At 63.4% G+C, this 54,933-nt stretch carries 58 protein-coding genes and 2 tRNA genes (1 of these 60 only partly in view); 21 read left to right on the top strand and 39 right to left on the bottom strand.

Annotated elements, in window-relative coordinates:
• Positions 1-866, bottom strand: partial view of a tRNA dihydrouridine(20/20a) synthase DusA gene (dusA, locus tag NOF55_RS22120; RefSeq protein WP_306413337.1) — the 5' portion only. Its footprint begins 157 nt before the window's first position; the window shows 866 of its 1,023 coding nt (coding positions 1-866); its start codon is at positions 864-866; its stop codon lies beyond the left edge, outside the window.
• Between the two features lie 628 nt (positions 867-1,494).
• On the opposite strand from dusA, the gene NOF55_RS22115 reads away from it, so the two are divergent.
• The 3 genes from NOF55_RS22115 (at position 1,495) to NOF55_RS22105 (ending at position 3,751) form a co-directional block, all read left to right on the top strand.
• The gene (locus NOF55_RS22115; protein WP_306413302.1) at positions 1,495-2,355 is read left to right on the top strand and encodes an SH3 domain-containing protein; all 861 of its coding nucleotides are present in this window, start codon (positions 1,495-1,497) and stop codon (positions 2,353-2,355) included.
• Positions 2,356-2,503: 148 nt separating this feature from the next.
• Positions 2,504-3,196 (top strand): fumarylacetoacetate hydrolase family protein, encoded by a 693-nt coding sequence (locus NOF55_RS22110; RefSeq protein ID WP_306413301.1) that lies wholly within the window; start codon positions 2,504-2,506, stop codon positions 3,194-3,196.
• 27 nt (positions 3,197-3,223) lie between these two features.
• Positions 3,224-3,751, top strand: coding sequence for a gamma carbonic anhydrase family protein (locus NOF55_RS22105; RefSeq protein ID WP_306413300.1), 528 nt, complete (start codon positions 3,224-3,226; stop codon positions 3,749-3,751).
• Positions 3,752-3,790: 39 nt separating this feature from the next.
• On the opposite strand, the gene NOF55_RS22100 is transcribed toward NOF55_RS22105, so the two are convergent.
• From NOF55_RS22100 to NOF55_RS22090, 3 genes are read right to left on the bottom strand one after another with little or no spacing between them, the layout of a single operon-like run.
• On the bottom strand, positions 3,791-4,192 hold the full coding sequence (locus NOF55_RS22100) for a Fur family transcriptional regulator (protein ID WP_306413299.1): 402 nt from the start codon (positions 4,190-4,192) through the stop codon (positions 3,791-3,793).
• Entirely contained in the window at positions 4,189-5,001 is an 813-nt protein-coding gene (locus NOF55_RS22095; protein ID WP_306413298.1) for an iron chelate uptake ABC transporter family permease subunit, read from the bottom strand. The genes NOF55_RS22100 and NOF55_RS22095 overlap by 4 nt, the downstream gene beginning before the upstream one ends.
• On the bottom strand, positions 4,994-5,866 hold the full coding sequence (locus tag NOF55_RS22090) for an ATP-binding cassette domain-containing protein (protein WP_306413297.1): 873 nt from the start codon (positions 5,864-5,866) through the stop codon (positions 4,994-4,996). Before NOF55_RS22090 ends, NOF55_RS22095 begins: the two co-directional genes overlap by 8 nt.
• Positions 5,867-5,963: 97 nt before the next feature.
• Between NOF55_RS22090 and NOF55_RS22085 the strand changes: the two genes are divergently transcribed.
• A complete protein-coding gene (locus tag NOF55_RS22085; RefSeq protein WP_306413296.1) occupies positions 5,964-6,968 on the top strand; it encodes a zinc ABC transporter substrate-binding protein in 1,005 nt (334 codons plus the stop codon).
• Between the two features lie 230 nt (positions 6,969-7,198).
• On the opposite strand, the gene NOF55_RS22080 is transcribed toward NOF55_RS22085, so the two are convergent.
• Positions 7,199-7,525, bottom strand: coding sequence for an RcnB family protein (locus NOF55_RS22080; protein ID WP_306413295.1), 327 nt, complete (start codon positions 7,523-7,525; stop codon positions 7,199-7,201).
• 172 nt (positions 7,526-7,697) lie between these two features.
• On the opposite strand from NOF55_RS22080, the gene NOF55_RS22075 reads away from it, so the two are divergent.
• Entirely contained in the window at positions 7,698-8,738 is a 1,041-nt protein-coding gene (locus NOF55_RS22075) for a LacI family transcriptional regulator (protein ID WP_306413294.1), read from the top strand.
• Positions 8,739-8,754: 16 nt separating this feature from the next.
• On the opposite strand, the gene gnd is transcribed toward NOF55_RS22075, so the two are convergent.
• The 9 genes from gnd to ccoN form a co-directional block, all read right to left on the bottom strand.
• Positions 8,755-10,185: an NADP-dependent phosphogluconate dehydrogenase gene (gene gnd, locus NOF55_RS22070; protein ID WP_306413293.1), complete on the bottom strand. Its 1,431-nt coding sequence runs from the start codon at positions 10,183-10,185 to the stop codon at positions 8,755-8,757.
• Between the two features lie 84 nt (positions 10,186-10,269).
• Positions 10,270-10,425, bottom strand: coding sequence for a cbb3-type cytochrome oxidase assembly protein CcoS (gene ccoS / locus NOF55_RS22065; protein WP_306413292.1), 156 nt, complete (start codon positions 10,423-10,425; stop codon positions 10,270-10,272).
• The gene (locus tag NOF55_RS22060; RefSeq protein WP_306413291.1) at positions 10,422-12,728 is read right to left on the bottom strand and encodes a cation-translocating P-type ATPase; all 2,307 of its coding nucleotides are present in this window, start codon (positions 12,726-12,728) and stop codon (positions 10,422-10,424) included. Before NOF55_RS22060 ends, ccoS begins: the two co-directional genes overlap by 4 nt.
• A gap of 2 nt (positions 12,729-12,730) precedes the next feature.
• The gene (locus tag NOF55_RS22055; RefSeq protein ID WP_370869039.1) at positions 12,731-13,174 is read right to left on the bottom strand and encodes a FixH family protein; all 444 of its coding nucleotides are present in this window, start codon (positions 13,172-13,174) and stop codon (positions 12,731-12,733) included.
• 47 nt (positions 13,175-13,221) lie between these two features.
• Entirely contained in the window at positions 13,222-14,772 is a 1,551-nt protein-coding gene (gene ccoG, locus NOF55_RS22050; RefSeq protein WP_306413289.1) for a cytochrome c oxidase accessory protein CcoG, read from the bottom strand.
• Between the two features lie 275 nt (positions 14,773-15,047).
• Complete coding sequence (gene ccoP / locus NOF55_RS22045) at positions 15,048-15,917, bottom strand: cytochrome-c oxidase, cbb3-type subunit III (protein WP_306413288.1); 870 nt, start codon at positions 15,915-15,917, stop codon at positions 15,048-15,050.
• 3 nt (positions 15,918-15,920) lie between these two features.
• Entirely contained in the window at positions 15,921-16,073 is a 153-nt protein-coding gene (locus NOF55_RS22040) for a cbb3-type cytochrome c oxidase subunit 3 (protein WP_306413287.1), read from the bottom strand.
• A gap of 11 nt (positions 16,074-16,084) precedes the next feature.
• Positions 16,085-16,816, bottom strand: a complete 732-nt coding sequence (ccoO, locus tag NOF55_RS22035; RefSeq protein WP_306413286.1) for a cytochrome-c oxidase, cbb3-type subunit II — start codon at positions 16,814-16,816, stop codon at positions 16,085-16,087.
• Positions 16,817-16,828: 12 nt separating this feature from the next.
• Positions 16,829-18,448: a cytochrome-c oxidase, cbb3-type subunit I gene (gene ccoN / locus NOF55_RS22030; protein ID WP_306413285.1), complete on the bottom strand. Its 1,620-nt coding sequence runs from the start codon at positions 18,446-18,448 to the stop codon at positions 16,829-16,831.
• Positions 18,449-18,758: 310 nt separating this feature from the next.
• Here ccoN and NOF55_RS22025 point away from each other — a divergent pair, with 310 nt between their 5' ends.
• The gene (locus NOF55_RS22025) at positions 18,759-19,283 is read left to right on the top strand and encodes a hemerythrin domain-containing protein (protein WP_306413284.1); all 525 of its coding nucleotides are present in this window, start codon (positions 18,759-18,761) and stop codon (positions 19,281-19,283) included.
• 98 nt (positions 19,284-19,381) lie between these two features.
• Here NOF55_RS22025 and NOF55_RS22020 read toward each other — a convergent pair whose 3' ends face one another.
• The 3 genes from NOF55_RS22020 to hemN form a co-directional block, all read right to left on the bottom strand.
• Positions 19,382-20,074, bottom strand: a complete 693-nt coding sequence (locus NOF55_RS22020; protein ID WP_306413336.1) for a PAS domain-containing protein — start codon at positions 20,072-20,074, stop codon at positions 19,382-19,384.
• 273 nt (positions 20,075-20,347) lie between these two features.
• A complete protein-coding gene (locus NOF55_RS22015) occupies positions 20,348-21,253 on the bottom strand; it encodes a lipid A biosynthesis lauroyl acyltransferase (protein WP_306413283.1) in 906 nt (301 codons plus the stop codon).
• 73 nt (positions 21,254-21,326) lie between these two features.
• Entirely contained in the window at positions 21,327-22,679 is a 1,353-nt protein-coding gene (gene hemN, locus NOF55_RS22010) for an oxygen-independent coproporphyrinogen III oxidase (protein WP_306413282.1), read from the bottom strand.
• Between the two features lie 221 nt (positions 22,680-22,900).
• Between hemN and NOF55_RS22005 the strand changes: the two genes are divergently transcribed.
• Positions 22,901-23,626 (top strand): Crp/Fnr family transcriptional regulator, encoded by a 726-nt coding sequence (locus NOF55_RS22005; protein WP_306413281.1) that lies wholly within the window; start codon positions 22,901-22,903, stop codon positions 23,624-23,626.
• Positions 23,627-23,719: 93 nt separating this feature from the next.
• Here NOF55_RS22005 and NOF55_RS22000 read toward each other — a convergent pair whose 3' ends face one another.
• A complete protein-coding gene (locus NOF55_RS22000; protein ID WP_306413280.1) occupies positions 23,720-24,673 on the bottom strand; it encodes a nucleoside hydrolase in 954 nt (317 codons plus the stop codon).
• A 246-nt stretch (positions 24,674-24,919) separates the two neighbouring features.
• On the opposite strand from NOF55_RS22000, the gene NOF55_RS21995 reads away from it, so the two are divergent.
• Entirely contained in the window at positions 24,920-25,705 is a 786-nt protein-coding gene (locus NOF55_RS21995; RefSeq protein ID WP_306413279.1) for a TSUP family transporter, read from the top strand.
• Positions 25,706-25,733: 28 nt separating this feature from the next.
• Here the strand turns inward: NOF55_RS21995 and cobU are convergent, their stop codons facing one another.
• On the bottom strand, positions 25,734-26,282 hold the full coding sequence (gene cobU / locus NOF55_RS21990; RefSeq protein ID WP_370869037.1) for a bifunctional adenosylcobinamide kinase/adenosylcobinamide-phosphate guanylyltransferase: 549 nt from the start codon (positions 26,280-26,282) through the stop codon (positions 25,734-25,736).
• Positions 26,283-26,637: 355 nt separating this feature from the next.
• Here cobU and NOF55_RS21985 point away from each other — a divergent pair, with 355 nt between their 5' ends.
• The gene (locus NOF55_RS21985) at positions 26,638-26,979 is read left to right on the top strand and encodes a hypothetical protein (protein WP_306413277.1); all 342 of its coding nucleotides are present in this window, start codon (positions 26,638-26,640) and stop codon (positions 26,977-26,979) included.
• 6 nt (positions 26,980-26,985) lie between these two features.
• On the opposite strand, the gene NOF55_RS21980 is transcribed toward NOF55_RS21985, so the two are convergent.
• The 3 genes from NOF55_RS21980 to NOF55_RS21970 all read right to left on the bottom strand — a co-directional run bounded on the left by NOF55_RS21980 (position 26,986) and on the right by NOF55_RS21970 (position 28,223).
• Positions 26,986-27,750: a phosphodiester glycosidase family protein gene (locus NOF55_RS21980; RefSeq protein ID WP_306413276.1), complete on the bottom strand. Its 765-nt coding sequence runs from the start codon at positions 27,748-27,750 to the stop codon at positions 26,986-26,988.
• Positions 27,751-27,780: 30 nt separating this feature from the next.
• Positions 27,781-27,939 (bottom strand): hypothetical protein, encoded by a 159-nt coding sequence (locus NOF55_RS21975; protein ID WP_306413275.1) that lies wholly within the window; start codon positions 27,937-27,939, stop codon positions 27,781-27,783.
• A gap of 125 nt (positions 27,940-28,064) precedes the next feature.
• Positions 28,065-28,223 carry an entericidin domain-containing protein gene (locus NOF55_RS21970; protein ID WP_306413274.1) on the bottom strand — a complete coding sequence of 53 codons (159 nt, stop codon included), beginning with the start codon at positions 28,221-28,223 and terminating at the stop codon, positions 28,065-28,067.
• A 144-nt stretch (positions 28,224-28,367) separates the two neighbouring features.
• Here NOF55_RS21970 and NOF55_RS21965 point away from each other — a divergent pair, with 144 nt between their 5' ends.
• Entirely contained in the window at positions 28,368-29,168 is an 801-nt protein-coding gene (locus tag NOF55_RS21965; RefSeq protein ID WP_306413273.1) for a formyl transferase, read from the top strand.
• Between the two features lie 6 nt (positions 29,169-29,174).
• On the opposite strand, the gene NOF55_RS21960 is transcribed toward NOF55_RS21965, so the two are convergent.
• The gene (locus NOF55_RS21960; RefSeq protein ID WP_306413272.1) at positions 29,175-30,071 is read right to left on the bottom strand and encodes a LysR substrate-binding domain-containing protein; all 897 of its coding nucleotides are present in this window, start codon (positions 30,069-30,071) and stop codon (positions 29,175-29,177) included.
• Positions 30,072-30,281: 210 nt separating this feature from the next.
• Between NOF55_RS21960 and NOF55_RS21955 the strand changes: the two genes are divergently transcribed.
• Positions 30,282-30,497: a hypothetical protein gene (locus tag NOF55_RS21955; RefSeq protein WP_306413271.1), complete on the top strand. Its 216-nt coding sequence runs from the start codon at positions 30,282-30,284 to the stop codon at positions 30,495-30,497.
• Between the two features lie 32 nt (positions 30,498-30,529).
• On the opposite strand, the gene NOF55_RS21950 is transcribed toward NOF55_RS21955, so the two are convergent.
• The 6 genes from NOF55_RS21950 to NOF55_RS21925 all read right to left on the bottom strand — a co-directional run bounded on the left by NOF55_RS21950 (position 30,530) and on the right by NOF55_RS21925 (position 38,263).
• Positions 30,530-31,369, bottom strand: coding sequence for a response regulator (locus NOF55_RS21950; RefSeq protein WP_306413270.1), 840 nt, complete (start codon positions 31,367-31,369; stop codon positions 30,530-30,532).
• 142 nt (positions 31,370-31,511) lie between these two features.
• Complete coding sequence (locus NOF55_RS21945; protein WP_306413269.1) at positions 31,512-33,992, bottom strand: mechanosensitive ion channel family protein; 2,481 nt, start codon at positions 33,990-33,992, stop codon at positions 31,512-31,514.
• Between the two features lie 414 nt (positions 33,993-34,406).
• Entirely contained in the window at positions 34,407-35,450 is a 1,044-nt protein-coding gene (locus NOF55_RS21940; protein ID WP_306413268.1) for a sulfate/molybdate ABC transporter ATP-binding protein, read from the bottom strand.
• Positions 35,451-35,469: 19 nt separating this feature from the next.
• Positions 35,470-36,384 (bottom strand): sulfate ABC transporter permease subunit CysW, encoded by a 915-nt coding sequence (gene cysW, locus NOF55_RS21935; RefSeq protein ID WP_306413267.1) that lies wholly within the window; start codon positions 36,382-36,384, stop codon positions 35,470-35,472.
• Positions 36,374-37,237, bottom strand: coding sequence for a sulfate ABC transporter permease subunit CysT (gene cysT / locus NOF55_RS21930; protein ID WP_306413266.1), 864 nt, complete (start codon positions 37,235-37,237; stop codon positions 36,374-36,376). The genes cysW and cysT overlap by 11 nt, the downstream gene beginning before the upstream one ends.
• 3 nt (positions 37,238-37,240) lie before the next feature.
• Positions 37,241-38,263, bottom strand: a complete 1,023-nt coding sequence (locus NOF55_RS21925) for a sulfate ABC transporter substrate-binding protein (protein WP_306413265.1) — start codon at positions 38,261-38,263, stop codon at positions 37,241-37,243.
• 47 nt (positions 38,264-38,310) lie between these two features.
• On the opposite strand from NOF55_RS21925, the gene NOF55_RS21920 reads away from it, so the two are divergent.
• From NOF55_RS21920 to NOF55_RS21905, 4 genes are all read left to right on the top strand, one after another.
• Positions 38,311-38,613, top strand: a complete 303-nt coding sequence (locus NOF55_RS21920; protein ID WP_306413264.1) for a hypothetical protein — start codon at positions 38,311-38,313, stop codon at positions 38,611-38,613.
• Positions 38,608-38,683, top strand: a tRNA-Lys gene (locus NOF55_RS21915). Before NOF55_RS21920 ends, NOF55_RS21915 begins: the two co-directional genes overlap by 6 nt.
• Positions 38,684-38,740: 57 nt before the next feature.
• A tRNA-Lys gene (locus tag NOF55_RS21910) sits at positions 38,741-38,816 on the top strand.
• Positions 38,817-39,101: 285 nt separating this feature from the next.
• Positions 39,102-39,311 carry a hypothetical protein gene (locus NOF55_RS21905; protein WP_306413263.1) on the top strand — a complete coding sequence of 70 codons (210 nt, stop codon included), beginning with the start codon at positions 39,102-39,104 and terminating at the stop codon, positions 39,309-39,311.
• Positions 39,312-39,345: 34 nt separating this feature from the next.
• Here NOF55_RS21905 and NOF55_RS21900 read toward each other — a convergent pair whose 3' ends face one another.
• The 6 genes from NOF55_RS21900 to NOF55_RS21875 all read right to left on the bottom strand — a co-directional run bounded on the left by NOF55_RS21900 (position 39,346) and on the right by NOF55_RS21875 (position 45,633).
• Entirely contained in the window at positions 39,346-40,263 is a 918-nt protein-coding gene (locus NOF55_RS21900; protein ID WP_306413262.1) for a PhzF family phenazine biosynthesis protein, read from the bottom strand.
• 89 nt (positions 40,264-40,352) lie between these two features.
• Complete coding sequence (locus NOF55_RS21895; protein ID WP_306413261.1) at positions 40,353-41,093, bottom strand: NUDIX hydrolase; 741 nt, start codon at positions 41,091-41,093, stop codon at positions 40,353-40,355.
• A complete protein-coding gene (locus NOF55_RS21890; RefSeq protein ID WP_306413260.1) occupies positions 41,090-42,199 on the bottom strand; it encodes an endonuclease/exonuclease/phosphatase family protein in 1,110 nt (369 codons plus the stop codon). Before NOF55_RS21890 ends, NOF55_RS21895 begins: the two co-directional genes overlap by 4 nt.
• A 216-nt stretch (positions 42,200-42,415) precedes the next feature.
• Positions 42,416-43,642 carry an aminotransferase-like domain-containing protein gene (locus NOF55_RS21885; RefSeq protein ID WP_306413259.1) on the bottom strand — a complete coding sequence of 409 codons (1,227 nt, stop codon included), beginning with the start codon at positions 43,640-43,642 and terminating at the stop codon, positions 42,416-42,418.
• A 249-nt stretch (positions 43,643-43,891) separates the two neighbouring features.
• Entirely contained in the window at positions 43,892-44,911 is a 1,020-nt protein-coding gene (gene ilvC / locus NOF55_RS21880; RefSeq protein ID WP_306413258.1) for a ketol-acid reductoisomerase, read from the bottom strand.
• Positions 44,912-45,000: 89 nt separating this feature from the next.
• On the bottom strand, positions 45,001-45,633 hold the full coding sequence (locus NOF55_RS21875) for a TetR/AcrR family transcriptional regulator C-terminal domain-containing protein (protein ID WP_306413335.1): 633 nt from the start codon (positions 45,631-45,633) through the stop codon (positions 45,001-45,003).
• Positions 45,634-46,035: 402 nt separating this feature from the next.
• Between NOF55_RS21875 and NOF55_RS21870 the strand changes: the two genes are divergently transcribed.
• Entirely contained in the window at positions 46,036-46,287 is a 252-nt protein-coding gene (locus NOF55_RS21870) for a hypothetical protein (RefSeq protein ID WP_306413257.1), read from the top strand.
• Positions 46,288-46,340: 53 nt separating this feature from the next.
• Here NOF55_RS21870 and NOF55_RS21865 read toward each other — a convergent pair whose 3' ends face one another.
• Positions 46,341-46,805 carry an Lrp/AsnC family transcriptional regulator gene (locus NOF55_RS21865; RefSeq protein ID WP_306413256.1) on the bottom strand — a complete coding sequence of 155 codons (465 nt, stop codon included), beginning with the start codon at positions 46,803-46,805 and terminating at the stop codon, positions 46,341-46,343.
• A gap of 157 nt (positions 46,806-46,962) precedes the next feature.
• On the opposite strand from NOF55_RS21865, the gene NOF55_RS21860 reads away from it, so the two are divergent.
• Positions 46,963-47,676 (top strand): aspartate/glutamate racemase family protein, encoded by a 714-nt coding sequence (locus tag NOF55_RS21860; RefSeq protein WP_306413255.1) that lies wholly within the window; start codon positions 46,963-46,965, stop codon positions 47,674-47,676.
• Positions 47,677-47,849: 173 nt separating this feature from the next.
• Here NOF55_RS21860 and NOF55_RS21855 read toward each other — a convergent pair whose 3' ends face one another.
• Complete coding sequence (locus NOF55_RS21855; RefSeq protein WP_306413254.1) at positions 47,850-48,242, bottom strand: winged helix-turn-helix transcriptional regulator; 393 nt, start codon at positions 48,240-48,242, stop codon at positions 47,850-47,852.
• A gap of 130 nt (positions 48,243-48,372) precedes the next feature.
• On the opposite strand from NOF55_RS21855, the gene NOF55_RS21850 reads away from it, so the two are divergent.
• On the top strand, positions 48,373-49,260 hold the full coding sequence (locus NOF55_RS21850; protein WP_306413334.1) for an SDR family oxidoreductase: 888 nt from the start codon (positions 48,373-48,375) through the stop codon (positions 49,258-49,260).
• Between the two features lie 73 nt (positions 49,261-49,333).
• Here the strand turns inward: NOF55_RS21850 and NOF55_RS21845 are convergent, their stop codons facing one another.
• On the bottom strand, positions 49,334-50,086 hold the full coding sequence (locus tag NOF55_RS21845; protein ID WP_306413253.1) for a pyridoxine 5'-phosphate synthase: 753 nt from the start codon (positions 50,084-50,086) through the stop codon (positions 49,334-49,336).
• Positions 50,087-50,325: 239 nt separating this feature from the next.
• On the opposite strand from NOF55_RS21845, the gene NOF55_RS21840 reads away from it, so the two are divergent.
• Together NOF55_RS21840 and NOF55_RS21835 are read left to right on the top strand one after the other, a co-directional pair.
• Complete coding sequence (locus NOF55_RS21840) at positions 50,326-51,441, top strand: hypothetical protein (protein WP_306413252.1); 1,116 nt, start codon at positions 50,326-50,328, stop codon at positions 51,439-51,441.
• Between the two features lie 131 nt (positions 51,442-51,572).
• Complete coding sequence (locus tag NOF55_RS21835) at positions 51,573-52,253, top strand: MerR family transcriptional regulator (protein ID WP_306413251.1); 681 nt, start codon at positions 51,573-51,575, stop codon at positions 52,251-52,253.
• 120 nt (positions 52,254-52,373) lie between these two features.
• Here NOF55_RS21835 and NOF55_RS21830 read toward each other — a convergent pair whose 3' ends face one another.
• The gene (locus NOF55_RS21830) at positions 52,374-53,501 is read right to left on the bottom strand and encodes an ATP-dependent DNA helicase (protein WP_306413250.1); all 1,128 of its coding nucleotides are present in this window, start codon (positions 53,499-53,501) and stop codon (positions 52,374-52,376) included.
• Between the two features lie 277 nt (positions 53,502-53,778).
• Here NOF55_RS21830 and NOF55_RS21825 point away from each other — a divergent pair, with 277 nt between their 5' ends.
• Entirely contained in the window at positions 53,779-54,639 is an 861-nt protein-coding gene (locus NOF55_RS21825) for an aldo/keto reductase (RefSeq protein ID WP_306413249.1), read from the top strand.
• Positions 54,640-54,933: the final 294 nt, after the last annotated feature.

The raw sequence follows: 54,933 nt of genomic DNA, 5'->3' as shown, positions 1-54,933 counted from the left end.
TTCGACAGCTTTCCCCCTTCGGCAATGTGGGCGCCGGCATAGCCCATCAGCGTGTCGCACAGCGCATTCCAGTCGACCGGCTTCGCGGCATCGCCGTAAATCAGGTGGTCGACCTCGGACAGCATCGCCGCGTGATGATAGACCGCCCGGCCGAGCATGATCCCGTCCATGTGACTCAAATGCTGAAGCCCCTGACTCAAAGTCTCAATGCCGCCGTTTATCCCCATGAAGAGATTCGGAAATTCCCGTTTCATGGCATGGACCAGATCGTAATCGAGCGGCGGGATGTCACGGTTCTCCTTCGGCGAAAGCCCTTGCAGCCACGCCTTGCGGGCATGAATCCAGACGGCGCCGACCTCCACTTGAATCATTTTCTCAAGAAAGGCCGGTAACACCTCCTGCGGATTCTGGTCGTCGACGCCGATGCGGCACTTCACCGTCACTGGAACGGTCGCAACCGACTTCATCGCCTCCACGCATTCGGCCACCACATCCGGCGTCTTCATCAGGCAGGCGCCGAACGTGCCCGACTGTACCCGATCCGACGGACAGCCGACGTTGAGATTGATCTCGTCATAACCGTAATCGGCGGCAATCCGCACCGCCTGCTTCAGCTTTACGGGATCGGAACCGCCGAGCTGCAATGCCAGCGGATGCTCGGCGGCGTGATGCCCGAGCAAACGCGCCCGCGGCCCGTGTATGATCGCATCGGCCACCACCATTTCCGTGAACAGCAACGCCCGCCTCGACATCTGCCGATGCAGGAAGCGGCAATGCCGGTCCGTCCAGTCGATCATGGGCGCAACGGCGAAAACCGGGGCTTTGAAATAGCCAGGACCATCTTTGTTCAGAGGCTCTTGCGCCACATCCTTCTCCGTATCGTTCTTCACGCCGGTTCTGCGGAAAATCGGCTCGCCCGAATACGCAGCACCGGCAATCGCATGCCGTGTCGCCCGGCGGCACCGCATATCACGAAACGGACATGTTTGACAGACGATCCGGGCGGCGGGTTCGCGGGCGATGTTCGCGCATAAGGAAAGTTTCACGAAAGAATAAAGCGATAGGTAGAGAAAAAACGAGGAGGCACGCCATGCAATATGACTGGAGCGGCACCCGGACGCGCCGCATACGCTATTTCAAGCTGGCCATGACTTTGCTGGCTCTGGCCGTGATTGCGCGCCTTCTGCGCTGAAGACATTCCGAAAAGCAGCCGCAAGGCGCCCCTCCGGCGGGATATCCTGTCCGGCCGGCACCGCGAATGCGGCCCGCCAGGCCGTCGAAATTTTCCGGCCGGACGGGTGGTTGTTCATGCAGCGGTCAGCTACGGGCTGCTAAACCCGGTGCAAGAGGCAGGAGCATGACCGCGCCGGATGGAACCCGGATGGCTCGTGGCGCGTTTCGGATGGCCTGACCTCGATAACAACGCCGGCGCAAACCGGCAGCACAGGGCGGAAGCCGGAACGAAAATCCGGCTCAACACTCGGAGCAATTCAAATGAAGTTCAGATTTCTGGCTGCGGCGCTGACCGCTTTCATGGCCCTGCCAGCCCTCGCCGAAGCTGCCACCGGCGTCGCGACGGCCAACGTCAACATGCGTTCCGGCCCGAGCACCGCCTATCCGGCAGTGACCGTCATTCCGGTCGGATCGCGCCTTGAAATCCACGGCTGCCTGGCCTCGGAAGCCTGGTGCGACGTGTCCTTCGCCCGCGGCCGCGGCTGGGTGTCGGGCCGCTATATCCAGGCGACCTACGGCCGCGACCGTGTCTATGTCGACCGCAACTATTACCAGCGCCTCGGCATTCCGACGATCGTGTTCGACCTCGATACCTACTGGAGCCGGAACTATCGCCAGCGCGACTTCTACCGCGATCGCGACAGGTGGCGCCCCGGCCCAGATCGCCGCCCGCCGTCGTGGAACGACAGCCGTCCCCAGCCGGGACGCGACACGCCGCGCCCGCCGCGCCCCGACAACAACTGGGGGAACAACCCGCCGCCGCCGCCCGGCTGGAATAATCCGCGCCCGCCGCAGCAGGGAGCCAATCCGCCGCGCCCGCAGCCCGGTGCCAATCGCCCGGACCGGCCGCGTCCCGATCAGGCCCGCCCGGACCGGCCGCGTCCGCCCCAGGGCGGCGTCCAGCGCCCCGATCGCCCGCAGCCGGGCGCCAACCGCCCCGCTCCGCCACAGGCTGACGTGCAGCGTCCCGATCGTCCGCAGCCGGGTGCCAATCGTCCGGCCCCGCAGCGTCCGCCCCAGGGCGGCGTCCAGCGGCCCGATCGTCCGCAGCCGGGCGCTAATCGGCCTGCCCCGCAGCGCCCGAACGATTGCCAGCCAGGTCAGCCCTGCGCCAATCGGTAAGCCGTCGGCACGACCGGTCACGATCGCCAGCCACCCGCTTCGCAGCGGGTGGCTTTTTCGTTGATAGTGACGGCGCGACGCAATGTTTTTCTATCTTCCCGATGCCAAAACGCTTTATCGTCTCCGCACCTATCCGGAGGAAGTTTCGATGAGCGCCGAACAGACTGTCATTCCCGCCCCGCAGCCGATATTGCTTCCGGTCGCGGGCGAAAACCGCTTCTTTCCCGTCCGCCGCGTCTATTGCGTCGGGCAGAACTACGCCGATCACGCCATCGAAATGGGCGGCGATCCGACCCGCAATCCGCCCTTCTTCTTCCAGAAGAACCCCGACAACCTCCTGTCGACGGGCGAAGTGCCCTATCCGCCGCTCTCCGAGGACGTCCACCACGAGGTGGAATGCGTGATCGTGCTGAAAGAGGGCGGCGCGCACATTCCGATCGAAAGCGCGCTGGATCACGTCTGGGGTTACGGCATCGGCATCGATTTCACCCGCCGCGACCTGCAGGCAGCCGCCAAGAAGGCCGGACGGCCGTGGGAAGCCGGCAAGGCGTTCGAGAAATCGGCGCCGGTCTCGCCCCTCGTTCCGGCGGAGAAGATCGGCCACCTGTCCGCAGGGGCCATCTGGCTGAAGGTGAACGGGGAAACCCGCCAGTCCGGCGACCTCAACCAGATGATCTGGAAGGTGCCCGAAATCATTGCCGAACTCTCGAAGCTCTTCACCCTTGCTCCGGGAGATGTCATCTTCACCGGCACGCCCGCGGGCGTCAGCGCCGTCCACAGGAGCGACGAGGTCGAATGCGGCATAGAGGGGCTGGGCACGCTGTCGGTCAGGATCGTCTGATCCGGCACACCATCCAGGGAGGAAACCATGACGCTTTATTCGCTCGGCGGAGAGGAACCGCAGACGCCGGGACCGGGCCGATACTGGATCGCGCCCGGCGCCCATGTGATCGGCAAGGTCATCCTCGGCGAGAATGTCGGCATCTGGTTCGGCGCGGTGCTGCGCGGCGACAACGAGCCCATCGAAATCGGAGAAGGCACCAACATACAGGAAGGGACCGTGATCCACACGGACCCCGGCAAGCCTGTCAGGATCGGCAAGGGCTGCACCATCGGCCACAAGGCCATCATCCACGGCTGCACCATCGGCGACAATTCACTGATCGGCATGGGCGCGACGGTTCTCAACGGCGCGCGGATCGGCAGGAACTGCCTCGTCGGCGCCAACGCGCTCATCACCGAAGGCAAGGAATTTCCTGATAATTCGCTGATCGTCGGCGCACCGGCCAAAGTCAGCCGCACGCTGGACGAGGACGCCATCGAAGGGCTGAGGCAATCGGCCCTGCGCTACGTCGCCAACTGGCATCGCTTCGCCCGCGATCTGAAGCCGATTTAAACGCGCAAACCGGCGTGGTCCCTCGTCGGCGCGCCGGTGTCAGGCCGCGCAGGCCGCGCAAAGGCCGCGGATTTCGATCGTCGTCTTCTCGGCCTTGAAACCGTGGGTGCGCGTCCAGTCGCCGAGACGGTGATCGACGGCGTGATCGTGAAACTCCATGACATGGCCACACGCATTGCAGATCGCGAACGCCACAATGCCGTGATCGCAGCAGCTTTCGCCCGAATGCGCGCAGGCGACAAAGGCGTTCAGGCTTTCCAGGCGATGCACCAGCCCTTTTTCGAGCAGCTTGTCCAACGCGCGATAGACCTGCAACGGCGCGCGGAAACCATGATCGCGCAGCCGGTCGAGGATCACATAGGCGCTCAGGGGCCCCTCCGACCGCTTCAGCACGCCAAAAACGAGATCCTGATTCTTGGTGAGTTGCGGCTGAACCGTCATGAGAGTTCTCCTTTTCGCCCCCTTGCGAAAGGCAGGGGCAGCAGGCTGGCGAGAAACAGGATGAGCGCAGCCACCACGATGGACGGCCCCGACGGCGTATCGTACCTCAGAGAGCCGAACAAGCCCGCAATCACCGCCACTGCCCCGATCAGCGCCGCATAGACGGCCATCGCCTCCGGCGTCGAGGCATAGCGCCGGGCCGTGGCCGCCGGAATGATCAGCAGCGAGGTGATCAGCAGAATGCCGATGACCTTCATGGCAATGGCGATCACCAGCGCCATCAGAAGCATCAGGATGAGCCGCGCGCGGGCCGGGTTCAGCCCTTCCGCCTCCGCCAGTTCATGATTGACCGTCGAGGCGAGCAACGGCCGCCAGATCGCCACGAGAACGGCGAGCGCCAGCACGCCGCCGCCCCAGATCAGCGCGATGTCATGTCTGGTCACGGCCAGAATATCCCCGAAGAGATAGGACGTCAGGTCGATGCGCACCCAGTACATGAAGGCGACGAGCACGAGACCGATGGCAAGCGTCGAATGGGAGAGAATGCCGAGCAAGGCGTCCGCCGAAAGCGCCTGCCGTCTTTGCAGCACGAGCAGGAACACCGAGACCAGCGCCGCGACGGCAAAGACGCTGAGCGTCAGGTCGAGTTTCATCAGAAGCGATATGGCCACGCCGAGAAGGGCCGAATGCGCCATCGTATCGCCGAAATAGGCCATGCGCCGCCAGACGATGAAGGAGCCGAGCGGCCCGGCGATCACCGCCACCCCGACCCCGGCGATCAGCGACCGCACGAAAAAATCGTCAAGCATGGCGATCCTCCCCGGTATGGGCATGATCGCGATGCGGCTCATGATCATGGTCGTGGTGATGCCCGTCGTCCGGATGGCAATGTTCGGTGATAGAGCCATCGGCATGCTGCACACGCCCGTCGGGCAGATGCACATGGTCGTGGTTGTGGCTGTAGACGGCCAGCGCCCGGGCGGCTGTCGGGCCGAACAGCCTCAGATATTCCTCGCTGGCGCTGACGGCATGCGGCGTGCCGCGGCAGCAGACATGGCCGTTCAGGCAGATCACCGTATCGGTTTCGGCCATCACCACATGCAGATCGTGCGAGATGAGCAGAATGCCGCAGCCCTGCTCCGCCCTGATCTTGCGGATCAGTTCGTAAAGGGCGATCTCCCCGGAAAAATCGACGCCCTGCACCGGCTCGTCGAGCACCAGAAGATCGGGCTTGCGGGCAATCGCCCGCGCCATCAGCGCCCGCTGGAACTCGCCGCCGGACAGGGTCTGGACCTCGGCCTTCTCCATATGGCGGATGCCGGTCGCATCGAGCGCCGCAGCGATCTCGCGCTCCGGCAGCGGCCCTGTCAGGGTCATCAGGCGGCGAACGGTCAGAGGAAGCGTCCAGTCTATGCTCAGCTTCTGCGGCACATAGCCCACCTTCAGGCCCGGAACGCGCGCCACAGCCCCCTCGTCCGGCCTGACGACGCCGATCGCCATCTTGGCGCTGGTCGACTTGCCCGATCCGTTCGGCCCGATCAGCGTGACGATCTCACCGCGCCGCACCGAAAAATCGACGCCCCGCACCAGCCAGCGACCGCCGCGATTGACGCCCGCCCCCTTGAGCGTGACCAGCGTCTCGCCACCCGGCGTCCTGTCGGAAACTTCTCGCATCATCTTCATCCGGAACTGTTGCATCCCGCTATCGCACACGTTATAGCATAACGCAACATATGTAATAACATTACAGATTGATGCAATGGAGAACGCCATGAAAATCCCGCTCCGCCTTCTTGCCGGCGCCGTCCTTCTTTCGGCCGGTGCAGCTCATGCCGCCGAGCCACCCGCGGTGATCGCCTCGTTCAAGCCGCTCCACTCCCTCGTGGCCGGTGTCATGCAGGGCGTCGCTGAGCCGGAACTTCTGATCGACACCAATGCTTCGCCGCATACCTATACGATGAAGCCCTCGAATGCCGCCCTCATGGAAAAGGCCGACGTGGTGTTCTGGATCGGCCCGGATTTCGAGCGTTTCCTCGAAAAACCGCTGCACGCGCTGGCCTCCGGCGCCAAATCGGTCGAACTCTCGGAAGCGCCGGGCGTGAGCCTGCTCGACCTGCGCGAGGGCGGCACCTTCGAAAAGCATGTGCATGACGCAGAGGAAGGCGAGCATCACGACCATGCCGGCGAAAGCCACGATCACGATCACGGCGAGGAGGCCGGTCACGACGACAACGATGATCACGACCACGCGCATGGCGGCAAGGACATGCACCTCTGGCTCGATCCGGAAAATGCCCGCGCCATGACCCGGGAAATCGTAAGGACGCTGGCCGAGGCCGATCCGGCCAATGCCGCGGCCTACGAACGCAACGGCACGGAACTGGACGAGCGTCTCGCCGCCCTCGACAAGGAGCTTGCCGAAACGCTCGCACCGGTCAGGGACAAGCCGTTCGTCGTCTTCCACGACGCCTTCCAGTACATGGAACATCATTACGACCTGACGGTCGCCGGATCGATCACCGTCAATCCGGAACTGATGCCGGGCGCGGCGCGCATCAGGGATATTCGCGAAAAGATCGTCGCCCTCGGCGCGACCTGCGTGTTCTCCGAACCGTCCTTCGAGCCGAAAATCGTGACGACGCTGGTCGAAGGCACGCCGGCGAAAGCCGGCGAACTGAACCCCGAAGGCGGCGCCCTGCCCGCCGGCCCCGAACTCTATTTCGACCTGATGCGCCAGAACGCGGCGGTGCTGACCGAGTGCCTCGGCGGAGAATGAACCGCCCCGCCAAACCGAAAGAGGCGGGATAATCCCGCCTCTTCAGTGTGTATTGGTATTGGCACCCTCCTCTTTTTCGTCATGGTCGGGCCAGCCCCGACCATCCACGCCGCAACCGCTGCATGGACCCTCGGGTCAAGCCCGAGGGTGACGAAAGAGAGCGATGGACCTTTTGTAGGCTTGAAGAAACAGAAACATCCCACCCCGCCCGTCGCTGCGAATGGCCGGATTTAGCGGGCCGCGATGGAGACGATGAAACCGTTCGTGTTGAGCAGCAGGAACTGGCCGCCGACCTGCACCCACATCTGGCCGCGGCGCGGCTCGGGCAGACGGTAGCGGCGAACCTCCCGCGGGTCGAGACGATGGCGGGCGACACCGGACCGCAGCGTCTCGCCGCGCTTCCAGGAGCGGACGACCGGCTTCTTCGGAGCCGGCTGGCGGCGGTCGTCGCGCCATTCCTTGCGCGGCGGCTCGTTGCGGTGCGACTGGGCCTGCGCTTCGGCCAGCGGTGCGGCGATGACGAAGGTGCCCAGAAGCACGGCGAGGACTTTTTTCATGGCGATTCTCCTTGCGTTTCGATGCCGCGAAACTAGGCGTCGCCGTATGAATGCAGGATGAAAACAAGTATTACAAATAAGTAAGGCGGCAAGGTGCGGAAGCATAGTTTCCGCCCTTGCCAGATTGCCGAATGCCAATATGATGACGGGTATCGAGGGCAATCAGATCTTGATGGATTTCAAGAATACCAGGAAAAATGCGGCCGTCCGTCCGGACCGGCGGCGTCCCACGCTGAAAACGATTGCCGAGGAAACCGGCCTCGGAATAACGACGGTGTCGCGCGCATTGAAGGATGCGCCGGATATTGGCGCGGACACCAAGCAGCGCGTGCGCGATGTCGCACTACGGCTGGGGTATCGTCCGAATCGTGCCGGCGTCCGCCTGCGCACCGGCAAGACCAATGTCGTGGCACTGGTGCTGAGCGTCGACGAGGAAGTGATGGGCTTCGCCTCCCACCTCCTGTACGGGCTTTCCGAAGTCCTGTCGGGCACGCCGTATCATCTCATCATGACCCCGCATTTCATCAGCGGCGATCCCCTCGCGCCGATCCGCTACATCATCGAGACCGGCTCCGCGGACGGCGTCATCATCTCGCGCACGGAGCCGGACGATCCGCGCGTGCGCATGATGCTGCATCACGGCATTCCCTTCGTCACGCACGGGCGTACAGAGATCGACACGCCCCATGCCTGGCACGATTTCGACAACGAACGCTTCATCGTCGAGGCCATCGGGCGGCTGAAATCCCGCGGGCGCCGCAGGATCGCCGTTCTCCAGCCACCGGACAACCTGACCTGCCATGCGCATATCCGCTCCGGCATGAGCAAGGCGCTTTCGGATGCCGATTGCGTGGAAGTGCCGCTGGCGGTGACGACCGACTCGGATATCGCCGAAACCCGTCGGGAACTGCTCGACCTGCTCCGGTCCGCCGACCCGCCCGACGGCATCGTCACCGTGTTCGGCAACGGCGCCATCGCCGTCCTGTCGGCCGTTCGCCATCAGCGACTGAAGATCGGCGAGGACATAGACCTCATCTGCAAGCAGCCGCTCAACGCCCTGCACTGGCTGGAACCGCAGGTCATCGCGGTCAACGAGGATATTCGCGACTGCGGCCGCGAACTGGCGTCTTTGCTTCTGGCTGCCATAGACGGGGCGGCGCCAGAAACCCTGCACAGCCTTCACCCGCCGCGCTGGGACGCGGCGGGCGAGTGATCCGCAAGCCGGAAAGTTACTGCTGGGCGGCGCCGCTGCCCCAGGGACCGTGCGGGCGGTCGATGCCGTCGACGCGCTCGAAGCCGTGCGCACCGAAGAAATCGCGCTGCGCCTGGATAAGGTTAGCCGTGCCGCGAGCCCGCTTGTAGGCCTCGAACCAGGCGAGCGCCGACGCCAGTGCCGGAACCGGCAGGCCGCTTGCCGCCGCCGCCGACACGATGCGGCGCAGTGACGGCAGCGTTTCCCTGACCATCGCCGAGAAGGCCGGCGTCAGGATGAGGTTGGCCGAATCCGGGGCGGCGGTGAACGCGGTGGTGATTTCATCGAGGAACTGCGAGCGGATGATGCAGCCGGCACGCCAGATCTTGGCGATCACCGGCATCGGCAGCGACCAGCCGTATTCCCGCGACGCTTCCGCCATCACGGCAAAACCCTGCGCATAGGCGCCGATCTTGGCGGCGAACAGGGCCAGTTCCAGATCCTTGAGCAGTTCGGGCCCGAAGGCGGTCGGGAAGGCCGCCGTCTCGACCCCGAACAGGGCTTCGGCCCGCTCGCGCTCGGCCTTGAGCGCGGAGAGGCTGCGTGCAGCGACCGCCGCCTCGATGGCGGTGGCCGGCACGCCCATTTCCTGCGCTTCGATGACCGACCATTTGCCGGTGCCCTTCTGGCCGGCCTTGTCGAGAATGACGTCGACCATCGGCTTTCCGGTCAGCGGATCCGCGGCGGCGAGAACCGTGCCGGTAATCTCGATCAGGTAGGAGTTGAGGCGGCCCTTGTTCCAGTCGACGAAGATATCGCCGATCTCCGTGGCCGACTTGCCGAGGCCGTCGCGCAGGATGCCGTAGATTTCGGCGATCATCTGCATGTCGGCATATTCGATGCCGTTGTGGATCGTCTTGACGAAATGTCCCGCCCCATCGCTGCCGAGCCATGCGCAGCAGGGTTCGTCGTCGAACCGGGCGGCGATGGAGGTCAGCACCTTCTCGACCCGCGCATAGGATTCGGGCGTACCGCCGACCATGATGGACGGGCCGTGGCGCGCGCCTTCCTCGCCCCCCGAGACGCCCATGCCGATGAAGGTCAGGCCCGAGCCTTCCAGCCGCTGGAAGCGGGCTCGCGTATCGCGGAAATTGGCGTTGCCAGCGTCGATCATGATATCCCCGGCCGACAGATGCGGCATCAGCGCCGCCATCTGCTGGTCGACGGGATCCCCGGCCTTGATCATGATGATGACCGGGCGCGGCGGCCGGATGGCAGCCACGAATGCCTCGATGGTCTCGCACGGGACGATGCGTTCGGCCAGGTCTCCCGCCGTCTCGAAGAAGTGCCTCGTCTTGTCCGGCGTCCGGTTGAAGACAGCGACGCGATGGCCTTTTTCCGCGATGTTGAGCGCCAGATTGGCCCCCATCACCCCAAGTCCGATCAATCCGATTTCCGCCTGTGCCATTGAACGACTCCTTCGATACCTGTCAGTGTCGGAGATATGTGGCACTCAATTGGCCGGACGGCAAGCCGCGATCGGCCCCGCTTGTCAGGCAACCGGCTTGTCGTCGCTGTCGTCGATGGCCCGCCAGGCCGCCCCGTCGAGATCCTCGTATTGGCCGCTCTTCAGCGACCAGAGGAAGGCGGCAAGGCCGAGCCCGCCGAGAAACAGGGCAATGGGGATGAGATAGACGAGGATGCTCATGATGCGAAACGGGCTCCCTGCCCCACGGCCCCGGTCTCCGGCACGGACGGCCGCTCCGGCGGCGCGACGCGCGCGATCCGGTTGAGGCGCAGGGCGTTGACCACGACGATCACCGACGACGACGACATGGCGAGCGCGGCGATCAGCGGCGTGGCATAGCCGAGAATGGCGATCGGCACGGCGATGACGTTGTAGCCGATGGCGAGGATGAAATTCTGGCGGATGAGCCGGCCGGCCTTGCGTGAAACCTCGAGCGCCAGCGGCACCGCATCCAGCCCCTCGTGAAGGAACACGAAATCGGCAGCCTGACGCCCCACATCGGCGGCGGTGGCCGGCGCGATGGAAACATGGGCCGACGACAGCGCCGGCGCGTCATTGATCCCGTCGCCCACCATCAGCGTCCTGCGGCCCGCCTCGCCGGCGGCGGCAAGCCGGGCGGCCTTGTCGCGCGGCGAAAGTGCTGCCGCCCAGTCGGCAACGCCGAGCCTGCCGGCCAGCGCCTCGACGACCGGCGCGCGGTCGCCCGAAAGGATGCCGGTCGAAAGGCCCTGCGCCTGAAGATCGGCCACCACCTGTTCCGCTCCCGGACGCAGCGCATCCTCGAACCGGAAGGTCGCCAGTTCCGCCCCGTCGAGGGACAGCACGACTTCGGACGTCGCCTGCTCGCCTGCGCCGCCGGCCTCCACCGTGCCCAGCGCGAAAAGGCGGCTTCCCAGACGGTAAACGCCCTCGTCGGTCACGGCCTCCACGCCGGCTCCGGGCACTTCTTCGACATTCGGGAACGAAGGCACAACTCCGTCGGCCGTGCGGCAGAGCGCCTGCGAAAGCGGGTGCCGCGAATGCCCCGCCAGCCCCGCCGCAATCGCAAGTGCGGCCTCTCCCGCCTCGCCGCGGTTGACGAGGCGCGGGCGCCCCAGCGTCAGCGTGCCGGTCTTGTCGAAATAGACGGAATCGATCTCGGAAAGCCGCTCCATCGCCGAACCGTCCTTCACCATGATGCCGTTCTGGAACAGGCGCCCGGCCGCCACGACCTGCACCACCGGCACGGCAAGGCCGAGCGCACATGGGCAGGTGATGATGAGAACCGCGACGGCGATCAGGAGGGCATGCTTCCAGTCGCCACCGAGGAAACCCCAGCCGAGGAACGAAAGGAAGGCGAGCAGGTGGACGGCGGGCGCATAATATTGCGAAGCCCGGTCTGCGATCCGGCGATAGCGTGCGCGGCCGCCCTCGGCGGCTTCCATCAGGCCGATCATCTCGGCAAGGAAGGAATCCCGCGCGGCGGCGGTCGCCTCGACGGTGAGCGATCCCGTCAGGTTCAGCATGCCGGCCTGCACGGCATCGCCCGCCATGACGTGAACCGGCGTGCTTTCGCCGTTGACCACCGAGGCGTCGATGTCGCTTTCTCCAGCCAGCACCCGGCCGTCGACGGCGATGCGGTCCCCGGCGGCGACGGAAAGCCGGTCGCCCGGCCGGATTTCCTCGACGGGCCGGTACTCGCGGGCGCCGTCGGCGCCGATCACCATTGCGCCGCGCGGCGAAAGACGGGCAAGCCCGGTGATCGCGGAGCGCGCCCGGTCGCGCATCATGTGATCGAGCGTGCGGCCGATCAGCAGGAAGAACAACAGCATCACCGTGGCGTCGAACCAGGCGTGCTGGGCATGGTTCAGCGTTTCCCACAACGACACGAAATAGGATAGGAAGACGCCGATGGAAATCGGCACGTCCATGTTCGTCTGGCCGCGGCGAAGGGCCTGCCAGGCGGATACGAAGAAGAAGCGGCCGGAATAGACCAGGGCCGGCGCGGCGATGCCCGCCGAAATCCAGTGGAACAGGTCGCGCGTCGCCGCTTCGGCGCCGGACCACACGGACACCGACAGAAGCATGATGTTGGCCGACGCGAAGCCCGCGACCGCCACGGCCCGCAGCAACTGGTTGCGCTGCTCGTCGCTGCTGTCGGCGGCAAGCGAGAACAGGTGGCTCTCGTAGCCGGTCGAGGCGATCTGCCTGACGATATCCGTCGGGTCGCTCGGCCGTCCGTCCACGCTGTCCTTCCAGACGACCGAGACACGTTTGGACGACAGGTTCACGCGCGCGCGCTCGACCATCGGCAGCCGGCCGAGAGCGCCTTCCAGCGTGGTGATGCAGGTGCCGCAATAAACGCCGGGCACGGAAAGATCGGTCTGGAGAAGCCCCTCGCCCACCGGGCGGGCCGACAGCCGCAATTCCTCGGCCGAAGGCATGCCCTGCCCCGACCGCTCCAGATCGAGCCCCCCCTCGACGCCCGGCGCGCAACAGCTCATTTCTACTCTCCGACCACGAAGAAGCGGTTGGCCTCGTGAACGACCAGCGTGTCGCCGTCACTCGCCTTCACTTCGGCGATCCACTGTCCGGGACGGACATCGTGGACGGCGGTATAGATCCCGGCCGCCGTCCGGTTCAGCTCGACCGTGAAGTCCTGATCGGTGCCGACCGGCCGCAGGAAATTGATGACGACCTTCTCCACATCGACCGGTCCCGTTTCCGGATGGGATATCGCATAGGTCACGATCCCGCCTTCGACCGAAAGCTTGCCGGCGATTCCGGAGGCCGCCATCTGCCGCTGCGCCGCGACCTTGCTGTTGAACTCCTGGCTGGCGACGTAGGTATTCGGAACGACGAGGCCGCTCCAGGTCCGCGCCGCCTGCCACGCCATGAACATGTTAACTGTGATGATGACGCCGAAAAAGGTGCCTATCACCATGATCATGTGCCGCCCCGTAAACACGAAACCGGAAGGCTTGCTCGTCATATCGGTCACTTTCTCACGCTCGGCCCGTTGAAGACCGCCTTGTAGGTCGTGTGTTCGCCGCTTTCCGGGTCCACAATCGAGAAGCGGAACTCTTCCGCCGGCGAGTTTACGTCATCCTTCGGCAGGGTGACGAACACTTTCAGGGCGTTCGCCTCGTCCGGTTTCACCGGAATGTCATAGGCCTGCGCCCTGGTGTCGGGATAGCCGTTGATCTTCATCGCCGCCCGCGGCAATCCCTCGATCGAAAGCCGGACGGTGCGCGGCTGCGGCACCATGTTCAGAATGCGCACCGTATAGCCGTTGCGGATCGAACCGTCCGACTCCATCACATATTGCGGATTGCGGTCGTGCAGGACGTTGATGTTGAGGCGATCACGGGTCACGAGCACGAACAGCATGGCGAGGCCGACCGCCGACCACGCACCGATGTAAAGCAGGGTCCGCGGTCGGAAGATGATGCGCCAGTCGAAATGACGGACCCGGTCGGAGAACGAGCCGTCCGGCTTGCGCACGTTCTGCGGCTGGATGCCGGTCTGGCCTCCACTGGTCGCCAGGCTCATGTTGCTCTCGTATTCCTCGAGCGTGGCGTAGGCGATCAGGCCGCGCTCCTTACCCACCTTGTCCATGACGTTGTCGCAGGCATCGATGCACAGCGCGCAGGTGATGCAGCCGAGCTGCTGGCCGTCGCGAATGTCGATGCCCATCGGACAGACGGCCACGCAGGCATTGCAGTCGACGCAATCCCCGACCGGCAGGCCGGCGGCGGCGGCTTTCTTCGCGCCGCGCGTGCGCGGTTCGCCGCGCCAGTCGTTATAGGTCACGACCAGAGACTTCTCGTCGAGCATCGCCGCCTGGATGCGCGGCCAGGGACACATGTAGATGCAGACCTGCTCCCGCAGCAGGCCGCCGAAAATATAGGTGGTGGCGGTGAGCGTCAGCACGGTGCCGTAGGCGACGAATGGAAGATCGCCGGTGAAGAAGTTCTTCGCCACAACCGGGGCATCGCCGAAATAGAAGATCCAGCCCATGCCGGTGGCGACGGAAATCAGCAGCCACGTCGCATGGGTCGCGGCGATCCGCCAGGTCTTGTTGAGCGACCAGGTCGACGAATCGAGCTTCATGCGGGCATTGCGGTCGCCCTGGAAGAAGCGCTCGATGGCGATGAAGAGATCGACCCAGACCGTCTGGGGACAGGTGTAGCCGCACCAGGCGCGGCCCACCGCCGACGTGACCAGAAACAGGCCGAAGCCCGCCATGACCAGAAGGCCGGCCACATAATAGAATTCCTGCGGCCAGATTTCGATGGGGAAGAAATAGAACCGCCGCGCGGCGAGATCGAGCAGCACGCCCTGATCGGGAGCATACTCCCCCCGGTCCCATCTCAGCCACGGCGTGATGAAATAGGCGCCGAGCGTCAGGGCGAGAACCAGCCACTTGAAATTGCGGAAGCGGCCTTCGACCTTTTTGGCGAAAACACGTTTCTTCGCCTCGTAAAGGGGCTGGGCTGCCTTGCTGGACGGAGCCGTTCCGCCGTTCGGATTGATGTTCACGGTCATCGAAGCGATCCTGTGCTTTCCCTGAAGACTTGCCACCGTCCGGCCTATCACACCTTGACTTATATCAAGCAGCGACGGGACGCCGCACACATCGGGCACACGCGCCATGCCGGATGAAGCGCATGGAGACGCTTATGTCAGGGGCTTGACGCCCGGCATCTTCAGGCGGCCGGCGCCATAAAACGAAACAGCCACGCCCGAAAGCGTGGCCACCGGAGGCTTCCCTCCTTTAAGAGCGGACCCCGCCACAAGGCGCCGGGGTCCGTATGGCTTTCTTACTGACCGCCACCCAGCGAATGGACGAAGACGGCCAGTTCCTTGACCGTGGTGTCGCCGAGGCGAACGCCCCATGCCGGCATGACGCCGTGCGTGGGTCTTGCCACCTGAGCGGCGATGCCGGCCTCCGTGCCTTCCGCACGCAGCCATATGGCATCCGTGAGGTTGGGCGCGCCGAAGTCCTTCAGGCCCCTGGCATCCTCGCCGTGGCAGGATGCGCAATTGTCGGCGAAGACCGTCTCGCCCGGCTCGACCATCGCCGCGTCGGAGGGCGTGCCGCCCGACAGGCTGTAGACGAAGGCGGAAACCTGACGAACCTCTTCCGTCGACAGGATGTCGGCGAAGGCCGGCATTTCCGACAGATGGGTCGATTCGTCGTCCGTCGAGCGGATGCCGTGGGTGATCGTCGTATAGATCTCGTCGATCGAGCCGCCCCACACCCATTCGTCGTCGTTGAGGTTGGGATAGCCGCTGCCGCCCGCCGCACCCGAGCCGTGGCAGGGCGTGCAGTTGATCTTGAACGCGGCCGCGCCGCCCGCCGTGGCGAAGCGGCTCAGTTCCGCGTCGCCGAGAATGTCGGCAACCGGGGTGACCGCGATCTTCTCGAGATAGACGCTCTTCGCGGCCTGCGCCTCGGTCAGCTCGCTCGCAAGCTCGCCGCGGCTGGACCAGCCCAGCAGACCCTCGACATTGCCCGTGAGACCCGGCCAGGACGGGTAGAGGATCGTATAGCCGAGCGCCCATACGATGGTCGCGTAGAAGGTCCAGAGCCACCAGCGGGGAAGCGGATTGTTCAGTTCGCTGATTCCGTCCCAGGAGTGACCCGTTGTCTCGACGCCGCTGAGTTCGTCAATTTGTTTTTCCGACATCTCTTAATCCTCCTTGAGAGGGATTTCGGCCGCGTCCTTGGCCATCTTCCTGGCCCCGGGACGCAGCGTGAAAAGAACGACGCCAACGAAGAAGAGGGTCATGGCGAGCAGACCCCAACTGTCGGCGAACTGGCGCATGGCCGTGTAGGTTTCCATGTGCCCTCCTCTCAACGATATCCGCTGGCATCGTCATAGGTCGAGAAGTCGACCAGCGTGCCGAGCATTTGCAGATAGGCGACCAGCGCGTCCATTTCGGTCAGCTTCGTCGGATCGCCGTCGAAATCGCCGACCTTCGCCTTCGGATACCGGGCCACGACGGCATCGACATCCGCTTCCGGATCGGCCTGGGCGGCAAGGTCCGCGCCGGCGTTTTCGAGTTGCTCGTCCGTGTAGGGAACGCCGACCAGGCTCAGGGCCTTCATATCCGCCTGAACGTCCGTCACCGAAAGCGGCGTCGTCAGCAGATAGGAATAGCTGGGCATGATCGATTCCGGCACGACGTCGCGCGGCTCGACCAGATGCTGGACGTGCCATTCGTTGGAATAGCGGCCGCCCACGCGGGCCAGATCCGGCCCGGTACGCTTGGAGCCCCACTGGAACGGATGGTCGTACATCGACTCGGCCGCGAGGCTGTAGTGACCGTACCGTTCCACCTCGTCGCGGAACGGACGGATCATCTGGCTGTGACAGACGTAACAGCCTTCGCGGATGTAGATGTTGCGTCCCGCCAGTTCGAGAGGCGAATAGGGACGCATGCCCTCCACCTTCTCGATCGTGTTCTCCAGATAGAAGAGCGGGGCGATTTCGACGATGCCGCCGATGGAGACGACCAGCAGCGATCCGACGAGCAGGAGCGTTCCGTTGCGCTCGATAATCGCGTGTTTGTCAATGATGGACATGGACGTCCCTCCTTATTCAGCAGGCTGGGCGGCAATGGCCGCGGAACCGGCAATCGGCGCTTCCTGACGTTCATGGCCGAGGATCGTCATCAGGACGTTGTAGGCCATGATGATGCCGCCGACGAGATACATGGCGCCGCCGACCGCACGCAGGACGTAGTACGGGAACATGACCGCGACCGATTCGGCGAACGAATAGACCAGGAAGCCCTGCTCGTCGTATTCGCGCCACATCAGGCCCTGCTGGATGCCAGCGACCCACATGACGGCGGCGTAGAGAACGATGCCGAGCGTGGCCAGCCAGAAGTGCCAGTTGACGAGACGCAGCGAATACAGGCGATTGCGGTTCCACAGCTTCGGCGTCAGGTAGTAGACGGCACCGAAGGTGATCATGCCGACCCAGCCGAGAGCACCCGAATGCACGTGGCCGATGGTCCAGTCCGTATAGTGGCTGAGCGAGTTGACCGTCTTGATCGACATCATCGGACCTTCGAAGGTCGACATGCCGTAGAAGGCGATGGCGATGACCATCATGCGGATGATCGGGTCGGTGCGGATCTTGTCCCAGGCGCCCGAAAGCGTCATCAGGCCATTGATCATGCCGCCCCAGGAGGGCATCCACAGCATGATGGAGAAGACCATGCCGAGCGTCTGCGCCCAGTCCGGCAGCGCCGTGTAGTGCAGATGGTGCGGGCCGGCCCAGATGTAGAGGAAGATCAGCGCCCAGAAGTGGATGATCGACAGACGGTAGGAGTAGATCGGACGGCCTGCCTGCTTCGGAACGAAGTAGTACATCATGCCGAGGAAGCCGGCCGTCAGGAAGAAGCCCACGGCATTATGGCCGTACCACCACTGGGTCAGCGCATCCTGCACCCCGGAGAAGGCCGAATAGCTCTTCACGCCGGTGAAGGAAACCGGGATCGCCAGATTGTTCACGATATGCAGCATGGCGATCGTGACGATGAAGGCGAGGTAGAACCAGTTCGCGACGTAGATGTGCGGTTCCTTGCGGGTCAGGATGGTACCGAGGAAGGCGACCAGATACAGCACCCAGACGACCGTCAGGAACAGGTCGGCATACCATTCCGGCTCGGCGTATTCGCGGCCCTGGGTGATGCCCAGAAGATAGCCCGTCGCGGCCATGACGATGAAGATGTTGTAGCCCCAGAAAACGAACCAGCCGAGGCCACCGCCGAAAAGGCGCACCCGCGAGGTGCGCTGCACACAGTAGAACGAGGTGGCGATCAGGGCGTTGCCGCCGAACGCGAAGATGACCGCGGACGTGTGCAGCGGACGGACGCGGCCGAAATTCAGCCAGGGCTCGATGTTGAGATCGGGAAACGCGAGTTGCAAGGCGGCGACGACGCCGACCAGAAAGCCGACGACTCCCCAGAAAACCGTTGCGATGACGCCGTACTTGACGACTTCGTCGAAATATTCGGCTTTCACCTGCTCCTTCGGGCGTGGGGGAGTGAACGCGAAATTGCGCAACGCGACCACGGTGCCGGCCGCCAGCACGAAGAACATGACCCACATGTGGGCCTCGAAAAGCTTGTCATGGGCGAAAGCCGCCCCGAGCAACGCGACAAAGGCGAGTAACCCCAATGTCAGAGTGCCTAGTGTTTGTGTCATTGTTGGTATCCCCCAACGCTAGATGATCCTACGGCGCCGCGCGCCATGAAATGGTGCGCGGCGCCGTACATGTCTGAATTGCGCATGCCCCTTTAAACCGGAACCGACCTCAAGGCGTATGCGCCGGCAGGTGGACGCTTCCCCGGCGCGTCGACGTCAAACGTCGACTTCCCCTGCCCTGAACGCAGAATTGACATTTGCCCCCTGCCTCAACCTTGATCCATATCAATGCGAGCATCAGCAAACCGGCGAGATAAGTAAACCAAGGCATAAGTTGGCGCGATGCGACAATGTGCCGGAGGGCTCGCGAATGCATATAGTCGGTACATTTCAGAATTTCTGTTGCTCGGCGAACGGAATCGCTGACCTCGATCACAAGGCAAGCAACGGCTTCACGCTCCGCTGGCTGAATGCCGCCTATCGCGAGCAGCTCGCCCTGTGCGACGCGCTCGAGGAAATCGCGGATTCACTGCCTGCGAACGTCAATCGCCAGAAGTGCATCTATGCGGCCAAGGCGCTCGGTCCCGCCATCCGCAATCAGCATCTTTACGAGGAAAACGTTCTGTTTCCCTGGCTCGCCGGCAGGCCCGGCGCCGAGAAGACGCTGGAAGAAACGCTCTCGCGCCTCAAATACGAGCATTTCGAAGACGAGTGTTTCGCCGAGGAGTTGACCGACGCGCTGCTGCGGCTGGGCGCCGGTGCGCCGGTGAACATGGAGGCCGTGGGCTACATGCTGCGCGGCTTCTTCGAAGGCCTGCGCCGCCACATCGCCTTCGAGCGCGACCATCTGCTTCGCAACCTGCCCGAGGACACGACGGTTTCGCGGCATCAATAGGCGAAGCGGCACGCCTGCCCGGGAATCGAAAGCGCCGGAACGAAGGAAATTCGATCCGGCGCGATTGATTATGCAAACGGGGTTTGTCGCGCCGTTCGTCAGGCGGCGCTCGAACGGCGCCGCCGGTCGGCCGTCTCGCGCATCACCAGCATCACGCCCGCAGGCGAGGACGCGGTGTTGTAGAAGGGCGACATGCGGCAACGCACGACGATGGTGCGGCCGTCGATCTCATCGGCATAGGTATAGGTAACGGTTTCGCCGGCCAGGCAGCGGTCGATATGTTCCTTGAAGCCGTTCTGGAAACGCTGGAAACCGACGATTTCAGCGAAATGCTTGCCGACCAGATGGCCCGGCGGCATGTTGTGGCGGCTGGCATTGGCCGCATTCGTATAGGTCAGCCGATAGTTCGGGCCGATGACGGCGACGCGTTCGGAAATGCTGTCCAGCATCGACGTGTTGAACACCGCGTCGCGAACGTCCTCCGCCCCGTCCTCCTGCGCGCCGATGTCCAGCGCCTCTCCCTCGCCCATGACGATGTAGCGCTCCACCAGCCCCTGGATCAGGCGGCTGTTGTAATGCACGCAGGACAGGTCGTCCGCTTCCTCGTTGAGCAGGTCGATGGCAAGGCGGAACTGCCGGTTGATGTCGACACGGCTCTTTGCCTTGGTCTGGAAGATCGTGCCGAGGAGATTGCCGATCTCCCGGTCCAGCGCCTCCACCCTCTCGCTGTCGTTCGTCTCGACCGCGGCCTTCAGATCCGCATATTTCGACCAAAACAGTTCAATCAGCACTTCCAAGACACATCTCCCGATAACACGAGGCATCTGGCCATGATCGGCGCCGGCGCCATGTCCGGCACGCCCCTCCGACGGACAGCCCGCCATTCGACGTAATCAATTACGACTATACCGCAACGCACAAGATACGAAAGGTTCGATAAAACATCGTAAAAATACACCTGCGTCCATTCCGCGCAAGAGCGTAAGTAAGACTGCGGCAGTCAAGGTCAACATCTTCCACAATGAAGAGAGGAGGCGATGCGGAAACACGGTCCGATTGTAGGCTCAGCGCGCTGTTTTCCGGACGTTCCAGCGGTCGTGATACCAGAGCCATTGTTCCGGATACTCCCGCACCCAGGCTTCCACCATGTCGTTGATCGCCTGGCAGGAGGCTTCGACATCGATCTCACCCTCGGCGTTTCGCGGCAATTCCATCGGTGCCGAGACCTCGATCCGGTAACGGTTGCCTTCGGTGCGAATCGACCGGACGGGCACGACGTCGCAATGAAACTGGCGCACGAGTCGGGGCACGAGGGGATTGGTCGTCGCCGGCAGTCCGAAGAACCGCGCCTCGACGCCCCGGTTGAACTTCTGGTCGACCAGAACCCCGATCCCCTCGCCGGCGGCGAGCTGGCGGGCCAGCACCTTCGATGAACCGGCATAGGAGGGAACCAGCTTCTCCGAACCGGCTCCGCGCAGGCGCGCGAGATGCTCGGCGATGAACGGATTGTTGGGCGGACGGAAAAGCACCGCGACCGGGATTCCCCAGGCCGTCGCGCCATAGGGCAGGCACTCGAAGTTTCCGGTATGCGCGGTGGCGAAGATGAACGCGCGCGGACGCGCGAGCAGATCGACCAGATGCTCCTGGCCGACGATTTCCACCCGGCTGCCGGCCTGTCCGACCGGATGGGTCATGAACAGTTTCTCGAAGAAGACGTATTCCGCCGCCATGCGGCCGAGATGCTCCCAGCTTGCCGCGGCGAGCGTCTCGATTTCTTCGGGCGTCTTCTCCGGAAAGGCATTGCGCAGATTGGTGAGGACGAGCCTGTGGCGGCGCAGCTTCGGCGCGATCCGCCGCGCCAGACGGGCGGCAAAATTCAGGGCGGCATCGGCCGGAAGGATTTTAAGGGCGCGGAGTATGCCGAGCGCCACCTGCGCGATCATCCATTGCCGGAAACGACCGAAATCCATGCCCTTGCCATCCTTTCGCTGGCCTTGCTCTAAACGAAAGGCGCCAGAAAGGCCATGACCTTTCCGCGAGGCGTCACACGGCGATGGAATGGCGTCCCTTGCCGTTGCCGAGATAGGCGTCGAAAACCGCAGCCACGGTGCGCGCAAGGACCCTACCCTTCGCGGTCAGCCGGAAACCGGCGGCGTCGATCTCGCACAGTCCGTCGGCATTGGCGGCGGCGAACTGGCGAGCTTCGGCGATCACCCGGTCCGCCAGCGCCGGAAATTTCTCCCGCACCGGCGCGAAGTCGAAGGCGAAATCGCACATGATGCGCTCGATGACATGGGCGCGCATCCGGTCGTCGTCGGTGAGCGCGACGCCGCGCACCACTGCCAGCCCAGACTGGTCCGCCATGCGCTCGTATTCGCCCGTGGCCGGCATGTTCTGCACGTAACCCTGCGGCAATTGGCCGATGGACGACGCTCCGAAGCCAATCAGGGCAGTCGCCTGATCGTCGGTATAGCCCTGGAAATTGCGGCGCAGCCTGCCCGTCCGCGCAGCGATGGCGAGCGTGTCGGAGGGCCGGGCGAAATGGTCGATGCCGATCGCCTCGTAACCCGCATCCACCAGCATGGCGGCGGCGGCCTTCATCTGGGCGTAGCGCTCCTCGACATTCGGAAGCGCGGCTTCGGGGATCAGCGTCTGGTGCTTCTTCATCCACGGCACGTGCGCATAGCCGAACAGCGCGATGCGGTCCGGCGACAGGGAGACGATGTCGCGCACCGTCGATTTCAGCGTGTCGAGCGTCTGGTAGGGCAGTCCGTAAAGCACGTCGCAATTCACGGAATGGACGCCCCGCGCCCGCACGGCTTCGGCGACGCCCCGGGTCTGCTCGAAGGTCTGGATGCGGTTGATGGTCTTCTGAACCTTCGGATCGAAATCCTGAACGCCAAGGCTCGCCCGGGTCATGCCGATGGCGGCAAGCCCGTCATAGCGCGCGTCGTCCAGATCGTTGGGGTCCATCTCGACGCTGATCTCAACGTCGTCGGCGAAGGTAAAGGCGGCGCGCATCGCGTCCGCGACGGCAATCATGTCTTCCGGCTTCAGCATGGTCGGCGATCCGCCGCCGAAATGGACCGCCGTGACTTTCGCCTTTCCGGACACGAACCCGCCGACGGTGGCGATCTCCTTCAGAAGCGGCTTGAGATAGGCGGCGATCGGCTCGTATTTCAGCGTATGCTTGGTATGACAGGCACAGAACCAGCACAGCCTGTCGCAATAGGGTATGTGGACATAGAGCGATAAAGTGTCGCGTTCGCCGAGTTCTCGCAGCCACTGTGCATATATGTCGCAGTTCACCCCCTCGTGGAAATGCGGCGCGGTCGGATAACTGGTGTAACGCGGAACGGCGCCGGAATACTTGGCCAGAAGACTTCTTTCGCTCATGTTTCCCTCCGTCGGTCCGCTCCCGGCTCTGCGAGATGCCTGATCTTGATAGCCTCAGCCGCGCCGGGAAACTTTGACGTCGATCAAATCGGAGCCGACCTTGGGAGGATTGACAGAAATCAAGGGTACAAATTTCGTTTTTTTAGGCTATAACCATGCCGGGGCAGCGCAATCCGGGCATAATCTAATCATGCGACGGACGGCATTTCGGGCGGGTAGACATGGAATCACATTATAAAAACCATCAGTCTTCGGAAGTGCCTGCCGTCTGTCGCGTCTGCGAGGCACGTCACGGCGGCGTTTGCGGAACCCTGACGCCGGCGCAGCTTTTCGAATTGAACCGCCACTCCACCCGCCGCAAGATCGATGCCGGCAACGAACTGATCGGCCAGGGCGAATTGGTCTCGCACTACAGCAACATCCTGTCCGGCGTCATCAAGCTGTCGAAGATGATGGCGGACGGACGCCAGCAGATCGTTGGCCTGCAATTCGCACCCGATTTCCTCGGCCGTCCCTTCCTCTGCGAAAGCACGATGACCGCCGAGGCCGCCACCGATACGGAAATCTGCACCTTTCCGAAATCGCTGATCGAGCGCCTGGCCAACGAAACGCCCGATCTGGAGCGCAGGCTGCACGCCCAGTCGCTCAAGGAGCTGGATGAAGCGCGCGAGTGGATGCTGACGCTCGGCCGCAAGACGGCGCAGGAAAAGGTCGCCAGCTTCCTCCACATGATCGCGACGCATATCGACCCGGAAAACGGCGAGCAGAACACCTTCGACCTGCCGCTGTCACGCGCCGATATCGCCGATTTCCTCGGCCTGACCATCGAGACCGTCAGCCGCCAGATGACCAAGCTGCGCAAGGACGGCGTGATCCGGATCGAGAACAACCGCCATGTGACGGTGCCCTGTCTGGAACGCCTGAACGCCGCCGCCGGCAACGACTGATCCCCGAAACCACCTGAACCGACATCCGAACGTCCGGAATCGGTTTGCGAGCCTGCGCCGCCAGGCACCTGAATCGACTCGACTCTTCTCGGTTCAGACCCGCCCCAGCAGGGTCTTGCGGATCAGCGCCAGCACCGCATCCGCATCGACATGCGTGCAGATCGTCTGGCTCGGATGACCGTCCCAGGCGCTCGGGCCGAACCGCAGCCCGTCCGGCTTCAGCACGGTCTTGCCCTCGGCAATCCCCTCGGTCAGCACGCGCACCGTGCCGGTCCTCGTCTCGAACAGTTCCGGCGCGACGGCGAAGACACAGGCGCAGGTATCGTGAACCACCATGCCGTCGCCGACGCGATGGCGGTAGAAGTCCATGTAGAATTGCGAGAGATCGTCGAGGAGATGCAACGCCTCGCCGCCCTCGGCCGCGATGGAGGCCAGTTCACCGCGGGTCATGACGGTTCTGGTCGTCACGTCGAGGCCGATCGCCGTCACCGGCCATGCCGCGGTGAAGACGAGATCGGCCGCCTCGGGGTCGTTGTGGATGTTGGCCTCGGCCGCCGGGCTGGCATTGCCGTGCATGGCGAAGGCACCACCCATGAGGATGACCCGCTTCACCAAGCCGGCGATTTCCGGTGCCTCCCGAATCGCGAGCGCGAGATTGGTCAGCGGCGCAACCGCAATCAGCGTCACCTCTCCGGGGCTGGCCTTCACCGTGTCGATGATGAAGCGATGCGCCGGACGCGGATCGGGCACGGCGGCGATGTCCGCCGGTATGTCGATATTGCCGAGGCCGTTTTCGCCGTGGATGAAAACCGGAAAGGCCCCCTGATGACGCCGGGGATCGAAGGTCGATGCCGCTCCGCGGGCAACGGGCGCATCGATGCCCCAGCGTTCGGCCAGGAACAGGGCGTTGCGCGTCGTCGTCCCGACATCGGCATTGCCGAAAACCGTGGTGATGCCGACGAGATCGATGCCGGGATGCCGGTGAAGAAAGAGCAGAGCCATCGCATCGTCCACACCCGGGTCCGTATCGAAGATCACCTTTTCCATTGCCGACAGGCCTCCAGCATCAAGATCGACTCTCTTAACGGAGGCCGAGGCCGCTGGAAAACGGATTTTCGCAAAGAGGTGGCCCTGTCCAGCCTTCGATGCGGGATCCGGGCAACCGATGAATCGAAATCGCCGAAAACCGCAGCAAGCTGCTGAAAACCCGCCAATATATCCGTCCGGAGATTGTGCGCGCATCGCGCCGGTGGCAGAAGGAGTTCATCTGCCCGCCTGATTCCCGGCCCCGCCATGACAGACCTGCTGCCCCACATCGTCGCCCTGCTTTTCGTTGCCGCCGTTCTGGCCGGGTTCATCGACGCGATTGCCGGCGGCGGCGGGTTGATCGCCATTCCGGCAATGCTGCTGGCCGGGGTGCCACCGCTCGAAGCGCTGGGCACCAACAAGCTCAGCGCCCAGTTCGGCGCGGCATCCGCCACCCTGTCCTATGCCCGCAAGGGCCACGTCCGCCTCCGCGAACAATATCCGATGGCTCTGACGGCGATTGCCGGCGGCGCGCTCGGCGCCCTCGCCGCGGCCCTCGTTCCGCCGGACGTCCTGAGGGCGACCATGCCCCTCCTCCTGATCGCGATCGGCCTTTATTTTGCGTTCCGGCCGAATCTCGGCGACACCGACCGCCGCCGCCGCGTGTCGCAATTCGTCTTCGGCCTCACGGTTGTGCCCCTGATAGGCTTCTATGACGGCATCTTCGGTCCCGGAACCGGGTCCTTCTTCATGCTGGCCTTCGTGTCGCTGGCCGGATTCGGCCTTCTCAAGGCGACGGCGCACACGAAACTGCTGAACCTCGGCTCGAATTTCGGCGCCTTTCTGGTGTTCGTGGCGACTGGATCGGTCCTGTGGAAGCTCGGAATCGTCATGGCCGCCGGCCAGATCCTCGGCGCGCAGCTCGGCTCGCGGCTCGCCATGAGGAATGGCGCGAAGGTCATCCGCCCCCTGCTCATCGTCTCCTGCCTGGCGATGGCGGTCCGCCTGCTGATCGACCCCGCCAACCCGCTGCACGCAGCGCTCGGCTTCTGACGATCGCCAGCGGCGCACGGATGCCCGCCTATCCCTTCATCCTGAGGGGAAGCCCGGCGGCGACGAAATAAACCTCGTCCGCCAGCGCCGCGATGCGCTGGTGCAGGCGTCCGGCATGATCGCGGAAATCGCGCGCCATGCGATGTTCGGGCACGATGCCCAGCCCCACTTCGTTGGAAACGAAGACGACGCGGCCACGCAGCTTCGGACAGGCCTCGGCCAAGGCGTCGAATGCCGCCCCGATATCGCGGCCGGCCATCATCAGATTGGTGATCCACAGCGTCAGGCAATCGACCAGAATGCCGCGCCCCGGCGCGTCGATGGCCAGAAGCGCCTGCGGCAGATCGAGGGGAATCTCATGCGTCGCCCATTGCGCCGGCCGGGAGGCGCGATGATGCGCGATTCGCTCGTTCATCTCGCCGTCCAGCGCCTCGGCGGTCGCGACGTAATGCACGTCCAGCCCGCTTTGCGCCAGCATCGTCTCCGAAAAGCGCGATTTTCCCGATCTGGCCCCGCCGAGAACCAGCACGAGCCCTGTCTTCCTGTTGTCCGGCACCGGGGAATGCTCCCTGATCATGAAAAAGGCGGGAGGCCACCACGGCCCGCCCGCCCGGCATGCGAAAGGCGGACGATTCGTAGAAAAAGAGGCGTCCAGCCGCGGTTGATCGCAAAACCGCTGAAATCTGACGCGGAATCCGCCCGCGCGTCAAGCCGGAGATGAAGGGGAAAGCTCGCTTCCGGAACGCACTACTTCAAATCCGGAAGCGAAAGGCGGTTCAACCGCCGCAGGAACACTCTTAAACCCGATATCGTTACCGGAGCGTTATCAAGACAGGGCAATCAGACAGGTTTCGCTTTTTTGCGGTGTCGATTTCCGCTTGCGCAACGGCCCGCGCTCTCCGACCCTGTCGCCGCACTGACAGGAGATTCGCATGACCGACAGCATTGAACGCGAAACCATATCGGCAAAATTGTCCGGCCTGGGAGAGGCCGACCTTCAATGGCTGGCGGCGCTGCTGCACGACCCCGTTCATGACGACGCGTTTCTCGAAGGCTTGCACCATTATCTCGATGCGGCCGCCAATGCCCGTTTCCTTAACGCGCTGAAACTGGAAAAATCCGGCGAATGGCTGGGAAACACCGCCCCCGACAGGATGCAGATCAGGCTGATGGAAGCCGCCAGGTCCAGCCAGCATCCGGCCTATCTGTCCTTCCGCACCGGCCTGAGCCGCTCCGGCGGCCTCGAACGCGCCTATCCGAAGGCGGCGATCTAACCCCTGTCAGCCTGGCACGCGGGACACGACGCTGATGATCGGCCCCATAGGAAAAATCCGGTCGTGCCGCCCGAGAACTGGGATCAGGGCGCTGGAGACGGTTCCGTCGAGATAAAGCGCATTGGCGCAGCCGAGTTCGTCGCGAAAGAGAAGTGCGAAATCGTAAAAGCGGACGCGATCCTCGGACACGACGAAGTGAACGCGCCCGTCACGGCCGACGCCGACGCCGTTGCGGATCTTGAAGCTGTCGCTGTCGGGCAGGAAACGCGGATGAAGCGCGCCGTCGATCACCAGCATCGGGCCGGACTGGGTGGCGAATCGCGGTGTCGCTCCGCTGCGGGCAAAGGCCTTCGCCTCGGTCACGGCCGCCTTGCCATCCCCGAAATGGAAGACGCCATTCGGCAGCAGGTGGAAATTGCCGAAGCCTTCGGACACAACGAGCGGCTTTCTCTCCACGCCGTTTTCGACGAACAGGCCAACGGGCGACAGGTCCCGGTGATACATGCCGCCGTTCATCGCGAAATCGAGAAAGGCATGGTCGCGCCACAGGGCCCGCGTCACGGCGTCGAACGAACCGTAGGCCGAACCCTGACCGTCGGAATGGAAAAGGCGCAGGTCCGAACGCGCGGGATCGAAGCTGCACACCACGAATCTGGCGTCGCGGAAACCGAGACGCCGGCAGGCGTCCCCGTCCCCGTCCGCCCGTGCGGCGATCGTCTGGGAAAACAGCGTGGCCAGCAGGACCGCGATGAATCGAAACAAAAGGGTCATGGCCCTTGAGACCATAACCCGCCACCGGCATCAACCGGCGGCATTCGAATCCGCGACCTGGAAGGCGCCGAAAAGGCCCTGGCGCGCAGCCAGGTTCCTCCCCGATTCCCACAATACCGAGAGGGTCGCAGTCGTCACGACGAGACCGAGATATATGGCGCTGATCTTTGCCAGTGTCGTAAGCGTCATCTTGCCACTCCTTTCCTGCCCTTCGGGCTGAGATCGAAGAATGCAAACAAGGGCCGAACGCGAAATCCTCTGAACGCAATACGAAACGACGAGCCCCCGCCGGTACTGATGCTTTCGCGGAAGCCTTAGCGGCTCGCCGCCCTGTCGATGTTTCTACCCGCATCTTGTGTGGCATTTATGGCATTGGACGTATCGTGACCCACACCGCGGATGGTATTTCCGCACGACGACACGGCGAATGCGACAGCGGCGAGAATAACGAGCTTTCCGGCAATGGATTTCATTTTGCCTCTCCTGTTCTAATGCAATGGTTCTAGAACGCGCGAGACCGGAAAAAGTTCACACCGGCGTGAGCCCCATCTTCACTTTCCGCAAAGAATTCCGCGTCAAGGATAGCCGCCGGCGGAGATGGAAGCGGAGCAGGAACGTTGGACGCAGGCAATCGGGAACGCTTGGAGCGCGGCAGCGCTGCCGTCGTCGTGCTGGCCGGGCCCGGCCTCATCCCCGCCATCCTCGTGAACGCGCTGGCGACGGCCTTTCCCGGCCGTGTCACGGTGATCGAGGAAACACCCCTGAGCCCGTTCGCCCTCGCCCGCCGGCGGGCGCGGCGGCTGGGCTGGATCGCGGCCCTCGGGCAGCTTGCGACGTCGATCGTCTCGCGCCTGACGAAGACATTCGCCCAGGCACGCAGCCAGGCCATCCTGTCCGCCTACGGACATGCGGCGGAGCGGAACCGCGACGTTCCGGTCATCCGGGTGCGATCGGTGAACGACGATGCCACACATGAAGCGATTGCCCGGCTGCAACCCGCCGCCGTTCTCACCGTGGCCTGCCGCCTGCTGACGAAGAAGACGCTTTCCCGCATCCCCTGCCCGATCATCAATTTCCACGGCGGCATCAATCCCGCCTATCGCGGCCAGATGGGCGGCTACTGGGCGCTGGCCGCCGGCGACCGGGACAATTTCGGCTGCACGATCCATCTCGTCGATTCCGGCGTGGACACGGGCGCAACGCTCTATGACGTCCGCTTGCAGCCCGACCCGGCCGATACGATGGCGACATATCCCCTGCTTCTGGCCGCCGCCGGCGCGGAAAAAACGGTGCAGGCCGTGCAGGATGCCCTGTCCGGCACGCTGAAACCGTTCGAACCGGCACGCCCGTCGCGCATGCACTACCCGCCAACGCTGTGGCGCTGGCTATGGAACGGACTCAGCCGCGGCGTGTGGTAGGAACGGTCAGGCCAGTGTCGGGGCGATCTCGGCGAAGGCCTCGCGAATACAGTCGGCCACGGCCCGGATCGGTCCCGTCTGGCGCTCCGCGACGACGAGGCGGATATCGAAGCCGCCGAGTTCCGGCAGCCCCTCCTTCTCCCCGAGGATCGCCATGTCGGGCCGGACGAAGGAGCGCGGCAGCGGCGCGATCGCCAGATCGGCGGTGATCGCCGCATGTTGCGCCATCGTGTGGCCGCTGAGATAGGCGACCCGGTAGGGACGGCCCGCCGCCTCCAGCCGCGCCAGCGCCTCGCCGCGCCAGGCGCAGCCCTCTTCCCAGATCGACAGCGGCAAGGGATCGCGCATATGCGCCGTGCCGCATTTCGCGCCGACCCAGACCAGCTTCTCGCTGAACACGACCTGTCCTTCATAGCGGTCGATGCCGCAGGTGGAGTTGAACAGCGCCAGATCGAGCCTCTGCTCGTTCATGCGCCGCCGCAGCGCCGCGCTGGTGTCGATCGTCACGTCGATCATCACCGCCGGGTAATGGGCGGCAAACGATTTGAGAACGCTCGGAAGCAGCCGCTCGCCGATGCCCTCCGGCGCTCCCAGCCGCACCATGCCGGACAGTTCGGGCATGATGAAGCGGGCGACGACCTCGTTCGAAAGCGCCAGCATTCGCCGCGCATAGGTCAGGAGAACCTCGCCATGCGCCGTCAGCGTCACCGAGCGGGCATCGCGAAGGAAAAGCGTCGCGCCGAGTTGCTCCTCCAGCTTCTTGACCTGCATGGATACGGCGGAGGGCGTACGGAACACCGCCTCGGCGGCCGTCGAGAAATTGCCGGTCTCGGAGATCGCCACGAAGGTGCGCAGCACGTCGTTGTCGAGAAGCGGCAGAGGCTGCCGGAAGGAGACGGTCATGACCTTACCATTCAAAAAAATTGAATTTGAAAACCGTATCATTTCGTTTGTTTGAAAGTCAATTCACCGGCGCGGGTCTGCGACCCCGGATAAAAACATCAAAATTAGTGATGAAGTACATAAATTACATTCGATTGATTGATCGAATGAATGCGCGCATCGTCACGATACCTGTTGGAGCGAAAGGCCGGAACGGGAAGGAAAGCGACCATGACCATCATCGTGACACGACAAGAAAGCGTCCCTGCGGCCTGCCTGCCGCACAGTGCGCTGACCCGCGCGCTCGCCGGTCTCATCGACCTCGCGGCCGCTACCCTCGAACGTTATCTGTGCTGGTCGCAGAGGCGGGCCACCGAACGGGCGATCGCATCGATGCCGCCCGGCATGCGCAAGGATTTCGGCTGGCCGGCTCCCGACCGCCGCTGAAGCGGGTCCGGCCGTCCCACCCGGCCACGCTTTCAGGAGGCGCGCGCCACCGGGCGGCGGTCCGCATGCGACCGGATCTGCATCAGCGTGTCGAGGTTCTGGTTGACCCGGCAATAGAATTCCTCGTCGATGAACGGGCGCAGCATGAAATCGTTGCCGCCGGCCTTGAGGAACTTCGCGGACAGAAGCCGGTCGCTGGACGACGACACGCCGATGATGCGCAGTTCATGATGGCCGCGTGCCGCGCGGATGCGGCGCGTCAGTTCGAAACCGTCGATGTCGGGCATGTTGTAGTCGGTGATGACCAGGCCGATATCGGGATTGGCCTTGAGGATCGCCAGCGCCTTCGCCCCGTCCTCGGCGGTGGAAACACGGAAATTGTACCGCTTCAGCCGGCTGGAAAGCAGCGCCCGGGCCGTGGCGCTGTCGTCGACGATCAGGACGTGGTGGCGATGGTTGGTCAGGAAGCGGCAGACCGCCTCCACCAGCATGTCGACGGCGAAGATATTGTCCTTCAGCACGTAATCGACGATATCCATCGCGAGGATCTTCTCGCGCATCGTGTCCTGCATCGTGCCGGTAAAGACGATCACCGGCACGGACAGGTCGATGAGATAGTCCAGCGCCTCGCCGTTTTCGGCCCCCGGTAGGTTGATGTTGGAGATCGCAAGCGCGATCGGCTCGGACGTCTTCTCGTAAAGGAGCTGCAAGTCCTCGAAGTTCCGGCAGATTTCCACCTCGATCCCGAGCGTCTCCTTCAGGGAGGAGCCGATCATCGAGGTGAACATATGCGAATCCTCGGCAACCACGATGCGGGCCGGCCGAAGCGCCTCGCCCGAGTACTGCATTCCGGAAATACCGAGGAAAGACATGCGGAATCCTTTGGCTTCAAGCACATGATTGTGCATGCCGAAGCATTACCGCAACACTTTTCCGAAGCGTTAATCCGCCTCCCAAATAATAGCGGGTGCGGCGCGGCGGCATGACGCAGCCCTCGTGACGGCGTTGCCCGGATCATGCCCGGGCGGAGGTGTCATCCTTGTCGTCCGAGGTCTTGTCGTCCGCTGTCTTCTCGGTGGAAGTTTCGTCCTTCGGCGCGGCGGATGGCTCCCCCTCCAGATGCACCGTCACATCCCGATGCGGAAAAGGAATGCCGATTCCGTCCGTGCGGAACCGTTCGAAGATGGCAAGGCGCAGTTCGTTCTTGACCGTGGCGCCGCTGAGGACATCGCCGAGGAAGACGCGCAGCTCGAAATCGAGCGAGGACTCGCCGAAATTCTGGAACAGCACGATCGGCTCCGGATTGCGCAGGACTTTCGGATGCGCCTTTCCTATTTCCAGCAACAGTTCCATCACCTGCCGCGGGTCGGCACTGTAATCGACCCCGATCGCGATTTCGGCACGTCCCAGCATGTTGCGGTGGGTCCAGTTGCCCACGCGGCCGTTGATGAGTTCGGAATTCGGAACGATGATCGTTTGACGCTGGAAGGTCTCGATCTCGGTGGCGCGGACGTTGATGCGCTTCACGAAGCCCTCCGCCGTGCCGCTCACCACCCAGTCGCCCACCTTGAAGGGCCGCTCGGCGAGAAGGATCAGGCCCGACACGAAGTTCGAGACGATGTTCTGGAGACCGAAACCGACGCCGAGGGACAGGGCGCCGGCCACCAGCGCGAGGCTCGAAAGATTGAAGCCGGCGGCCGAAATCCCGATCAGCCCGGCGAGGCCCACGCCAAGATAGCCGATACCGGTGCGGACCGAGTTGCGCAGGCCCGCCTCGACATGCGAGCGCTCCATGATGTTGCCGTCGATCCAACGCTGTACCCAGCGGGTGAGCAGCAGGCCGACGACGAACAGCAGCACGCCGCCGAAAATCGCCACCAGCGAGATGGTGATGTTGCCGACGGTGATTTCCGTGGCGAGCTTGTAGGCCCATTGCTCCAGATCCTGCGGATGGAACCCCCAGGACAGCAGAATCATCGGCACGCCGATCAGGATCGCCAGGAAATAGATGCCGATGCCCGCCACCAGGCCGAGCTGATCCAGCGCCACCGCTCCGAGCTGGTGGTGCTCCGCCAGATAGCGCCCTGCCGCCGTCTGGGCGAAACTGTCGCGGTTCGACACGGCCTGCCCCGCCAGTATCCCGATATACATCGTGGCGACGACCGCGCCGGTCAGGACGAGCTGCGTGGCGATGAAGCGCGCCAGCCCGATATAGCCCGTCAGCGCGGCGCCGATCAGCACGATGCCGGAAACCCGCAGGAAGACGCGGCCCCAGAACGGCCAGACCCGGCCGACGGCGGCAGGATCGCCATTCTCCGCCACGCGCGGCCGCAGAAAGGACATTACGATCAGGATCAGGCCGATCAGAACGGAGGCCAGGAAACTGCGCGCGACTGTCAGCACGACCGGTGAGGAAAGCTCGGCGCTGACGACCGAGAAAAAGTAATCGAGACCGTTGATCGTCGTCATCAGCAGAACGGCAATGGAAAGCGACCATGCGCCACCGTTGGAAAGCGGCGCCAGCCGCCAGTTCGGCATGTTGGCGGCAAAGGCGGCGCCGGACAGCACCGACACGAAATAGACGAGCCCGATCAGGCCCATCCCCGCCCCCAGGATCGGCGCGATGTCCGACCTCAGCACGTTGAAAATATTGAGGAAGAAATAGGTGGAGACGAAAAAGGCCACCACGGCGAGCGACTGCATCACCGTCTGGAAGAATGCCGCCGAAAGCCGGCTCGTATAGGGCACGTCTTCCCGCGTCGGATCACGCTGGATGAAACGCCCGAGCAGGCGATAACCGCCCGTAAGAAACAGCAGGGCCGCTGCAATGGACAGGGCGACTGCGCTCAGAAAAGGCAGTTTCTTCGTCTTCCACGTGAAGGTCAGCCAGCCCTGGAACGTGTTCGACAATGCGGTCAGCTCCTCCGAAAAGGCGGTATTCGCCGTCTGGAAAAGCGCGCCGGAGACGTCCGTTTGCCTGAACAGCGTATCGGTGAACAGGCTGCGCCGCAGGGCCGTGATTTCGTTCGCCAGATCGCGGGCGCTGGTGGTCAGCGTGTCGGCCTCTCCGCCCACGGCGATGATCTCGGCCCGCTCGGCGGTCAGCCGCTGGCGTTCGTCGGCGACGATCGACGATTCCGGCGGCTGCCCCTCGGCGGGCGGATCGCCAAGCTCCGTCAGGCGTGTCTTGATCTGGTCCAGCCGGGCGTGCAGCCCTTCGTTCGTCTTGGCGATATCGTGGATGAAATCGTCCGTCTGCGCCTTGAGCTGGGCGAGCGTTTCATCATCGGTTTCAGAGGCGTTGACCTTCTGCCGCAGCGCCTCCAGGGCCTCGCGCTTCGTCTCGAGTTCCGCATGCGCCTGTTCCGCCAGCGAGGCGGGTTTCGTCGCTTCCGTCACGGCTGGCGTCTGCGCCACGACGATTGACGGGGCGGCGGCAAGAACGGTCAGAAGGGCGACGAACAGAAGTCGGAGGCGGAAACGGCTGTTTCGCAATGCGATATCCTCTTGCGGCTGACGGCCGGATGATGCGCGGTTCCCCGGGCAGGCTCCCGTGAAACGGACCGGCATATCCGTGACATGCGATTTGCAGCGAGAGAGATAGGACAGCTTTCCGGCGAAGGAAAGGACGAAGAGCAACCACGGCCCGCAAAAGCGGACTGCCCCTTACGGATTTGGCCAGACGAAAATGGGACAGTCCGCGCCGCCGCAGTGTGCTGACAAACGGCTCATCGCCCACTTTCGTCATGGTCGGGCTTGACCCGACCATCCATCCGCGCCGCTTGCGGCGTGGACCCTTGGGGCTCGAGCCCGAGGGTGACGAAGGAGAGGAGTTCTCAATACACTGTACATTGTAGCGGCACAGGGCCACCCTTTTTCCAATCGCCGGGATGGCGACAGAAACACGCCTCAGCCTGTCGGAAAGATCCGGTAATAGCGCGGCTTGAAGGCCAGGCGGCCGCCCTTTACCACGGCGGACTGGTCCTGCGACAGGCCGACCTCGATCCGGTCCTGTCCGGCCCCCACGTCGATTTCCGTATGACAGGTTCCGGCGATCCGCCGCGTCGCCGTCACGAGACCGGCGATGCAGCCGCCGCAACCGTCCGTGATTTCCACATCGTGCGGGCGGAAGTAAAGGTCGGCCGGGCCGTCGCGGACCTCCGGCGCCTTGATCCCGATGCTCCGGTCGTGCAGCCAGAGTTCGCCGTTTTCCACCCTGACCCGCAAGCGGCTGGACTGGCCGATGAAGCCGAAGACGAAGGGCGAGACCGGGTTGTCGTAGATCTCGTCGGCGGTGCCGACCTGCTCGATATTGCCCTTGCTCATCACCACCACGCGGTCGGCCAGTTCCAGCGCCTCCTCCTGATCGTGCGTCACGAAGACGGTGGTATGGCCGGTGCGATCGTGGATCTCGCGCAGCCAGCGGCGCAATTCCTTGCGCACCTGCGCGTCGAGCGCACCGAACGGCTCGTCGAGCAGCAGCACATTGGGCTCGACCGCCATTGCTCGGGCCAGCGCGACGCGCTGGCGCTGGCCGCCGGAAAGCTGGGCGGGATAGCGCTTTTCGAGCCCGGTCAGTTGAACCAGGTCGAGAAACTCCAGGGCGCGGCGGCGGATTTCCGCCTTTGCCGGCCGCCGGCGGCTGTCGCGGACGCGCAGCCCGAATGTCACGTTTTCCAGCACCGTCATGTGACGGAACAGGGCATAATGCTGGAAGACGAAGCCGATATTCCGGTCCTGCACGCTCTTGTGCGAGGCATCGTCCTCGCCGAAGAAGATGCTGCCCGCCGACGGGCGTTCGAGGCCGGCGATCAGGCGCAGCAGCGTCGTCTTGCCGGAACCGGAGGGTCCCAGCAGGGCGATCAGTTCGCCGGAGCGGATGTCGAGAGAAACGTCGTTCAGCGCGGGAAAGCGCTCGAATTCCTTGCGGACATTGGCGACGCGAAGTTCCATCTTGAAATTTCCTGTTCAGTCAATGGCCGGAACGGGCTGCATGGTCCCGGCTGTAAACCCGCTCCAGCAACGCCTTCAGCACGAGCGTTACGAGGGCGAGCAGCGCCAGCAGGGCGGCAACGGCGAAGGCGGCGACGAAATTATATTCGTTGTAGAGGATTTCGACATGCAGCGGCATGGTCACGGTCTCACCGCGCAGGCGCCCCGAAACGACCGAAACCGCCCCGAACTCCCCCATCGCGCGGGCGTTGCAGAGCAGAACGCCATAGAGAAGGCCCCATTTGATGTTGGGCAGCGTGACGTGCCAGAACGCCTGCCAGCCGCTGGCGCCGAGCGACAGCGCCGCCTCCTCGTCGCCTGTTCCCTGATGCTGCATGAGCGGAATGAGCTCGCGTGCGACGAAAGGAAAGGTGACGAAGATCGTGGCCAGAACGACGCCCGGAACCGCGAACAGGATCTGTATCCCCCAGGAATTGAACACGGGGCCGAGAACCGAACCGGCGCCGAACAGGAGGATATAGACGAGGCCCGCGATCACCGGCGAAACGGAAAACGGCAGGTCGATCAACGTCGTCAGGAACGCCTTGCCCTTGAACTCGAATTTCGCGATGGCCCAGGCGGCCGCGACGCCGAAAACGAGGTTGAAGGGCACCGAAATCGCCGCGATCAACAGCGTCAGCCGCACCGCCGAAAGGGCATCGGGATCGGAAATGGCCTCAAGGGCCACCCCCACCCCGCGACGCAGGGCCTCGGTGAAGACAGCATAGAGCGGCAGAAACAGAACAAGCAGCAGAAACGCGACCGCAATCGCGATCAACGTCCATTTTACGCCCGTGCTTTCGGTCGTCGGATCACGAAACCCGCTCACCTTCTGCTCCTGCCTCTCCACCGCCGGGTGGACCTCGGCCGGTTCGAGAACGGTGTCAGCTGACATAGCCGAACCTCCGCCTGCTCCAGACCTGAATGAGATTGATGCTCAAGAGCACGGTAAAGGCAATAAGCAACATGATCGCACCGATGGCCGTCGCCGCCGCATAGTTGAATTCCTCGAGCCGGAGGAAGATCAGCAGAGGCGCGATCTCGGAAACATACGGAATGTTGCCGGCAATGAAGATCACCGACCCGTATTCGCCGAAAGAACGCCCGAAGGCCAGCGCGAAACCCGTCAGGATCGCCGGCACCAGCCCGGGCAGGACGACCTGGAACACGGTCTGGAACCGGGAGGCGCCGAGCGTTGCAGCGGCCTCCTCCACCTCTCGGTTGATCTCCTCCATGACCGGCTGCACCGTGCGGACCACGAAGGGCAGGCTGATGAAGACGAGCGCGATGACGATGCCAATGGGCGTATAGGCGATCTTGATCCCCAGCGGCGCGAAATACTGGCCGATGATGCCTCTCGGCGCGTAGATCGCCGTCAGGGCGATGCCGGCCACGGCCGTGGGCAGCGCGAAGGGCAGATCGACCGCGGCATCGATGATGCGCCGTCCCGGAAACCGGTAGCGGACCAGCACCCAGGCGACGAGAACGCCGAACACGACATTGATCGCCGCCGCCGCCAGCGACGTGACGAAGCTGACCCTGAGCGCGCCCAGAAGGCGCTCGTCGGTGACGAGACGCCAGAAATCGTCCCAGCCCATATAGGCGGAGCGGATGCCCAGGCCCGCCAGCGGAATAAGCACGACGGCACTCAGATAGAAGATGGTGAAGCCGAGCGTCAGACCGAAACCCGGTATGACGCTCGGCTGCCGCCACTTCCACCCCTGCGAAGAGGATGCGGCAAGTGCCATGAATTACTTCCCGGGCTTGTAGATCTGGTCGAAGACGCCGCCGTCGCCGAAGAACTCCGGCTGAACCTTGGCCCAGCCGCCCAGTTCGTCGATCGTCACGAGTTCAAGCTTGGGAAAGCGCTCCAGCAGTTCGGCCTCGACCACCTCCGGCTCGGACGGGCGATAGTAATGCTTGGCAGCGAGGTTCTGGCCGACATCCGAATAGAGATATTCCAGGTAGGCCGTCGCCACCTCGCGGCTGCCCTTCCTGTCGACGACCTCGTCGACGACGGCGACCGGCGGCTCCGCGAGGATCGACAGCGACGGAACGACGATCTCGAACGCGTCGGGACCCAGTTCCTCGATGGCGAGGAAGGCCTCGTTCTCCCAGGCCAGCAGCACGTCGCCGATGCCGCGCTGCACGAAGGTCGTGGTGGAGCCGCGCGCGCCCGAATCGAGAACCGGAACATGGCGATAGAGATCGCCGACGAAGGCGCTGGTCTTTTCGACATCGCCGCCATATTCCTTCAGCCCCCAGGCCCACGCGGCCAGCAGGTTCCAGCGGGCGCCGCCGGAGGATTTCGGATTGGGCGTGATGACCTCGACACCGTCCTTGACCAGATCGCCCCAGTCGTTCAGTTCCTTCGGATTGCCCTTGCGGACGAGGAAGACGATGGTCGACGTATAGGGAGCATTGTTGTTGGCGAGCGTGCCGCGCCAGTCGGCGCGGATCTTGCCGCCGTTTTCGACGATCGCATTGATATCCGCCTCGAGAGCGAGCGTCACGACGTCGGCGTCGAGACCGTCGATCACCGCACGCGCCTGCTGGCCGGAGCCGCTATGCGTGTTCTGGATCGTGACCTTCTCGCCCTTCGTTTCCTGCCAGTGCTTGGCGAAAGCTGCATTGAACTCGCGATAAAGCTCGCGGGTCGGATCGTAGGAGACGTTGATCAGCGTCGTGTCGGCGTGGGCGATGCCGACGGACGCGAACTGCATGCCTGCCGCAAGGAGCGTGGCAGCAAGAAAGGATCTGCGATTGGAAATCATGGTTGCCTCCGTTTTCGATGGTGACACTCTAGCGGGAAGCCCCGGAATTGAATTGCAAACCGGCACCAAATTATCGCGTATCGAAGAAAATCAATCCTGTGCGCATCGGAAACGCCAACCGTATTTTCCTTCTTACCAGGAAGAACGTCAACCTGGCGAAAAAAACGGCCGCAACCGTCCGCCGCTGTCGGCCCCGCCGCAACCGCCGGTTCCGGCCGTTCGGAGAACTTTCCCGTCCCTTCGCCGGGCCGATCCCGTGCTGCCGAAAAAATTTCAAACAGGCGCTGGACATTGCCGGCGAAGCCCCTTATACGCCCTCTCACACCGCTCGCGGGCGGGATGACGGGTGATTAGCTCAGTTGGTAGAGCAGCTGACTCTTAATCAGCGGGTCGTAGGTTCGAACCCTACATCACCCACCATCTTTCCGAAGCATGTCTCGAAAGAGCAGCATCGAAACCGCACTGCACCGGTATCGTGGGTGATTAGCTCAGTTGGTAGAGCAGCTGACTCTTAATCAGCGGGTCGTAGGTTCGAACCCTACATCACCCACCATTTATTTCGGAACGACGGCGCTGAAACCGCCGCAATCCTCATGATCGCGGCAACGAGAAATGTCGCACGGATTTTTACACCCATCCGATAAATCTGAACAAATGGCCCCGCCGCACGTTTGAATAGTGCTGCGGATCGTCATATCGCCCTCGCTCCGCGACCGCAGGCGCGATCGGAATGTCTTCCACGCCCGACGACCAGTTTCGGCGTTTCGTTCCGACTCTCATGTTGCCCTTGACATCGTTCCCAAAATAGAACAAAATAGGAACATACAAGGAGGTGAACATGACCTCGATGGATCACACGATTGAAAACGCGCTGGCGGAAGTTGCGAAGGTCAGGGCGGCGAGAGAACGGCAGATGGCGCAGCGCGCGGAAATGCAGCGCCGTGCCGAAGCGATCATGGTCCGGCCACCGGTCTATATCCTGAAGAAATACGGTGGCCAGCAGTTGACGCTGGATCTGACGGACAAGCCTGTAGACCGGGCCCATTGACGAGGCGGCGGCAGGGCAGGCCTATGGCCGCCCTTCAGACGTGCAGCACGCCGGATGCGACCGGAACGGCCTCGCCGCCGATCCTTGCCCGGCTGACGGCACCGCCGAAAACCTCGATATGAAGATGGATATGGGACGGCCGCCCCATCTCGACGCCCTGCTCGATCATCAGCCGGTTCAACCCGTCCGGCAGCGCATCGAAACGATGAAGGGCGCCAGAAAGGGCCGCGACCGCCGCTCCCGTCGCGGGATCTTCGGCGATGCCCATCGACGGCGAGAACATGCGGGCGTGGAAACTCGCCTCATGATGGATACCGCCGCGGCAATAGGCATAGACCGGCGCGCGGCGCAGACTGTCGGCCGGAGAAACCCTCGCCCATATCTGGCGGTCGAAAACGATCCGTCCCACCGCGGCGACATCGCGCAAGGGCACGATCAGGAACGGAACGCCGGCGCTCCACAGGCTCGGCTTGTGGTTTTCGAAACCGATATCGCGCGGAGCAAGGCCCAGCATGGCCGCCAGGCCATCGGCATCGGGTTCAAGGGGAAGCTGTTCGGAAAGCTTCGGCAGGTCGAATTCGGCGAAGGTCGGCCTGCCGGGCTGAAGCTTCACGGCAGCGCGAACGGGCCCGATCTTTTCCTCGAGCATGATGACCAGATCGAGGCCGCCATCAGGCGTGCCGTGCCTGCGCTCGCTCAGCGCCACCGCCGAACCGACGGTCGGATGCCCCGCAAACGGCACTTCGGTTGCCGGCGTGAAAATTCGCAGGCGATGCGCATGCGTCGGATTGTCCGGCGGCAGGACGAACACGGTTTCGGAAAGATTCATCTCCGCGGCGATGGCCTGCATCGCCTCGCCGCTCAGGCCCGCCGCATCGAACACCACGGCCAGAGGATTGCCGGCCAGCTTCGTTCCGGTAAAGACGTCATAGATCGCATATTCACGCGCCATCGGGGAATCTCCCTTGCATGTCCTGAAGGCGAGACACTACCTTCTCCTGTGCAAGCGGCAAGAAGACAGGCGCGAACTGCGCCCGGTTCTCACCGTTTTTCGCTGAAGAACCAGTCGAGCAGCGGCAACATCGCCGGATTGTAGCGGTGAAGCGCAGGGTCGGCGGAGCGGATGGCGACGGCCTCCTCAACCTCCCCCTCCTGATCCTCATGGCGGTTGATCGCCGCGATCAGTTCGTCGGCGGTCATGGCGAAGCGGAAGAGGCGGTAGAGCGTGACGCTGCGGTTGGCATGGGCGCCGTAAAGCTGCGGGTCGGCGACGACCGTGCCGTCGTCCAGATCCAGCCCGGTTTCCTCCCGGACCTCCCGCCGCATATTGGCTTCGATGTCGCAATATCCGTCCACGATATCGCTGGGGTCGAGCGAACCCGCGGCAAAATAGACCTGCCCGGCATTCACCGTGGTCTTGCTCATGCGAATGGCGATCAGCGCGCCGTCACCCGACACGAGAACCGGGAAGGCGAACAGATGGACGCCGCCCGCCCTGACCGGTTGCCTTCGCCACCACAGAAAGGTCGAATAGGGCACCACATAGGCTTCGCTGGCAATCGCGCCGTCGACGAGGGAAACGCGATGCTGGAACACCATCCGCCCGTCGAAGACCGCCGGCTGGCGCGCGACCTCGTGCCGCCAGTTCTCCATCGCCGCCGCTTTTTGCGCGCTGTGGAAAGGATGCTCGCCGTCAAGAACCCGCAGGCTCACGGACTGCACCGGAAAGAGAACACCTTCCGGCGGCCAGCCGTCGAATGTGTCGGGAAGATGGGATGTCATATCAGGTCCAGGGTCATGACGACGGGGCAATGGTCGGAGGCTTTCGGCCGGTCCCAGCCGACGCGCGGGAAGCGTTCGACCTCCTGCCCCGGAGGAAAGACGGTGCGATAGGGCTGGCCGCCGCGGATGACCTCGGGAACGCGAAGCGCATTCGTTTCGGCAAGACGCGGAGAAAGCCAGATGTAATCGAGTTGGCACAGATGCCGTTCCTCGGGGCCGCGCGCGTGATAGAGCGTCCAGCGGTCGAGAGGATCGCGCCGCTGCATGGGATTGACGGCGAAACCGTCGCGGCTGAACACGTCGAGCGCGCTTTTCTCTTCCACGCGCGGCGTGAAGACGTAGCCGTTGCGCCTGTCGCCCGAGACCTCGACACGTTCCTGATAATCGTTCATGTCACCGCAGATCGCGAATTTCACCTCGTCGGTGCGATCATGACCGAAGCGGTTTTCAATAATGTGACGCACGGTGCGCGTTTCCGCCTCGCGCACCTGCATGGTCGACAGGCGCCCGTCGAGACCGTCGCGGTTGCCGGTCATCGACTTGAAGTGGACCACGAACAGGGTCAGGGGCTGCCCGCCGATCCGGAGATCGAGTTCGAGGCAATCCCGTTTGAAGATCTTGTCGTCCGGCGCGCCCGGTATCTCGAAACCGGGACTGAAAAGGGCAAGGTCGCGATAGGTCAGCGCGGCGTGGCTCTTCACGTCGACCACCTCGATGCTCTGGCCGTCGCGGGTTTCCTCGCGCATCATCACCGCGACGTCGATACCCCGGCTGTCATTGCCCTCGACCAGATATTTCCGGCGGTAGCCGTTGCCGACCATGCGGAACAGATAGCCGTATTCGAAGGCGGACAAGGCGGCCATGTTGTCCACTTCCTGAAGGCAGAGGATGTCGGCATCCGCCTCGGCGATCGCCAGCGCCGAAAGCTGGCGCGTATCGTCCGTCGCCGCGATCACGCGCGCCTGCTCAAGAGCCTCGTATTGCAGCTCCTTCTTCACATCGAAAAGCTGAAGCACGCGGTCGCGCCGCAACTGGTTGCGGAACCCGCTGAAATCGAAGCGGGTCATCAGATTCTCGACGTTGAACGTGGCAATCCTGACGGACATGAATCACATTTCTCCTCGCGTCAGCCTGGAGCAATTCCAGGAAAAGTGCGCAGCGGTTTTCCGTCTGGAATTGCGTGCAAATAACGAGATAGAGCGGTTCGGCGATTCCGTGAAACGCTCTATCGGCCCGGGAGGACGCAGGAAAGCGGTCTGCCGCGTCTGGTGCCCGGCATGAAGCGGCGGAGCCTCGCCTTCCGGCCGGCCCCGCCCGTCATGTCAGGCAGCGGCCCTGACTTCGCCGGCGATCAGGCGTCCGAGCCGCTTGATGCCTTCGTCGATGGTCGCCTCGTCGGCACAGGAGAAGCTCAGGCGGATGTGGTTGGCGCCGCTGCCGTCGGCGTAGAAGGCCTTGCCGGGAACGAAGGCGACCTTTTCCGTGGCGATGGCCTTGGCCAGCAGCTCTGCCCCGTCCGTGCCCTCCGGCAGGGTGATCCAGATGAACATGCCGCCTTCCGGCCGCGTCCAGTTCGTTCCTTCTGGCATGTAGCGGTCGAGCGCCTGAAGCATGGCGTTGCGCCGGGCGCTGTAGGCCGCCCTGATCTTCGCCACCTGCCGGTCGAATCCGCCGGTGGCCACATGCGCGATGGCGATCTGGTTGATCGTGGACGAGTGCAGGTCGGCCGCCTGCTTCATCAGCACCAGCTTGCGGATGACTGCGGAGTTGGCGACGATCCAGCCAACGCGCAGGCCGGGCGCCAGCGTCTTGGAGAAGCTGCCGCAATAGATGGTGCGGGTGTTCTCGATACCGCCCTTTTCGGCGATTTCCAGCGACAGGATCGGCGGAACCGGCTCGCCGTCGTAGCGCAGGGACTGGTAGGCGGCGTCTTCGATGACCGCGATGTCGAGGTCCTCGGCAAGCGCCAGAACCTTCTCGCGGCCGGCGCGGTCGACGGTCTCGCCCGTCGGATTGGCGAAATCGGCGGACAGATAGGCGAACTTGACCCGCCCGCCCTTCGAAGCCGCGTTATCGCGGTAGGATTCCGGCGTCCGGTTACCGTTCGGCGTCAACTGGTCGTAATTCGGCTCATAGGCGTTGAAGGCCTGAAGCGCGCCGAGATAGGTCGGCCAGGTAACGAGCGCCGTATCGTCCGGCGACAGGAACAGCTTGCCGAGATAGTCGAGCCCCTGCTGCGAACCGGAAACGATGAAGATGTTCTCCGTGCCGCAGGCGACGCCGATCTTCGCCATCTCGCCACACAGCCATTCGCGCAGCGGCAGATAGCCCTCGCTGACGGAATATTGCAGCGCCGAGCCGACCTGTGGACCGGTCATGATGTCGGCATAGGCCGTCTTGAAATCCTCCGCCGGAAACAGCGCCGGATCGGGAATGCCGCCCGCGAAGGAAATGATGTCCGGCTGCTCCAGCAGCTTCAGCAATTCGCGGATTTCAGAGGCGCGCATACGGGTGGAGCGCGTCGCAAAGATGTTTTCCCAGTCGAGCATGGGCGTTTCCTCGGATTTTTTTGAATGCGAGAGATGATCATAGTCAAATCGATAAGTCAACAATACTGACCTATCGGTCGAGAGCTTATAAAAGCCGGGATTTTCGCCCCGGCTTCTGACAATTCGAACCGCCCCTGCAAAAGCCGGAGTGGTGTTCCGCCACCTCTCTTTTCGTCAAATGCTCGGGCTTGGCTCGAGCATCTGTGGACCCTCGGCTCGAAGCCGAGGGTGACGAAAGTGAAGCCGAGATTAATTGACCGTCTTGTCGACGAGCTTGTTCTTGCCGATCCAGGGCATCATGCCGCGCAGCTTCGCGCCGACTTCCTCGATCTGGTGCGCGTCGTTCACGCGGCGAATGCCCTTGAAGCGGGCGGCGCCGGCCTTCCACTCCTGCATCCAGTCGGAGGTGAACTTGCCGGTCTGGATATCGTTGAGGACGCGCTTCATCTCGGCCTTGGTCTCGGCGGTGATGATGCGCGGACCGGTGACGTATTCGCCCCACTCGGCCGTGTTGGAGATCGAGTAGTTCATGTTGGCGATGCCGCCTTCATAGATCAGGTCGACGATCAGCTTCACTTCGTGCAGGCATTCGAAATAGGCCATTTCCGGCGCGTAGCCGGCCTCGACCAGCGTTTCGAAACCGGCGCGGATGAGTTCGACCAGACCGCCGCAGAGAACGACCTGTTCGCCGAAGAGATCGGTTTCGCACTCTTCCTTGAAATTCGTCTCGATGATGCCGGAGCGACCGCCGCCGACGCCCGATGCGTAGGAGAGCGCCAGATCGAGTGCATTGCCGGACGCATTCTGGTGAACGGCGACCAGGCACGGCACGCCGCCGCCCTTCTGGTATTCGCCACGAACCGTGTGGCCGGGACCCTTCGGCGCGATCATGATCACGTCGAGCGTCGACTTCGGCTCGATGAGGCCGAAATGAACGTTCAGGCCGTGGGCGAAGGCGATTGCCGCGCCGTCGCGGATGTGCGGGGCGATCTCACCCTTGTAGATGTCGGCCTGCAATTCGTCCGGCGTCGCCAGCATCAGCAGGTCGCCCCATGCGGCGGCCTCGGCGACGGTCATGACCTTGAAGCCGTCGGCTTCGGCCTTCTTGACCGTCGTGGAACCGGCCTTGAGAGCGATGGCGACGTTGGCGGCGCCCGAATCCTTCAGGTTCAGCGCGTGGGCGCGGCCCTGCGAGCCGTAGCCGACGATGACGACCTTCTTCGACTTGATGAGATTGAGATCGGCATCACGATCGTAATAGACGCGCATTGTTTTATCCTTCCCTTAGGGTTTGATCTTGTCTTCGGTTTCGAACGCCATCCGTCGGCTGCCGACGGGCGGCGGTGTTCACGGCGGCCTCAGGTCGGGCCACCCTCCCCCTCGCCGATATTGCGGCCATAGAGTCTCAGAAATGCGGCGACCGCCTTGCGCGAGCGGCCTTCGAGATCGGCTTCCGCCGGCTCGCCGAGCAGCATGCGCACATGCGAGTCGGAAACGACGAGGCCGTAAAGCGTGCGATAGGCTTCCGCCGCGTCGTCGAAACGCAGGAAGCCGGCCCGGCGGCCCGCCTCCAGAAGCGCCCTGGCGCGCCGGTCGATCTGGCGGCGGCCGCGCTCGAGCAGAAGGACGCCCAGCCTGGACCCGTCGCGGCTCGCCTGCCCGATGGCCAGGCGATTGAGCGCCAGCGACACGTCGCCGGCCAGCACCTGCAACAGATCGCGGGCGAATATCTCGAGATGTTCGCGCAGGTTTTCGGCCGTCAGCCGCTCGCCGTCGCGCTCGAAGGTGCGAACCTTGCTCTGCTGGTAGGAGATCATCGCCGCCAGAAGACCGTCACGATCCCCGAACCACTTGTAGAGGCTTTCCTTCGAACAGTTCGCCGCGCGGGCCACACCGGCCGTCGTCAGCGCCTTCTCGCCACCATCGACGAGCAATTGCAACGCTTCCCCCAGAACAGCGCTCTGACGCGGTGAAAAGTCCTGCATGGGCATCGCATCTTCGGACACGGAACGCTCCTCGTTATCGTACTGTACGGTACGGTTCTTGGGCTCTTATGCCGAAATACGAGGCTTTCGTCAAGCCGGTTTCTCGGGGAAATCCGCCAAGGCACATCGATCTGCGCGCGCGGTAGGCGCCCGGCAGCCTTCCGCAAGGACGCATCGGTGCCACACATCGTTCGCAAAACAGAGACGATCACGACTTCGGCACTGAAGAACGACACAAGCTATTGTTTTAAAATGATAAATTACCTCAAATTTAGTGATGAACAAAAATAATCGTCACTAAATCACATTTTCGCCCCTTGCAAACCGCATCCCGGAGGACCAGATTTCACTCGCTGGCCAGCAATGAATATCGAAAAACCAATTTGCATGAATGTGAGGAAACATCCCATGAAAACGCTTGTTATCGCTGCCGCCCTGGCCTCCACTTTCGCCGCCTCTTCCGCTTTCGCGCTGGAGCCGATCCCGGGCAGCATCACCTATAACGGCCAGCCGGCCACCAAGCTGACCGCCTCGCCGGTCGGCAGCCCGCTAACGCACTCCTTTACCGACCAATTCGGCCGTGACGTCGAAGAGACGTACATCGTCACCGAAAGCCGCGACCTGCAACTCGTCAGCCGCCGTTTCCTCGGCGACAACTGAGGGCAAAGCCCTTTTGACCCGCCCTGCTTCCGCGGGGCGGGCCGAAACGGCGCTCACTCCGCATAGTCCACCGGCACCGACAATCCCGATTTGAGGGTTTCCATCGAAATCGAGGCGGAAACGTCGAACAGTTCCACCTTCTTCACCAGGCGCTTGTAAATGACGTCGTAATGCTCGACGCGCGGCAGCACCAGCTTGAGAATGTAGTCGTAATGCCCCGTCAGGCGGTGCGCCTCGACGATTTCGGCGATATCGGCAATCGCCTTGCGGAAAAGCTCGATCCATTCGTCCGAGTGATGCACCGTCTTCACCAGCGCATAGACCGTCGTCGGCACGCCGATCTTCTCGCGGTCGAGAACGGCGATGCGCCGGGCAATGTAGCCGGTTTCCTCGAGTTTCTGGATACGGCGCGAACAGGCGGAAAGCGAAAGGGCCACCCGATCCGCCAGATCGGCCACGGAGAGGCCCGCATCCTCCTGCAAGGCCATCAGAATCTTGCGGTCGCGTTCGTCCAGCATCTCACATCCTCGATAATCGACGCGTAATATTTGCGCCACATCGCCGGTATGCGCAATTTATTTCGATAACTTCGCGAATGGATGCGCCAATATGCAAACAATCGCGCCCCGTTGCCTGCGATGATTCCGGCCACGTGAAATCGCAAAGGGGAACGAAATGCGCACGATCGGCCTGATTGCTGGAATGAGCTTCGAAAGTTCGGCGGTCTATTACCGCCTGATCAACGAGATGGTGCGCGAGCGCCTCGGCGGCCTCGCTTCGGCGGAAGTGCTGATGCACTCGGTCAATTTCGCCGACATCGTCGCCCTTCAGAAGGCCGGCGACTGGGCGGCCGCCGCCGGACGTCTGGCGAACGCCGGAGCCGGGCTGCACGCCGCCGGCGCCGAATGCCTGCTGATCTGCACCAACACCATGCACCTCGTCGCCGATACGGTTGCGGAAAGCGCACCCGTGCCGCTCCTCAACATCATCGACGAAACCGCCGCCGCCCTTTCCGCCGCCGGACGCCGGCGACCGCTGCTGCTCGCCACGCGCTATACGATGGAGCACGGCTTCTACACCGAACGCATGCGAAGCCGCGGCCTCGACCCGATGGTGCCGGACGAAAACGGCCGCTCGGCGGTCCACTCCATCATCTTCGATGAACTCTGCGCCGGAAAGGTGCTCGATTCGTCGCGCCGGGCACTGATGGCGATCATCGACAAGGCGAAGGCCGAAGGCGCGGACAGCGTCATCCTCGGCTGCACGGAAATCTGCATGATCCTCGACCCGGACACGCTGCAACTGCCGGGCTTCGACTCCACCACGATCCACGCCCGCGCCGCCGTCGAATTCGCCCTCCGCGACGAAACCACCCGCGTCGCCGCCTGAGACGAACGCGGCCCCATTCCGGAGACGGAGCGGCAAGGCATTTGACCTCCCATGCCGGAGTTGACGCGCGGCATGTTCAGTTGGCGCGCCAGACAGAGGCTTTCAGCGTGAGTTACCTTTCCGAGACGCGTCCGCCCATATGAGGGACGTCCTGGCATGAGGTCAGGCTGGCATCAGCCGGCGTCGTAGCGCCTGCGCGCGGCGCGGACGGTCTCGTGATTGCACTCGGCCCAGACGATCAGTTCCCGCAACGGCAGGAGCAGGGAACGCCCGAGCGGCGTCAGCGCATATTCCACGCTCGGCGGCTTGGTCGGGTAGACGGTACGCGCGATGAACCCGTCACGTTCCAGATCGCGCAGCGTCTGCGTCAGCATGCGTTGGGAAATGTCGGCGATCAGCCGCCGCAACGCGCTGAAGCGATAGGGCCGCTCCGACAGTGCCGACAGGATCAGCGTCGACCATTTGCCTCCGATCTGGCTCATTACATCGCGTACGGGACAATTGTCGAAATCGAGCTCCCGCGGCATTTCCAGCCGGATCGTCTCTTGCGGCGCGCGCGCATCCATCGCGGTTCCCTTTCTGTAACCATGAGCCGGAAAGCTGCCTCCTTTACAGCGCCCCGTCAATTCCTAGATTACACTTAGTCTCATTTCGAGAGCTACAAAGGAAGACCTCAGGGTCAGGAAAGGACTTGTTATCATGGGCAGGATTCTCGTCACCGGTGCCGGCGGCAAGCTCGGCGGCCTCGTCGTCAAGCATCTTCTGGAAACCGAGAAGGTTGCCGCGAGCGATATCGTCGCCGCCAGCCGCACCCCCGAAAAGCTGACGGATTTCGCGGCGCAGGGCGTCGAAACCCGCAAGGTCGATTTCAACGACCCGGAAAGCCTGAAGACCGCTTTCGCCGGCATCGACAAGCTGCTCATCGTCTCCACGGATGCGCTCGACGGCGAAGGCACCCGTCTCAGGCAGCACAAGACAGCGATCGCCGCCGCCGGTGCGGCCGGCGTGTCCCGCATTTTCTACACCTCGCTGCCGAATCCGGCCGAGTCCGCCGTCAGCTTCGCTCCCGACCACCTCGGCACGGAAGAAGCCATCAAGGCCAGCGGCCTCGCCTACACCATCTTCCGCAACGACTGGTATCAGGAAAACACCCTGATGGCGCTGCCGCACGCGCTGGCGGGCGGCCAATGGTTCGTCGCTTCCGGCGAAGGCCGCATCCCCTACATCGCCCGGGAAGATTGCGCCCGCGCCATCGCTGCCGGCCTTGCCAGAACGCCGGCCGGAAACACGATCCATACGCTCACGGGCGCCGAGGCGCTCAGCGCTGCGGAAACCGCAGCCATCGTCAGCGAAATCACCGGCAAGCCGCTCGCCGTCGTGCAGATCAGCGACGAACAGCTTGTCGAGGGACTGAAGTCCGCCGGCTTCCCCGAACCGGTCGCCCTCACCCTCGCCTCTTTCGACGTCAACCAGCGCAAAGGGCTTTTCGAGCCGGTCACGGGCGACTTCAAGGAACTGACGGGCCGGGATCCGGTCGCATTCAGGACATTCGTCGCCGAAAACAAGGCCGCATTCCTCGCCTGAGCGCTGGTCTGCACTATAGCTTTACACGGACATGCCCGCCGGCAGGCGGGTATGTCCGCCCGATGGAACCGGCTCAGAGCGGCTGGCCGCAGGCCTTGCGGAAACGGCGCACCGTTTCGGCCATTCCATGAACCAGCGCATCGGCGGTCAGCGCATGGCCGATGGATACTTCCGCGATGAACGGAATGCGCCCGACCAGCATCGGCAGGTTTTCCACCGTCAGGTCATGTCCGGCATTGACGCCGAGACCGAGCGAACGCGCGCGTTCCGCCGTCTGCCCCAGATCCTCGGCTATGCGCCGCGCCTTTTCCGCGTCGCCGTAACAGCCACCATAGGGGCCGGTGTAAAGCTCGATGCGGTCCGCCCCGGTCTCGCGCGCCGCCTCCAGCGCCTCCAGGCTGGCATCGCCTTCGGCGAACAGGGAAACGCGGGCGCCGCCGGCCTTGAGCCGCCCGACGACATCCTTCAGAAGCGCGCGATGGGTGATGAAATCCCAGCCGTGGTCGGACGTTGCCTGTCGCGGGTCGTCTGGCACCAAAGTCACCTGTTCCGGCTGGTTCACCCGGCAAAGCTCGATGAAATCGTCGGACGGATAGCCCTCGACATTGAATTCCGCCTGCGGAAATTCGTCATCGATCAGCGCCCGCAACACCGGCAGGTCGCAGAAGCGGACATGGCGCTGGTCCGGGCGCGGATGCACCGTCAGCCCGGCCGCCCCGGCCTGAAGCGCGATGCGGCCGAGTTCCCGCAGATCCGGCCAGGGCAGATCGCGCCGATTCCGCAGCATGGCGATGGCGTTGACGTTCACGGAAAGTGCGACGGTCATGATATTTTGTCCATATGGTAAAAACAGCCGGGCGGACCCGCAGCGCACACAACGCCAAAACCGCCTTTGTTGCAAGGGGTTCTGCCGGGCGAAGTATGATTCTGGAAAGAATGAATTCACAGAGTTTCCGGCGGTGGATTGCATCTCCTCCACCGCGGTCTATAAACGGGGCGGCGTACCGCACCACACGGTACGCCTCGGAAACGATGATCGGGCCGGGATGGATTTCAGAAGGCACCATGACCCATTCGTTGCACATCGGCGCAGACGCGGTAAAGGCGAGCCTGGAGAAAATCCTCGCCAGCCAGACCTTCGCGCGTTCCGAAAAGCTCCGCAGCTTCCTCGGCTATGTCGTGGAGAAGGAGCAGAACGGCGGTGCGCAGGCATTGAAGGGCTACTGCATCGGCGTGGACGTCTTCGGACGCCCGGAGGAATTCGACCCGTCCAGCGACCCGCTGGTGCGTGTTCAGGCGGGAAAGCTGCGCAAGCTTCTGGACCGTTATTATGAAACCGAGGGGCAGGACGACCTCGTCCGGATCACCATTCCCACCGGCGGCTACGTGCCGCAATACCGGATCAACCGCCGCAAATGTCCGCCTCCGCCTTCGCTGCTGGACCGGATGCCGCCCGAAGAAACCGAACCGGCCAGCGTCGCCGCCCGGCCGCGCCCGCACATACGCACCATGCTCTATGTCGGCGCGACGGCGCTCAATCTCGTTCTTGCCGCCTTCAATATCGGGCATCTCGTCATCCCTCCCCCCGCCGCCTCGGCGCCCCAGCCCTCTCCCAGCATCGAGCTTCCGCGCGTGGTGATCGACGTCGGGGACGCAAGCGAGCAGGCGGCCAGAACGGTCGGCGAGGCCATTCGCCAGGCCGGTGGCACGGAGCCGGCGGTCGAGGTGATGTCGGCGGAGGACGAGCGGCGCTCCGGCGCATCCGCCGACAACCGCCTGAAATTCCGGGTGGCCGTCAAACGCAGCGACACCGCCGGCCGCATCGAGATGAGCCTCGTGCATTCGGCCAGCGGAAACGTCATCTACAAGACCACCCATCTGGTGAACGACGACGTCTCTTCAGGCCGCCTGAAGGCTATCGCGCTCGATCTCGTCTCTACCACCCTGCACGTTTCCGGCGAGATCTACCGCTTCGCCGCCCAGCACGGATTGACCAGCGACCTGATGCAGTGCATGTCGCTCACCGAACTCTACAACAACACCAATGCCCGCCTCGCCTTCATCAACGCGAGCGCCTGCCAGAACAGGCTGGTTCCCGGCAATGGCCCGGGCAGCATCTATTCCAGCCTGCGCATGCTGCGCGACGCCAGCCGCCAGATGCATCCCCGCTCCGACGCCTGAGACCCCAACCGGGCTTCCACCCACGGCCCGGCAGATTCCGACCTGCGACAACTTGGGGGTCTAGGGGGATTTCGAATCGTGCTAACTTGCAGTTGCTTGATATTTCTAATCCGTTGTTTCAAGGAGAGGAAATGGACGACGCAGCCCGGCTGAACGCAGACAGGACTTCCGAGCCGAAAGCATTGCATTCGGCCCGCAAGATGCCGCAGATCGGCCTGCCGGACCGGCTTCCGCCCGAACCGCTCACCATTGCCGACATGGCGGAGCTTTTCGGCGTCACCCATCGCACGCTTCACTTCTACGAGGAAAAGGGATTGATCTCGTCCGAGCGGGCCGGCGCCATGCGTGTCTACGGCCACGACGACGTGACCCGCATGGCGGTCGTCAGCGCCTGCCGCGAAGGGGGAATGCCGGTCGCCGTCATTCAGGACATGCTGGGTGCGATGGACGAGGCCGCCACGCCGGAACAGGCGGATGCGATCTTTCGCGATACGCTCGTGTCCTGCAAGCGCGAGCTGACAGCGGGAATTTCGACCATACGCCGCCAGATGCAGCAGATCGAAAACCTGCTCAATCAGGTCGTGCCGGACCACCCGGCCGCGGATGAAACGCACCCGGCATTGACCGAGCGCGAGATACAATGCCTGAAGATGATGGCGGACGGCCTCAGCATCGAGCGTATCGCCGCCGCCTTCGCCATCACGCCGCTCGAGGCGGACGCCCTCGAAAAGGACGTGATCGCCCGCCTGGGCGCGGCGAACCGCTCCCAGTCCATCGCCAAGGCGCTGATCGCCGGCCTGATTTCAGATTAGAGCAATTCCAGCAAAAGCGGGAACCCGTTCTGCGTCCGGAATTGCGTGAAAACAAAGAGATAGAGCATTGAAGGTAATGCCGTTTTCACCGCAGATGCTTTATGCGGGCAGGAAACCCGGTCACTGGACGATGGTCAGCGTTTCCGCCGCCCGCGTCACCGCCGTATAGAGCCAGCGCTCCCGCGAATCCCTGAAAGCGAAGCTCTCGTCGAACAGCACGACATTGTTCCACTGCGAACCCTGGGCCTTGTGGACGGTCAGGGCATAGCCATAGTCGAACTCATCGTAGCGCCGCCGGGTCTGCCAGGGAATTTCCGTCTCCACATCCTCGAACGCCGCCTTGAGCAGCTTGATCTTCGCCGAGCCGCGCTCCATGTCGTCGTCTTCCGGGCGGATCAGCAGGTTGATGCCGGGCTTGATCGTTTCCTTCGAGGAACTCATGACCTGCCAGAGGGAACCGTTCAGCAGGCCCTTGGACGGATCGTTGCGCAGGCAGACGAGCTTGTCGCCGGATTGCGGATAGGCGGCGGTGAAGCCCTTCAGCTCGCGGAGCCGCTGGTTGTAGCGCCGCCGGGTGCGGTTGGTGCCGACGAGAACCTGATCGGCCTCCAGAACGAGATCCTGCGTCACGTCGCGCTTCGCGATAACCTTCGCCTTGCCGTAATCGCCGTAGTCGAGGCCATGCCCTTCCCGAACCCGCATGGCAAGCTGGATGATCGGATTGTCCTGCGCCTGCCTGTGAATCTCGGTCAGCAGGAAATCCGGCTCATGATCGGTAAAGAACCCGCCGCCGGAAACCGGCGGCAACTGCCCCGGATCGCCCAGCACGAGGATCGGCCGGCCGAAGCTCATCAGGTCCCGGCCGAGGGCCTCGTCCACCATCGAGCATTCGTCGATCACGATCAGCGCCGCCTTGGCCAGCGGGCTCTGCCGGTTGATCGAGAACATCGGCGCCACGGATGTCTTGCCCGTCACCTCGTCCTCGACCTCCTCCTCCCCCTTCGGACGGTAGATCAGGGAGTGGATCGTGCGCGCGTTCGAGGCACCGCGCGAGCGCAGAACCTGCGCCGCCTTGCCGGTGAAGGCGGCGAACAGCACGTCGCCGTCGACATGCTCGGCGAAATATTTCGCAAGCGTCGTCTTGCCGGTTCCGGCATAGCCGAAAAGCCGGAAGACCGGTGAGCGGCCTTCCTTCAGCCAGCGCGACACGGCCTTCAGCGCTTCATCCTGTTGCGGTGCGAATTGCATGGGAAGGGTTTGGCAGGATTCGAGCGGAAACCGCAACCGAAAAAGAACGAAAGAAGATCAAAATCGCATATCGTCCACCCGATCCGCCCGCCGGAGTGTTGCGACAGGCCGAAAGCGCCGCGCGTCACTCTCCCGCCCGGTTCGTATGCCCTTCTCACATCGGCGGCAGAGGCCTAAGTTGGAGGACGTGAAAATCCTGATTCCCGGTTCCCCGCAGCGTCCGGCTTTACACGACCCCGTCCGCGCGACGCGGCTCTTTTGCAAGAAGGGAAACGCCATGACCGACACGACCGGTTTCGACCCCGTCCCGACCGTGACCCTGCCGGACGGACGCGACGTGCCGGCCCTTGGGCTCGGCACCTGGGGAATGGGAGAGGACGCCGCCCATGCCCCTGCCGAAACGGCAAGCCTTCGCCACGGGCTGGACCTCGGCATGACGCTGATCGACACCGCCGAGATGTATGCCGATGGCGGCGCGGAGATCGTCACCGGCCGGGCGATGGCCGGCCGCCGTGACGAGGTCTTTCTGGTGTCCAAGGTCTATCCCTGGAATGCCTCCTTCAAGGGCACGCTCGCCGCCTGCGAGCGCAGCCTCCGGCGCCTGGATACCGACCGCATCGATCTCTACCTGCTCCACTGGCGCGGCGAACATCCGCTCGGCGAAACCGTCCGCGCCTTCGAATGGCTGAAGAAGGAAGGCCATATCGGCGCCTGGGGCGTTTCGAATTTCGATACCGACGACATGAAGGAACTGCTGGACGTGCCGGACGGCGGCAACTGCGCGGCAAACCAAGTCCTCTACAACCTGTCGCGCCGGGGCATCGAATACGACCTTCTGCCCTTCTGCCAGCAGAACGGCATCGCGGTGATGGCCTATTCGCCGATCGAACAGGGGCGCATTCTCCGGCATCCGGCGCTGGCCTCCCTCGCTGCGGAAAAGAACGCCACCCCGGCCCAGATCGCGCTTGCCTTCCTTCTGGAACGCGAGGGCGTGATCGCCATCCCGAAAAGCGCGAACCAGAGCCGCGTCGAGGAAAACCGCGCCGCCACGGATATCGATCTGAGCGACGACGACCTCGCCGTTCTGGACCATGCCTTCCCGCCGCCGACGCGGAAGACTCCGCTGGAAATGCTTTGAATTTCAATCACTTGAAAGCGTTTCCGGAATCGGATGAATCAAGATATGAAGAAGGCGCGGATCGCGCTGTGCCTCTGATCGGCGTTAAACTGCTCGCCCCTCTCTTTCGTCATGCTCGGGCTCGACCCGAGCATCCAGCGGCACCCGCCGCATGGACCCTCGGGTCAAGCCCGAGCAACTGTGTCGTTGGTTGTCAAGGCTGGAATGTCCGGTTGTCCCTGAGGAGGGCGTTAAGTGCGACGAGCAGGCGTCTTGCGATGGCGATGATCACCAGCTTTGCCGGCTTTCCCCTGT

The sequence above is a fragment of the Ectorhizobium quercum genome, from assembly GCF_026552795.1.
GTDB classification, from domain to species: Bacteria; Pseudomonadota; Alphaproteobacteria; order Rhizobiales; family Rhizobiaceae; genus Ectorhizobium; species Ectorhizobium quercum.
The sequence above is the reverse complement of the archived record's forward strand: the minus strand, read 5'-3'. Positions and strand labels throughout refer to the sequence as shown.

Coding starts and splice junctions, on each gene's coding strand:
- ccoP (WP_306413288.1), bottom strand. CDS start 15,917: ATGTCGGAAAAACAAATTGACGAACTCAGCGGCGTCGAGACAACGGGT.
- NOF55_RS22105 (WP_306413300.1), top strand. CDS start 3,224: ATGACGCTTTATTCGCTCGGCGGAGAGGAACCGCAGACGCCGGGACCG.
- NOF55_RS21885 (WP_306413259.1), bottom strand. CDS start 43,642: ATGCTCGACTGGGAAAACATCTTTGCGACGCGCTCCACCCGTATGCGC.
- NOF55_RS21825 (WP_306413249.1), top strand. CDS start 53,779: ATGACCGACACGACCGGTTTCGACCCCGTCCCGACCGTGACCCTGCCG.
- NOF55_RS22090 (WP_306413297.1), bottom strand. CDS start 5,866: ATGCGAGAAGTTTCCGACAGGACGCCGGGTGGCGAGACGCTGGTCACG.
- NOF55_RS22080 (WP_306413295.1), bottom strand. CDS start 7,525: ATGAAAAAAGTCCTCGCCGTGCTTCTGGGCACCTTCGTCATCGCCGCA.
- NOF55_RS21830 (WP_306413250.1), bottom strand. CDS start 53,501: ATGCAATTCGCACCGCAACAGGATGAAGCGCTGAAGGCCGTGTCGCGC.
- NOF55_RS22025 (WP_306413284.1), top strand. CDS start 18,759: ATGCATATAGTCGGTACATTTCAGAATTTCTGTTGCTCGGCGAACGGA.
- NOF55_RS21980 (WP_306413276.1), bottom strand. CDS start 27,750: ATGACCCTTTTGTTTCGATTCATCGCGGTCCTGCTGGCCACGCTGTTT.
- NOF55_RS22060 (WP_306413291.1), bottom strand. CDS start 12,728: ATGAGCTGTTGCGCGCCGGGCGTCGAGGGGGGGCTCGATCTGGAGCGG.
- NOF55_RS21995 (WP_306413279.1), top strand. CDS start 24,920: ATGACAGACCTGCTGCCCCACATCGTCGCCCTGCTTTTCGTTGCCGCC.
- cysT (WP_306413266.1), bottom strand. CDS start 37,237: ATGGCACTTGCCGCATCCTCTTCGCAGGGGTGGAAGTGGCGGCAGCCG.
- NOF55_RS21845 (WP_306413253.1), bottom strand. CDS start 50,086: ATGACCGTCGCACTTTCCGTGAACGTCAACGCCATCGCCATGCTGCGG.
- hemN (WP_306413282.1), bottom strand. CDS start 22,679: ATGAGCGAAAGAAGTCTTCTGGCCAAGTATTCCGGCGCCGTTCCGCGT.
- ilvC (WP_306413258.1), bottom strand. CDS start 44,911: ATGCGCGTCTATTACGATCGTGATGCCGATCTCAATCTCATCAAGTCG.
- NOF55_RS21900 (WP_306413262.1), bottom strand. CDS start 40,263: ATGGCGCGTGAATATGCGATCTATGACGTCTTTACCGGAACGAAGCTG.
- cobU (WP_370869037.1), bottom strand. CDS start 26,282: ATGATCAGGGAGCATTCCCCGGTGCCGGACAACAGGAAGACAGGGCTC.
- NOF55_RS21890 (WP_306413260.1), bottom strand. CDS start 42,199: ATGTCCGTCAGGATTGCCACGTTCAACGTCGAGAATCTGATGACCCGC.
- ccoN (WP_306413285.1), bottom strand. CDS start 18,448: ATGACACAAACACTAGGCACTCTGACATTGGGGTTACTCGCCTTTGTC.
- ccoO (WP_306413286.1), bottom strand. CDS start 16,816: ATGTCCATCATTGACAAACACGCGATTATCGAGCGCAACGGAACGCTC.
- NOF55_RS21925 (WP_306413265.1), bottom strand. CDS start 38,263: ATGATTTCCAATCGCAGATCCTTTCTTGCTGCCACGCTCCTTGCGGCA.
- gnd (WP_306413293.1), bottom strand. CDS start 10,185: ATGGCACAGGCGGAAATCGGATTGATCGGACTTGGGGTGATGGGGGCC.
- NOF55_RS21950 (WP_306413270.1), bottom strand. CDS start 31,369: ATGTCTTTCCTCGGTATTTCCGGAATGCAGTACTCGGGCGAGGCGCTT.
- NOF55_RS21865 (WP_306413256.1), bottom strand. CDS start 46,805: ATGCTGGACGAACGCGACCGCAAGATTCTGATGGCCTTGCAGGAGGAT.
- NOF55_RS22115 (WP_306413302.1), top strand. CDS start 1,495: ATGAAGTTCAGATTTCTGGCTGCGGCGCTGACCGCTTTCATGGCCCTG.
- NOF55_RS21985 (WP_306413277.1), top strand. CDS start 26,638: ATGACCGACAGCATTGAACGCGAAACCATATCGGCAAAATTGTCCGGC.
- NOF55_RS22055 (WP_370869039.1), bottom strand. CDS start 13,174: ATGATCATGGTGATAGGCACCTTTTTCGGCGTCATCATCACAGTTAAC.
- NOF55_RS21875 (WP_306413335.1), bottom strand. CDS start 45,633: ATGCCCATGCAGGACTTTTCACCGCGTCAGAGCGCTGTTCTGGGGGAA.
- NOF55_RS22005 (WP_306413281.1), top strand. CDS start 22,901: ATGGAATCACATTATAAAAACCATCAGTCTTCGGAAGTGCCTGCCGTC.
- NOF55_RS21860 (WP_306413255.1), top strand. CDS start 46,963: ATGCGCACGATCGGCCTGATTGCTGGAATGAGCTTCGAAAGTTCGGCG.
- NOF55_RS21870 (WP_306413257.1), top strand. CDS start 46,036: ATGAAAACGCTTGTTATCGCTGCCGCCCTGGCCTCCACTTTCGCCGCC.
- NOF55_RS22095 (WP_306413298.1), bottom strand. CDS start 5,001: ATGCTTGACGATTTTTTCGTGCGGTCGCTGATCGCCGGGGTCGGGGTG.
- NOF55_RS22110 (WP_306413301.1), top strand. CDS start 2,504: ATGAGCGCCGAACAGACTGTCATTCCCGCCCCGCAGCCGATATTGCTT.
- NOF55_RS22085 (WP_306413296.1), top strand. CDS start 5,964: ATGAAAATCCCGCTCCGCCTTCTTGCCGGCGCCGTCCTTCTTTCGGCC.
- ccoG (WP_306413289.1), bottom strand. CDS start 14,772: ATGACCGTGAACATCAATCCGAACGGCGGAACGGCTCCGTCCAGCAAG.
- NOF55_RS22075 (WP_306413294.1), top strand. CDS start 7,698: ATGGATTTCAAGAATACCAGGAAAAATGCGGCCGTCCGTCCGGACCGG.
- NOF55_RS21905 (WP_306413263.1), top strand. CDS start 39,102: ATGACCTCGATGGATCACACGATTGAAAACGCGCTGGCGGAAGTTGCG.
- NOF55_RS22100 (WP_306413299.1), bottom strand. CDS start 4,192: ATGACGGTTCAGCCGCAACTCACCAAGAATCAGGATCTCGTTTTTGGC.
- NOF55_RS21975 (WP_306413275.1), bottom strand. CDS start 27,939: ATGACGCTTACGACACTGGCAAAGATCAGCGCCATATATCTCGGTCTC.
- NOF55_RS21960 (WP_306413272.1), bottom strand. CDS start 30,071: ATGACCGTCTCCTTCCGGCAGCCTCTGCCGCTTCTCGACAACGACGTG.
- cysW (WP_306413267.1), bottom strand. CDS start 36,384: ATGTCAGCTGACACCGTTCTCGAACCGGCCGAGGTCCACCCGGCGGTG.
- NOF55_RS21955 (WP_306413271.1), top strand. CDS start 30,282: ATGACCATCATCGTGACACGACAAGAAAGCGTCCCTGCGGCCTGCCTG.
- NOF55_RS21895 (WP_306413261.1), bottom strand. CDS start 41,093: ATGACATCCCATCTTCCCGACACATTCGACGGCTGGCCGCCGGAAGGT.
- ccoS (WP_306413292.1), bottom strand. CDS start 10,425: ATGAGCATCCTCGTCTATCTCATCCCCATTGCCCTGTTTCTCGGCGGG.
- NOF55_RS21940 (WP_306413268.1), bottom strand. CDS start 35,450: ATGGAACTTCGCGTCGCCAATGTCCGCAAGGAATTCGAGCGCTTTCCC.
- NOF55_RS22000 (WP_306413280.1), bottom strand. CDS start 24,673: ATGGAAAAGGTGATCTTCGATACGGACCCGGGTGTGGACGATGCGATG.
- NOF55_RS21835 (WP_306413251.1), top strand. CDS start 51,573: ATGGACGACGCAGCCCGGCTGAACGCAGACAGGACTTCCGAGCCGAAA.
- NOF55_RS21970 (WP_306413274.1), bottom strand. CDS start 28,223: ATGAAATCCATTGCCGGAAAGCTCGTTATTCTCGCCGCTGTCGCATTC.
- NOF55_RS21840 (WP_306413252.1), top strand. CDS start 50,326: ATGACCCATTCGTTGCACATCGGCGCAGACGCGGTAAAGGCGAGCCTG.
- NOF55_RS21855 (WP_306413254.1), bottom strand. CDS start 48,242: ATGGATGCGCGCGCGCCGCAAGAGACGATCCGGCTGGAAATGCCGCGG.
- NOF55_RS22015 (WP_306413283.1), bottom strand. CDS start 21,253: ATGGATTTCGGTCGTTTCCGGCAATGGATGATCGCGCAGGTGGCGCTC.
- NOF55_RS22040 (WP_306413287.1), bottom strand. CDS start 16,073: ATGGAAACCTACACGGCCATGCGCCAGTTCGCCGACAGTTGGGGTCTG.